Raw genomic sequence first — 57671 nt, 5'->3', positions numbered from 1 at the left:
CGGATTTCAATCCGAGCCTGCCCGAAGGCAGCTATCGCAACCAGTTCTGGATCGAAAACCCGCGCTCACGCGCGCTGATGTGCCGGGGCGTGTTCGGGCAGATGATCCATATCGACTGGGACACCGGCATGGTCGTGGTCAAGCTTTCGACCTATCCGGATTTCAGCAATGTCGCCTATTCGGTGGCAACGCTGAAGGCGGTGCACACCATCGCCATGGCGATTGGTTGACCCACAACAAATCACCCTCTGAGGAAACGTTCATGACCGGCAAGACCGCGTTCGAGACCCGCTACGGCTTCGCCCGCAATGAGGTGCTGCTCTCCAACTGGCGCGAAAGCCCGTTCAACCGCTGGTCGTTCCAGAACCTTGGCGAGCTGGTGCCTACCGCCCCCGTGGCGGCGACGCCGGGAAGCGTCGAGGCACCGGTGCGGGACCTGAGCGGCCTGCTCGGCGAAAACGTCTCCGTTGCCGGCGCGCCGGAGACGGTGGCCGAATTCCTCACACGTTCGAGCAGCGACGCGCTGACGGTGATGAAGGCTGGCAAGGTCATCGGCGACTGGTTCGCGCCCAATATGGATTTCGGCGCCCGTCACATCATCTTTTCGATCAGCAAATCGGTCACCGCGATCATCGCCGGAATACTGGAAGGCGAGGGCGTGTTCGACCCGGAAGCGCCGGTGACCCAGTACATTCCGGAAGCCGCCGGCTCGGCCTATGCCGATGCAAGCTGCCGGCATGTGCTCGACATGAGCGTCAGCCTCGATTTTGAGGAGGCCTATCTCGATCCCGAAAGCGCCTTTGCCCGTTACCGCCGCGCGACGCTGTGGAATCCGGGCGGCGGCACTGAAAGCTTGCGCGAATTCATTCTGACCTTGCAGCGGCTCGAAGAACCGCACGGCAAAACCTTCCGCTACCGTTCGCCCAATTCCGATCTGCTCGGCCTGCTGCTCGAACGAGCTTCCGGCCAGCGCTTCCCGGACCTGATGCGCGAGAAACTGTGGCTACCGCTGGGTGCAGTCAGCGAGGCTTCGATCGGCGTCGACATGGAAGGTACGGCGCGCACCGCCGGCGGCATTTCGGTGACGCCGCGCGACCTGGCGCGTATCGGCGAGATGATGCGGCAGGGCGGCACGGCCAATGGCCGGCGCATCGTGCCGGAAGGCTGGGTGCGCGATACGACCGTTGCCGGCGGCAGCGCGGAGGCCTGGCAGCGCGGCACGATGGTGCATCTGTTCCCGAAGGGCCGCTATCGCAACAAATGGTACCAGACAGGGGCGGCAAACGGTGCTTTCTGCGGCATCGGCATCCACGGCCAATGGCTCTACGTCAACCCGAAGACGGAAGTGGTGATTGCAAAAATGGGGTCGCAGCCGGTGCCTGAAGATTATCCGCTCGAACGCGAGATCGTTGCCTTTTTCGAGGCGCTGAGCGGGATGGTCTGAGGACGAGCCAAAGCAAGGCGCTTTCCTGTGGACCTCTTTGACGCTTGAGAACACTGCGGTTGGCGTGACGGACATCAGCGCCTATGGTCGCCGCTCTTTGCGACAGGGACCAGCATGGCAGCAGACAGCAAACGCATCGCATCCATCATCGCGGCAGAGATCGGGGCGCGGTCGGAGCAGGCATCGGCAGCTATAGGGCTGCTCGATGAGGGCGCGACGGTGCCGTTTGTGGCGCGCTACCGCAAGGAGGTCACCGGCGGGCTCGACGACACGCAATTGCGCGACCTTGCCGAGCGGCTGGCCTATCTGCGCGAGCTCGATGCGCGGCGCGATACGATCCTTGGTTCGATTCGCGAGCAGGGCAAGCTGACCGACGAACTTGAGGCCAAAATTGTGGCTGCCGCCACTAAGGCTGAACTGGAAGACATCTACCTGCCCTACAAGCCCAAGCGGCGCACCAAGGCCGAGATCGCCCGGGAGCGCGGGCTGGGGCCATTGGCGGAGGCTATTTTGGCCAACCGGTCGTTGGTGCCCGCCGAGACGGCGCTGGCTTATGTGACCGAGGATGTGACCGACGCCAAGGCCGCACTGGAAGGCGCACGCGACATCCTGTCGGAACAGTTTGCGGAAAATGCAGATCTGGTCGGCAAGCTTCGCACCTACATGAAGGAGCGCGCTTTCATGCGTGCCCGTGTCGTCGACGGTAAGCAGGAGGCCGGGGCGAAATTCTCCGACTATTTCGAGCATGTCGAGCGTTGGGCAAATGTTCCGAGCCACCGCGCGCTGGCCATGCTGCGCGGCCGCAACGAAGAGGTGTTGTCGCTCGACATCGAGGTCGATGCCGACGATGCCTCGCCGGTGAAGCCGGTCGAGCGGATGATCGCCAATGCCTACGCCATCGGCGGCAGCCTGCCGGGCGACCGCTGGCTGATGGAAGTGGCCGGCTGGACCTGGCGGATCAAGCTTTCGCTGCACCTGACGCTCGATTTGATGCGCGACCTGCGCGAGCGGGCGGAGGAAGAGGCGATCCATGTCTTTGCACGCAACCTCAAGGATTTGCTTCTGGCAGCACCCGCCGGCTCGCGGCCGACCATGGGCCTCGATCCCGGCATCCGCACCGGCGTCAAGGTCGCTGTCGTGGATGGCACCGGCAAGGTGCTGGCGACGACGACCGTCTATCCATTTCCGCCGCGGAACGATGTGCGCGGCACACAGGCCCAGCTCGCAGCACTCATCCGCCAGCATAAGGTCGAGCTGATTTCGATCGGCAACGGCACCGGCAGCCGCGAGACTGAAAAGCTGGTCGCCGACATGTTGTCCGACATGCCTTCGGATGGTGGGCCAAAGCCGCTCAAGGTGATCGTCAGCGAGGCCGGCGCCTCCGTCTATTCGGCCTCGGCGACAGCGGCGGCTGAGTTTCCCGGGCTCGACGTGTCGCTGCGCGGTGCGGTGTCCATAGCCAGGCGGCTGCAGGATCCGCTCGCCGAACTGGTCAAGATCGAACCGAAATCGATCGGCGTCGGCCAGTACCAGCATGACGTCGACCAGTACCGGCTTGGCCGCTCGTTGGAGGCGGTGGTGGAGGACGCGGTCAATGCCGTCGGCGTCGATCTCAACACTGCCTCGGCGCCTCTTTTGGCCCGCGTGTCAGGCCTAGGCGCGTCGCTTGCCGATGCCATTGTCGCGCATCGCGATGCGACCGGGCCGTTCGCCAGCCGCAAGGAACTGCTCAAGGTGGCGCGGCTCGGACCGCGCGCGTTCGAACAATCCGCAGGCTTCCTGCGCATTGCCAATGGCAGCGAGCCGCTCGACGCCTCGTCGGTCCATCCGGAAGCCTATGGCGTGGCCAAGAAGATCGTAGCCGCCTGCGGCCGCGATGTGCGCTCGCTGATGGGCGACAGCGCAGCGCTCAAGGCGCTCGATCCGCGAGTCTTCGTCGACGAACGCTTCGGCCTGCCGACGGTGCGCGACATCATTGCCGAACTGGAAAAACCCGGCCGCGATCCGCGCCCCGGCTTCAAGACCGCAACCTTTGCCGATGGCATCGACGACATCAAGGATCTGAAGCCCGGCATGCTTCTGGAAGGCACCGTTACCAATGTCGCTGCCTTCGGCGCCTTCGTCGATATCGGCGTGCACCAGGACGGGCTGGTGCATGTCTCGCAACTGGCCGATCGTTTCATCAAGGACGCGCATGAGGTGGTGAAGGCCGGCGACGTGGTGAAGGTGCGGGTCGTCGATGTCGACATCAAGCGCAAGCGCATCGCGCTGTCCATGCGCAAGGACGGCGGCGAGGGCGGGACGCCGAAGGGGCCGCGCGACAATGGCGGCGGCAAGCCGGCGCAACCTTCGCCGATGCCGCAGCGTCAGCCGGAACGACCGGCACAGCAAGGCGCGTTTGGCGCAGCATTGGCCGATGCCTTGAAGCGGAAGTAGCCTCGAATGGTTCCTTGCAATCGCTAGAGCGTTATCTACCATCCTTGTGTGGAGATACGCGCGATATGGCAAGTTTCGAGAAAGTGAGTGTCCAAGAGTTGGGGCGTCTTTGGGACGAGGGCATGGCGAGTGGCAGTTCGGTCGATGGAGACCAGGCTTTCGCCCGGATCAAAAGCAACCTCGATGCGAAAGTTGCCGAACGCAAGTCGCAAAAACGCTGCGCTTCCAGCCGGAAACCGAGCCGATGAAGCGGAAGTAGCTACCAGGCCAGAACGGCCGGTTCCTTGTCAACCTGGCCCAGCAGCCAGTCGCGAAAACTGACGACGGGCGGGTGGCCGCGCTTGTCGTTCGGGACGACGAGGTAGTAGGCGCTGCGGCTTTGCATCGGCTGTCCCGGTGCCGGCACGAGCTGACCGCGCTGCAATTCGCCGGCGATAAGAACTTGCGGCAGGAGCGCGACGCCAAGCCCCGCCATGCAGGCTTGGGCAACGGTGCCGAATTGCTCGAACTGCATGCCGGGTCCGATCGCTGCGCTCAAGCCCTGTTCCTCGAACCATTCGCCCCAGGCCCCGGGACGCGTCGCCATGTGCAGCAGCGGCAGGCGGCTGATGTCGGCCGCCGTGGTGATATCGCGGCTGGCAAGGAAGTCTGGCGAGACCACCGGCATNCTCGCGCATCAGAAGCGTGGAGTCGGCGTCCGGCCAGTCGGGCTGGCCATGATGGATGGCGGCGTCGAGCCGCTCGCGGGCGAAGTCGAAGCGGCCGATGCGGGTGACGAAGTTGATGGTGATGTCAGGGTTTTCTGCGACGAAATCCGGGATCAGCGGCATCAGCCAGCGCGTGCCGAAGGTCGGCAGTATGGCGAGGTTCAGCATGCCGCTATGCCGATTGCTCATCAATCCGAGCGCGGCGTCGCGCAATTGCCCGAGTGCCGCCCGCACGGCTTCGGCATAGATTTCGCCCGCCGTGGACAGCCGAACATTGCGGCTGTCGCGCTCGAACAGCCGGCGGCCGAACTGTTCCTCCAGAAGTGCTATCTGGCGGCTGACGGCCCCTTGGGTCAAATCGAGTTCCTGGGCGGCAGCGGTGAAGGAGCCAAGGCGGGCCACGGCCTCGAAGGCGGCAAGGGCGCTGGTGCTGGGTAAAAGCCGGCGTTGGACGTTCATGATCCATTACTAAACCTCATTGATCTGTGATGCAATTTTGTTTGATTTTTCCGAAGCGGAGGTGGATAAGCCCGAGCACTTCAAGATTTTGGGAGAGAGCGAAGCCATGGCCGCCGACAAGAACGCGTTCGTCTGGGAAGACCCCTTCCTGATCGAGAACCAGCTTTCCGAGGATGAGCGCATGGTGCGCGATGGCGCGGCCGCCTTTGCCGCCGACAAGCTCGCGCCGCGCATCGAGGAGGCCTATCTCGAGGAAAAGACCGACGCCGGCATTTTTCGCGAGATGGGCGAGGCCGGCCTGCTCGGCATCACCATTCCCGAGGAATATGGCGGGCTCGGCGCCAATTACGTCACCTACGGGTTGGTGGCGCGCGAGGTCGAGCGGGTCGATTCCGGCTACCGGTCGATGATGTCCGTGCAGTCGTCGCTGGTGATGTATCCCATCCATGCCTATGGCACGGAAGAGCAGCGCAAGAGATACCTGCCGAAGCTGGCTTCGGGCGAATGGATCGGCTGTTTCGGCCTGACCGAGCCGGATGCCGGTTCCGATCCGGGCGGCATGAAGACGCGGGCCGAGAAGACGGCGAACGGCTACAAGATTTCCGGCTCGAAAATGTGGATATCCAACGCGCCGATCGCCGACGTGTTCGTGGTCTGGGCGAAGCTGAAGGGCGACAACGGCAAGGACGAAATCCGCGGTTTCGTGCTGGAGAAGGGCATGAAGGGGCTGTCGGCGCCGAAGATCGGCGGCAAGCTCAGCCTTAGGGCCTCGATCACCGGCGAGGTGGTGATGGAAGGCGTCGAAGTCGGCGAAGACGCGCTGCTGCCCAACGCCAGGGGCCTCGGCGGCCCATTCGGCTGCCTCAACCGGGCCCGCTACGGCATTTCCTGGGGCGCGATGGGCGCCGCCGAGGATTGCTGGCACCGGGCCCGGCAGTATGGACTCGACCGCAAGCAGTTCGGCAAGCCGCTCGCCGGCACGCAGCTGTTCCAGAAAAAGCTCGCCGACATGCAGACCGAGATCGCGCTGGGCCTGCAGGCCAGCTTGCGGGTCGGAAGGCTGATGGACGAGGGCAAGATGGCACCGGAGATGATCTCGATCGTCAAGCGCAACAATTGCGGCAAGGCGCTCGACATCGCCCGCCAGGCCCGCGACATGCATGGCGGCAACGGCATCCAGATCGGCTACCACGTCATGCGCCACGCGCAGAACCTGGAGACGGTCAACACCTATGAAGGCACGCATGACGTGCATGCGCTGATCCTTGGCAGGGCTCAGACGGGGATACAGGCGTTTTTCTAAAGCTGTGCCGATGTTCAGGTGAGGCCGGCCTGCAAATGGCCGATGTCTGCGCTTCCGGTGCTCGCGTACCAAAAGTACGCTCTGCGCCGGTTCTCGGTATCAGCCATTTTCGACTCGGCCTGACCTGAATCTCGACACAGCGTAGCCGGCTTCGGCTGCTTAATTTAGGTGCAGCGCAACATCTCTGCTTGGAGAATGGCCAATAGATGTGTCAGGGTTCGGCTGAAGAAACGCCGATCTCCGGGGCCCCATGGCAATACTGGCAGCCGTCTACCACCTGACCCATTACAAATATGACCGGCCGGTGGTTCTCGGGCCCCAGGTCATCAGGCTGCAGCCGGCACCGCATTCCCGCACCAAGGTGCTCAGCCATTCGCTGAAGGTCGGGCCGGCGAACCACTTCGTCAATCTGCAGCAGGACCCCTACGGCAATTTCCTGGCCCGCTTCGTCTTCCCGGAGCCGGTGACGGAATTGAAGATCGAGGTCGACCTCGTCGCCGACATGACGGTCTACAATCCGTTCGATTTCTTCGTCGAGCCATCGGCCGAGACCCTCCCGTTCGAGTACCCCGAAGACATCAGGGACGATCTCGCCATCTACCGCACGCCGGAGCCGGCGGGGCCGCTGCTGTCTGCTTTCCTCGCAACCATCGACCGTAGCGCCACCAACACCGTCAATTTCGTCGTCGACCTCAATGCGCGGCTGCAGCGGGAGATCGCCTATATCGTGCGGATGGAAACCGGCGTGTTCTCGCCGGAGGAAACGCTGGCCGCGAAAAAGGGATCGTGCCGGGATTCGAGCTGGCTGCTGGTGCAAATCCTCAGGAATCTCGGCCTCGCCGCGCGTTTCGTCTCAGGCTATCTGATCCAGCTGAAGCCCGATCTGGTCGCGCTCGATGGCCCAGCCGGAACCGCCGTCGACTTCACCGACCTGCACGCCTGGTGCGAGGTCTATCTGCCGGGCGCCGGCTGGATCGGCTTCGATCCGACGTCGGGCCTGCTCACCGGCGAAAGCCATGTGCCGCTGGCGGCCACGCCGCATTTCCGCAACGCCGCGCCCATTTCCGGCATGGCGAGCTTTGCCAATGTCGAGTTCGGCTTCGACATGCGTGTCGACCGCATTGCCGAACATCCGCGCATCACCAAGCCGTTCTCGGATGAGAGTTGGCAGGCGCTGGATGCGCTGGGCAACAAGGTCGACGCCGCACTTCAAGCGGGTGATGTCAGGCTGACCATGGGCGGCGAGCCGACCTTTGTGTCGATCGACGATTTCGAGTCCGCCGAGTGGAACACCGCCGCCGTCGGCCCGACCAAGCGCGAAAAGGCCGACGCGTTGATCCGGAAACTGCGCGAGCGCTTCGCGCCGGGCGGTTTCCTCCACTACGGCCAGGGCAAATGGTATCCGGGCGAGAGCCTGCCGCGCTGGACCTTCTCGCTGTATTGGCGCACCGACGGCCAGCCGGTGTGGAGCGATCCGTCGCTGATCGCACACGAAAAGAGCGATGCGAAGGTCGGGCCGCAGCAGGCGAAAAGCCTGCTGACGGCAATCGCCGGCGAACTCGGCATCGACAAGGCGATGGTCAGCGAGGCCTATGAGGACCCGGCCGAATGGCTGCTGAAGGAAGGCAAGCTGCCCGACAATGTCGATCCGTCCAACTCCAAACTGGAAGACCCCGAAGAGCGCAGCCGCATGGCGAAAGTGTTCGAGCGCGGGCTGACCAAGCCGTCCGGCTATGTGCTGCCGGTCCAGCGCTGGAACAGCCAGGCATCGGACCCGCGCTGGCGCTCGGAGAAGTGGAAGACGCGGCGCGGGCGGCTGTTCCTGGTGCCGGGCGATTCCCCGGTCGGCTACCGCCTGCCGCTGGGCACGCTGCCCTATGTGCCGCCGGCACAGTTCCCCTATATCGTGCCGGTCGATCCGTCGCTGCCGCGTGGACCGCTGCCGGCGCGGGAAGCCATACTGCCAGAACCGGCTCCGGCCGAACTGGAAGGCGCCGACGAGATGGCGCGGCGCCAGCAGGCGGTATCGTTCACTGCGGCGACCGGCCAGCAAGACCGGGTGGAGCAGGAGATCACCGAGATCGGCGGCGCGGTGCGTACAGCACTTTCGGTCGAGCCGCGCGACGGGCGGCTTTGCGTGTTCATGCCGCCGGTCGAGGCGCTGGAAGACTATCTCGAACTCGTCGCAGCCGCCGAAAACGCGGCCAAGGCGATCGGCCTTCCCGTGCATATCGAAGGCTATGGACCGCCGCACGATCCGCGCCTCAACGTCATCAGGGTGGCACCCGATCCCGGCGTCATCGAGGTCAACATCCATCCGGCTGCCAACTGGCAGGACTGCGTGGCGACGACGACGGCGATCTACGAGGAAGCACGGCAGACGCGGCTTGGCGCCGACAAGTTCATGATCGACGGCCGCCACACCGGTACCGGCGGGGGCAACCATGTCGTCGTCGGCGGCGCGACGCCCAATGACAGCCCGTTCCTGCGCCGGCCCGATCTGTTGAAGAGCCTGGTGCTGCAATGGCAGCGGCGCCCGTCGCTGTCCTATCTATTCTCCGGCCTGTTCATCGGCCCGACCAGCCAGGCGCCGCGCTTCGACGAGGCGCGGCACGATTCGCTTTACGAACTCGAGATCGCGATGGCGCAGGTGCCGCACCCGGGCCAGGGCAACCCACCGCTGCCTTGGCTGGTCGACCGACTGTTTCGCAACCTGTTGACCGATGTCACCGGCAATACGCACCGCTCGGAAATCTGCATCGACAAGCTGTTTTCGCCCGATGGCCCGACCGGCCGGCTTGGGCTTGTCGAGTTCCGCGGTTTCGAGATGCCGCCCAATGCGCGCATGTCGCTGGCGCAGCAATTGCTGGTACGCGCCATCATCGCCCGTGCGTGGAACAACCCGCTTGATGGCCGCTTCGTGCGCTGGGGCACCTCGCTCCATGACCGTTTCATGCTGCCGCATTATGTCTGGGCGGATTTCCTCGACATGCTCGACGACCTCAAGCTCAACGGTTTCGAATTCCGGCCGGAATGGTTCGATGCCCAGCTGGAGTTCCGCTTTCCGTTCTGCGGCGAAGTCCAGCATGCCGGCATCAAGCTGGGACTGCGGCAGGCGCTGGAGCCGTGGCATGTCATGGGCGAGCAAGGCGCAATCGGCGGCACTGTGCGTTTCGTCGACTCCTCGGTCGAACGGCTGCAGGTCAGGACCGAAGGCCTCAACCCGGAACGTCATGCCATTGTCTGCAATGGCCGAATCGTGCCGATGAAGGTCACCGACAATCGCGAGGTCGCGGTAGCCGGTGTGCGCTTCAAGGCCTGGCAGCCTTCGTCGGGCCTGCACCCGGCGCTGCCGGTCAACACGCCGCTCGTCTTCGATATCTACGACCGTTGGTCGGGGCGGGCGGTGGGCGGCTGCGTCTACCATGTCGCGCATCCAGGTGGGCGCAGCTACGACACCTTCCCGGTCAACGGCAATGAGGCTGAGGCGCGGCGTCTCGCCCGCTTCGAGCCGCGCGGCCATACGCCGTCGGCCTATGTGGTGCGCAATGAAGAAGCCTCTGAAGACTTCCCCATGACCCTTGACCTCAGGCGGCCAGCAAGACTCTGATCAGCGATGGCAAAGGGGAATCAGAAAAAGGTCCGCGGCAAGCCGCTGAGGCACAGTCTGCTGGAGCACTACCAGCCGATTGACGGCGTCGTCGACGAGATGGTCGATGCTTCGGGCCGTCCGCGTCCGGCCTGGGCGCCCTTCATCGAGGCGCTGGAGGAGCTGGGCCCGGAAAAGCTCGGCCAGCGCTTTGCCCGCGCCGACCAGTATCTGCGCGACGCCGGGGTTTATTACCGCGTCTATGACAAGGCCGGCGCCAATGAGCGCGAATGGCCGCTGGCGCATATCCCGCTGCTGATCGAAGACAAGGAATGGGCCGGGATCAGCGCCGGTCTCGTCCAGCGCGCCGACCTTTTCGAGGAGATAGTCGCTGATATCTATGGCCCGAACCGGCTGATCGAGAAGGGAATCCTGCCGGCAGGCCTGATTGCGGCGAGCCCCGAATTTTTGCGCCCCGTCGTCGGCACCATGCCGGCCAGCGGTCATTTCCTGCATTTTTGCGCCTTCGAGCTCGGCCGTGGGCCGGATGGAAGCTGGTGGGTGCTGGGCGACCGCACGCAGGCGCCGTCGGGCGCCGGCTTTGCGCTGGAAAACCGCGTCGCCACGACGCGGGCTTTGTCCGACGTCTATGGCGAGATGCATGTGCATCGCCTGGCCGGTTTCTTCCGCCGCTTTCGCGATGCGCTGATCGGCATGGCGAAGGAGAATGACGGCCGCGTCGCCATTCTGACGCCGGGGCCGCTCAACGAGACTTATTATGAGCACGCCTATATCGCCCGCTATCTCGGCATCATGCTGCTCGAGGGCGAGGATCTGACCGTGTCCGGCGGCAAGCTGATGGTGCGCACGGTTTCCGGGCTGATGCCGATCAGCGTGCTGTGGCGGCGGCTCGATGCCGCCTTTGCCGATCCGCTGGAACTGAGGTCGGACTCGCATATCGGCACGCCGGGGCTGGTCGAGGCGATCCGCCGCGGCACCGTGTCTACGGTCAATGCGCTGGGGTCGGGCTTGATGGAAACCCGGGCGCTGCTCGCCTTCCTGCCGAAGATTTCGCGCGCATTGCGCGGCGAAGAACTTCTGTTGCCAAGCGTCGCCACCTGGTGGTGCGGGCAAGCAACCGAACGGGCCCATGTGCTTGCCAATATCGATCGCATGGTGATCGGTCCGGCGCTGTCGACGCGGCTGGCCTTCGAGGATGACGGCCAGACCAGGCTCGGTTCGGCACTGACGCCGGAGGAACGCATCGCGCTGATTGCGCGAATCGAGAGCGATGGCAGCGGTTTCGTCGGCCAGGAAGCGGTGACGCTGTCGACGACGCCGGTCTATGTCGGCGGCTGGCTGGAGCCACGGCCGGCAAGCCTGCGCGTTTATCTCGCGCGCACGCCCGATGGCTGGACGGTAATGCCGGGCGGTTTCGCCCGTGTCGGCCTTTCGCTCGACCCGACGGCCATCGCCATGCAGCGCGGCGGCCAGGCGGCCGACGTCTGGGTGGTCAGCGACCGGTCGGTCGAGCGCGAGACGCTGCTGCCGCAGGAGCATGACAGCTTCGTTCGCACCATGCCGGGCAGCCTGCCCAGCCGCGCGGCGGAAAACCTGACCTGGCTCGGCCGCTATATCGAGCGCTCGGAGGATACGGTTCGCATCCTGCGCGCGTATCATGTGCGGCTGGCCGAGACGTCCGATCCTGACATGCTGCTGCTCGCCGATATAAGGGACTATCTCGAACCCTTCGGCATCGATCTCGAAGCGGCCATTCCGCCCGGATTGATCGGCACGCTGGACAGCGCCGTCTACAGCGCCGGACAGATCCGCGACCGCTTTTCGCCCGATGGCTGGCTGGCGCTGAAGGACCTGTCGAAGACCATTCATCAGTTCGCCACCACGGTGGCGCCGGGTGACGACGCGACACGGGCGATGACGGTCATGCTGCGCAAGTTGGCCGGCTTTTCCGGCCTGTTGCACGAGAATATGTACCGTTTCACTGGCTGGCGTTTCCTCGAGATCGGCCGGCGGATCGAGCGCGGCATCCAGATCGCCCGTACGCTAGCCCGACTGACAAGGTCCGGTGCGCCGGACGGCTCGCTCGACATGATGCTGGAGATCGGTGACAGCGTCATGACCCACCGCCGGCAATATCCGGTGCGGGCCGGACGGCGCACGGTGATCGACCTCTTGGCGCTCGACCCACTCAACCCGCGCTCGATCCTGTTCCAGCTCGAACGGCTGAAGGCGGAGATCGGCCTGTTGCCATCGGTTGGGCCGGAGGGGCATATGTCGGTCGCGGCCAAGGAAATCCTGCAGCTCAACACGGCAATTGCCGTCATGGAGCCATCGGAGATGTCGGCGGAGGTGCTGGACGATCTCGCAACTGAGATCGGCAACCTCTATAGCAGCCTGGCTAAAGCGTATTTCGGTTAACATGCTGTACGATATCAGGCTTCATCTCAGCTACGATTATGACGCCGCGGCCGGTGGCAGCCGGCATCAGGTGCGTGTATTGCCGCCGACCATTGCCGGCGTGCAGCGCGTGATCGCGGCCTCGCTTTCGTTTGTGCCGACCCCATCGGAGCGCACGGATTTTGCCGATTTCTTCGGCAACAATGTCACCGCGATCGCCTTTCGCGACGTCCATGACGGGCTCGACATCAGAATGAGCGCGCGCGTGTCGGTGTCACGGCCGGAGCCTGGGCTCGACGTGTCGCCCGATCTGCAGCGCCTGCGGGAAGAACTCGGCGCCGTACGGTCACTGGCGCCGGATGCACCGCATCACTTTCTCGCCGCCAGCGATCATGCCGGCATCGATGCGGCGATCACCGCCTATGCTCGCGACAGCGCCGGCGGCTCGACGGTCGGCATGGCCATCGATCTGTGCAACCGCATCCACCGCGACTTCACCTATGACGGGGAAGCGACCACGGTGCGTACCGGGGCCAGCGATGCCTTCCGTTTGAAGCGGGGCGTGTGCCAGGACTTCTCCCACATCATGATCGCCGGCCTGCGCGGTCTAGGTATTCCTGCGGGTTATGTCAGCGGCTTCCTGCGCACCATTCCACCGAAAGGGAAGCCGCGGCTCGAAGGCGCCGATGCCATGCATGCCTGGGTCAAGGTGTGGTGTGGGCGCGATGCCGGCTGGCAGGAATTCGACCCGACCAATGGCATGCGGGCCAGCAACGACCACATCACCGTTGGCTATGGCCGCGACTATTCCGACGTGGCTCCGATCGTCGGCGTGCTGAAAACCACCGGCGGCCAGGTCGGCGACCAGGCCGTCGACGTCATCCCGGTCGCGCTGGAAAAAGCTTGAGCGCGGAACCAGCAGTCGGCTTGGCGCTTATCTACGAGAAAAATTTCGTGGAGCGGGCATGCTTGACAAATCTGGGACGCCATCCGGCCGGTCGGCTGCCGGACGGGGGGACGATGGAGCGCCGAAGAACGGCGCGCAGACCGCTGCCGAACAGGCCTCGCTCACCTATATCAGCGACAGCGAGCCGGGGATCCGGCGCCTGAAGGCGGGCGAAGGCTTTTCCTACAAGGGCGCGAAAGGACAGGCCCTCGGCGCGGCAGCCATTGCCCGCATCAAGGCGCTGGCCATTCCGCCGGCATGGACGGATGTGTGGATCTCGCCCGATCCCGCCGGCCACATCCAGGCGACCGGCCGCGACCAGCGCGGGCGCAAACAGTACCGCTACCATCCGCTGTGGGCCGCCGAGCGCGACGGCGCCAAATACTCCAGCCTTGTCGCCTTTGCCGAAAGCCTGCCGGAGCTGCGCCGCCGGATCGATGCCGATCTGCGCCGCCGTGGCCTGCCGGCCGAGCGCGTCGTGGCGGCAATTGTCTGGCTGCTCGACAACACGATGATCCGGGTCGGCAATGCCGCCTATGCCCGCGACAACAAGAGCTTTGGGCTGACGACGCTACGCGACCGCCACGTCGACATCAAGGGATCCAGCCTGCGCTTTGCCTTCAAGGGCAAGTCCGGCAAGGAATGGAAGTTGAAGCTGGTCGACCGCCGCATCGCCCGGGTCGTGCGCGGCGCGCAGGATATTCCGGGGCAGCAACTGTTCCAATATCTCGACGAGGACGGCGAGCGGCATGGAGTGCGCTCCGACGATGTCAACCGCTATATCCGCGACGCGATCGGCGCCAATTTCAGCTCCAAGCATTTCCGCACCTGGGGCGGCACCATCCATGCCGCGTCGCTGTTTGCGCGGACGGAGCTTCCCGAAAGCCAGGCGCAGACCAAGCGTGTGATGAACGCGGTCATCGACAAGGTGGCCGAGCGGCTCGGCAACACACGCGCCGTCTGCCGCAAATGCTACATCCATCCACAGGTTTTCGAAGCCTGGGTGGAAGGGCGGCTGCTTAGCGAAATGACCGAGGCCAACAAGCGCAAGCGAGCGATCGACGGTCTCGATGATGAAGAGGCTCTTGTGCTGAGATGGTTGAAGGCAAGCGAAGGCTGACAAAAATGGCGTAACTTTTTTGTCGACGCCATGTCGGCACAGGCCCTACTGTTTCGTCCTTTGAGACAGAAAAGGACGTCCCATGCTCTACGCTATCCTCTGCTATGCCTCCGAAGATGTCGTCTCCTCCTGGAGCAAGGCACAGGATGACGAGGTCATGGCAAAGCTCATGCATGTGCAGGAAAAATACGCTCAAGCCGGCCGGCTTGGGCCGGTGGCGCGGCTTTTGCCCACCACCGCCGCGACGACGCTGCGCAAGGTCAAGGGCGAATCGGTCGTCATCGACGGCCCGTTTGCCGAGACCAAGGAACAGTTCCTCGGCTTCTACACGCTGGAATGCGCCGATCTCGACGAGGCCGTCGACTTCGCGCGCGAGCTTTCCGAGGTCAATCCCAGCGGCGGATCCTATGAGATCCGACCGGTTTCCGTCTTCAACCCAACCAGAGTAGCCACATGACAGACCTCGCCTGGATAAGCTCGGCGATCAGCGCTGCCCGCCCGCAGGCTATGGGTGCGCTGCTGCGCTATTTCCGCAATCTCGATACGGCGGAGGAAGCTTTCCAGGACGCGTGCCTGAGGGCACTCAAGAACTGGCCGCAGAACGGGCCGCCGCGCGATCCTGCGGCCTGGCTGATCTTTGTCGGCCGCAACACCGGCATCGACGCGGTGCGCAAGCGCGCCAAGCAGGCGCCGATGCCGGAAGAGGACCAGATCTCGGACCTGGAAGATGCCGAGAGCGATATCGCCGAACGGCTGGACGGCGCGCACTACCGCGATGACATATTGCGGCTCTTGTTCATCTGCTGCCATCCGGATCTGCCGCCTACGCAGCAGATCGCGGTGGCGCTGCGCATCGTCTCCGGTCTCACCGTCAAGCAGATCGCGCGTGCGTTCCTGGTCGGCGAAAGCGCCATGGAACAGCGCATCACGCGCGCCAAGGCGCGCATTGCCGATGCCGGCGTGCCGTTCGAGACGCCCGGCGCGGTCGAGCGCTCGGAGCGGCTCGCCGCCNTCGCCGCCGTTGCCGCCATGGTCTATCTGATCTTCAACGAAGGTTATTCCACCAACAGCGGCGAGGCGCCGGCGCGTGCGCCGCTTTGCGAGGAGGCGATCCGGCTGGCGCGCCTGTTGCTGCGGCTGTTCCAGACCGAGCCGGAGATCATGGGCCTGACGGCATTGCTTTTGCTGCAGCATGCGCGCGCGCCGGCCCGCTTCGACGAGAATGGCGAGATCGTGCTGCTCGACGACCAGGACCGCTCGCTGTGGAGCCGCAAGATGATCGACGAAGGCCTGGCGCTGGTCGACAAGGCCCTGCGCCACCAGAAGCCCGGACCCTACCAGGTGCAGGCGGCGATCGCCGCCCTTCATGCGCGGGCGGCAACCCCCGAGGAGACCGACTGGACAGAGATCGACCTGCTCTACAGCCTGCTGGAGGCGATGCAACCTTCGCCGGTGGTGACGCTGAACCGTGCCGTTGCGGTCGCCAAGGTGCGCGGGCCGGAAGCTGCCCTTGCCATGATCGAGCCGCTTGGCGAGAGGCTGTCCGGCTATTTCCACTTCTTCGGCCTCAAGGGCGGTCTGTTGATGCAGCTCGGCCGTGGCGAAGAGGCGCGTGTCGCCTTCGATCGCGCCATTGCGTTGGCCAACACGGCAGCGGAAGCCGCCCATATCCGCATGCATATCGACCGGCTGATGCGAGACGGAGCCGTGAAGGCGCCGGCGAAGACAGCGCACTAAGCCTGTTCCTCCTGTGGCTCAATCGTGCAATCCCGGCTTGGACCATGCCGGGGTGGCGATTTTCCCCTGAAACGAGTAATGGCACGCCATGACAGCGCCCGCGGTATGCGGGCGACAATGGCGCCAAGGCTCGACCGCCGCCCTATGATGGCGAGCGGATCTGAAAGGGACAAAAATGACGATAGTGAAGGAAACGGCAGAACTTCTGGCGAAACTGGGTGTGGCCAAGGACGCGCTGACCGGCGGCGACCTCGTCGTGCGCAGTCCGGTGACGGGTGTACAGATCGCGGCGCTGAAGACGATTTCGCCGGCCGATGCGGCCAAGACCATCGATGCCGCGCACACGGCGTTCCAGGTTTGGCGGATGGTGCCGGGTCCCCGGCGCGGCGAACTGGTGCGGCTGCTCGGCGAGGAGTTGCGCGCGCACAAAACCGAGCTTGGCCGGCTGGTGTCGATCGAGGTCGGCAAGATCCCGTCGGAAGGCCTCGGCGAAGTCCAGGAAATGATCGACATCTGCGATTTCGCCGTCGGCCTTTCCCGCCAGCTCTACGGTCTGACCATCGCCACCGAGCGTCCGGGACATCGCATGATGGAGACCTGGCATCCGCTCGGCGTCGTCGGCGTCATTTCGGCCTTCAACTTCCCGGTCGCGGTGTGGTCGTGGAACGCGGCGCTGGCGCTGGTCTGCGGCGACGCCGTGGTGTGGAAGCCTTCGGAAAAGACGCCGCTGACGGCGCTCGCCTGCGAGGCGATTTTTGCCGGCGCGGTCAAGCGCTTCGGCGCGGATGCGCCGCAGGGCCTGGCACCGGTGCTGATTGGCGACCGCTCCGTCGGCGAGATCCTGGTCGACCACCCGAAGGTGGCGCTGGTTTCGGCCACCGGCTCGACCCGCATGGGCCGGGATGTCGGCCCGCGTCTGGCCAAGCGCTTTGCCCGCGCCGTGCTCGAACTCGGCGGCAACAATGCCGGCATCGTCTGCCCGACCGCCGATCTCGACATGGCGCTGCGCGCCATCGCCTTTGGCGCCATGGGCACCGCCGGCCAGCGCTGCACGACGCTGCGGCGCCTGTTCGTGCATGACAGCGTCTATGACGCGCTGCTGCCGCGGCTGAAGAAGGCCTATGAGAGCGTCTCGGTCGGCAATCCGCTGGAGACGTCTTCGCTCGTCGGGCCGCTGATCGACAAGGCGGCCTTCGACGCCATGCAGAAGGCGCTCAAGGAAGCCACCGCTCACGGCGGCAAGCTGACCGGCGGTTCGCGGGTCGAGGATGGCCATCCCGATGCCTATTACGTGCATCCGGCGCTGGTCGAAATGCCGAAGCAGGTGGCTCCTGTCACCGAAGAAACCTTCGCGCCGATCCTCTACGTGATGAAATATTCCGATTTCGATGCCGTGCTCGACGAGCACAATGCGGTCGGCGCCGGACTGTCGTCGTCGATCTTCACCCGCGACCTGCAGGAATCCGAGCGCTTCCTCGGCGTCGATGGTTCGGATTGCGGCATCGCCAACGTCAACATCGGCACGTCGGGCGCCGAGATCGGCGGCGCCTTCGGCGGCGAGAAGGAAACCGGCGGCGGCCGCGAGAGCGGCTCCGATGCCTGGAAGGCCTATATGCGCCGCGCCACCAACACGGTGAACTATTCCAAGGCGCTGCCGCTGGCGCAGGGCGTGTCATTCGACATCGATTGAGATGCTGCGCCCGGCTTTTGACCAGTTGATCCACCCGAACCCGTCGGGCGGATCGCTGCCGCTCGCGCGGATCGTTCCGCTTTCAGGCTTCGCCCCCGCTGTCCAGATGTCCGTATCCCGACGGCGGAAAGGCCACCTCGGCCATGCGCCCGGACGGGTCCTCGCGGTCGGCACGATCGGCTGCGCAACAGCGTCTGCGCCGAACGTTCAGCCAGCGTGCGGCGACGCCGGTCGGCAGGCTTCGAACGCGGCATCGATAACGGCAAGCTTGGCGGCCTGGACGGTCATGTATTCCTGGTAGAAGCTGTTCGACACCCACATCACCGAATGCCCGCGCTGGCCTAGCCAGCCGACGCTGCCGAGCTTTTCGGCGTCGCGCAATTTGCGCGCAAGATGGGTGCGCGAGAGTTTTAGCCAACTGGCGAATTCGCCGATCGAAACCACGCTGGTCGGGATCCGGTCGAGGCCGGCATTGTCGGGATCGATGCCAGACATCAGCCAATCCATGACGATGCCGCCATTGTTGAGCCAGATGAACAGCGAAAACGTCTGCTTGGGCTCACGCACAGGGTTGGAGGAGAGCAGGCCTTCCGCCACCAGCGGCTGCAGCCTGGCAATCATGCCGTGCTGCTCGAGAAAGGCGGCGAGGCGGTCGCCGCCGTCGAGACCGTCGAGCGTGCGCAGATGCGCAACCACCCAGCCGTCGAATTCCTTCAGCGTCGCTGCCGTCACCTGAAACGGGTGGGCTCGTCCGTCACCGGTGTGCGGCAGGTATTCGATGATGTGATAGTGCAGCATCTCCTTGATGAAGGCTTCGGCCGTGTTGCGGCTAGCGACGGAATAGTGAAGCACGGCATCGATGAAGCGGGCCAGTGTCAGTTCCGTGCGGGGATCGCGCGGGTCGCGGGCGAAATGCAGGGCTAGGCCGGTGTGAGCCAGCAACCAGCGCTGTTGCGTGGCGAACACGGCGGCCAGGCGTGGGCTCGTTTCATAGATATGCAGCAGCGCCTTCGACTGCGCCTCGACATGACGGTGCAGCGCCGGATGGCCGGCAATATATTCGAAATTCAGCGCCATCCTCCTCGTCCTCCGGCCAGCCCCCCGGCAGCGAAGACGTGCAATCACATTTCCAGCCTTAGCCGCCCGTGTCCAGCCATGCCAACCCGGACAAAAGGCCTAGAGCGAGCCTGGGCTATCGTTCCGGCTATTACGGCCGCAACCGCGAGGTGATGGAGAGCCATCGCGTCCTAGCCACGAACACCACATCGTGGCAAACTTCTTGTTAACCACATGCTCGGTGAAAATATCGGATTAACCTCAGATGCCACTATCGAGGTTATGTTCCGTACCTTAGCGTTCAATATGAGTTCAAGGGATGTGTGGATTCGGGGGTTATTTCGGGTCAATCCGGGATGCGGAAGCTTTGCTCACGCACATGGTAGCCGCAATTGCCCATCGTGGGCCGGATGAGCAAGGGAAATTCGTAGCACCCGATGCCGGGCTCGGGCATGCGCGGCTGTCGGTGATCGGCATCGGAGACGGCCAGCAACCGATGTCCGACGAGGCCGGCAATTTGACGATTGCGTTCAACGGCGAGATTTTCAACTACATAGAACTGCGCGAAGGGCTGATCGCCAAGGGCCGACACTTTCGGACGTCGAGCGACACAGAGGTCATCCTTCAGCTCTATGAGGAGATGGGCGAAGACTGCTTGTCTCTCCTGAACGGTGATTTCGCCTTGGCGATATGGGACAATCGGCAGCGACGAATGGTGCTTGCACGAGACCGGATGGGTGTCCGGCCGCTCTTCTACACAAGTAATGACGGGGTGCTTTACTTTGCCTCGGAGATCAAAGCCCTGTTGAAGGTCCCGGGTGTCTCCGCTGAAATTGATCCGATTGCGCTGGATCAGATCTTTACGCTGTGGGCGCCGATCGCTCCGCGCACGGCGTTCCGCAATATCCACGAGTTGGAACCGGCAAGTGTGATGATCGCGACGCAGGGGCAGGTCACGGTCAAACGGTACTGGCACCTGGACTATCCGCATCGTGATGAGCCGTCGAAGATCACGAACGAGGACCACGCGGCAGAGGAATTGCAAGCCCTTCTGACCGATGCGGTGAGACTTCGCATGCGGGCCGACGTGCCGGTCGGTTCCTATCTTTCCGGAGGGCTCGATTCGTCGCTTGTTTCGGCGCTTGCCGCCGGCATGACTCCTCGGAGACTGGAGACATTTTCTGTAACCTTCGACAGCGCCGAGCATGACGAAAGCGCCTTTCAGACCGAAATGGCCTCGGCGCTCGGCACGCGCCACCACGCCATAGAATGCGGCGCCCGCGATATCGCCAGCGTCTTTCCTGAGGTCATCCGCTTTGCCGAGCGGCCGATCATCCGCACGGCGCCAGCGCCACTCTACAAATTGTCCGCGCTGGTTCGCCAGGCCGGCCTGAAGGTGGTGCTGACGGGTGAAGGCGCCGACGAGGTCTTCGCCGGCTACGACGTCTTCAAGGAGGCGCGTGTCCGCCGGTTCTGCGGGCGGCAGCCCACATCGCGCATAAGGCCGCAGCTGTTCCGCCGGCTTTACCCGTATCTGCCGGGCCTGCAACAGCAATCGGTGGAGTATCTGGCTGCCTTCTTCGGTACCAGCAACGCTGCCCTCGACGATCCGCTGTTCTCGCATCGGCCACGCTTCAAGACCACGGCGGCGGCGAAAATCTTCTTCTCCGGCGACCTGCGCGCGACGTTGAAGGGTTATGACGCAGCTGAAGAGCTGACCAGCCGCCTACCCGAGGCGTTTTCCCTATGGCATCCGCTGCATCAGGCGCAATATCTCGAAACCCGCTTCCTCCTGCCCGGCTACATCCTCTCCAGCCAAGGCGATCGGATGGCCATGGCGCACGGCATCGAAGGGCGGTTTCCTTTCCTGGATCATCGCGTGGTAGAGTTCGCGGCAAGACTTCCGCCGGAGATGAAACTGAAAGGCTTGATGGAGAAGCACATATTGCGCAAGGTGGCCAGGCACCACCTTCCGGCGGCGATCGGTAAACGCACCAAGCAACCTTACCGCGCCCCGGAGGCCCGCTCCTTCGTCGGGGCGGAGGAACTAGACTATGTTCGTGACTGCCTGGGCGAGGCGAGCATTACCGCCGGCGGCCTGTTCAACGCCAAGGCGGTGGCCAAGCTCCATGAGAAATGCCGCATGGAGACCGCGACCGGATTTCGCGACAACGCCGCCTTCGTCGGCATTCTATCGACGCAGCTGTGGCAGAAGAATTTCGCCGGCCAAGCGGTCGGCGCGGCAAGAGCGGCCTGAGACGGCGAGGAAAAGGAAAGACATGATGACGGCAATCAAGGACAGGGTCAGAAGCTTTATCGTCGACAACTTCCTGTTCGGCGACACCTCCTACAAACTGTCGGATTCAGCCTCGCTGATCGAGAACGATATTATCGACTCGACTGCGGTGCTTGAGCTGGTGGCCTTCATCGAGGACAATTTCGGCATCGCGATGGTGGATGCCGACATCGTTCCGGCCAACCTGGACTCGCTTGACCGCATCTCGTCCTTCATCGAGGCGAGAGCACAAACGCTGGCAGCGTAAGCGCCAACGGCGAGGAACGTCCCGTGCGGATCGAGCATTTTCTGGTGGCGAAGGCTGCTGCCCACCCGGCCAAGACGGCATTGGTCACTAGGGGCAAAAGGCTGAGCTACGAAGAACTCGACGACCTTTCGAGCCGGCTGGCCACCGCTCTCTTCATGAATGGGATCAGGCGCGACGACCGCGTTCTGATCTTCATGGACAATTGCTGGGAGGCCGCCGTATCGATCTTTGCCGCACTCAAGGCAGGTGCGACCTTCAGTCCGATCAACCCCTCCACAAAGGCCGACAAGCTCGGTTACGTCATCGCCGATTGCGACGCCAGGGCGGTCCTGACGCAGGCGAAGCTGGTGCCCGTGGTCACCGAAGCCTGCGCATCGCAAGGCAAGACCGGCATCTTCGTGGCTTCCACCCCTGGGGCCGATGGGCAATGCCCGGCAGGGGCCGCGTCCCTGACTGACTGCCTGACGTTCGATGGCGCGGAGGTGAACCATCGCGGCATCGACGTCGACCTTGCGATGCTGATCTACACGTCAGGTTCGACCGGCCGGCCCAAGGGTGTGATGATGACGCATCGCAATTGCGACGCTGCCGCGGGGTCGATCGCCACCTATCTGCGCAACGCGCCGGACGACATCATCCTGAACGTCCTCCCGCTTGCCTTCGACTATGGCCTCTACCAGTTGCTGATGGCAGTCAGGCTCGGGGCCACGCTGGTGCTCGAGAAGTCCTTCGCCTTCCCGCACGAGATCTTCGAACGCATCCGCAAAGAGGGCGTCACCGGCCTTCCGCTGGTGCCTACCATGGCGGCGATGATCCTGCAGATGCGTGATCTGGCGCCGGGTTTCCTGCCCAGCCTCCGCTATATTTCCAACACCGCGGCCGCCTTGCCGCCAGCCCACATAGAACGCCTGCGCTCGCTGCTGCCCGGCGTCCGGATCTATTCGATGTATGGACTGACCGAATGCAAGCGCTGCACCTATTTGCCACCCGAGGAACTTGACCGCCGGCCAGGGTCGGTCGGCATAGCCATCCCCAACACGGAAGCCTTTGTCGTCGACGACCTTGGACAACGCGTGCCGGCGGGCGTGGCAGGTGAGCTCGTCATCCGGGGTCCGCACGTCATGCAGGGCTATTGGCGCAACCAAGCCGCGACGGAACGAGCGCTCCGGCCGGGGCCTAACCCTTGGGAAAAGGTGCTCTATACGGGCGACCTGTTCCAGACCGACGAGGACGGCTTTCTCTATTTTGTCGGGCGTAAGGACGATATCATCAAGACGCGTGGCGAGAAGGTCGCCCCCAAGGAAGTGGAGGCAGTGCTCCACGCCCATCCAGGTATCGCGGAAGCGGTGGTCGTCGGCGTGCCGGATCCGGTGCTGGGGCATGCGATTGGCGCGCTCGTCGTGCGGTCCGATCCGGCGCTTGGCGGAAAGGACATCATTCGTCACTGCGCGCGGCACCTGGAGGATTTCATGGTCCCCAAAATCATAGAGTTCCGCAGCGAATTACCGAAGACGGAGTCGGGCAAGGTCAGCCGCCGGCTCGCGGCTGAGATGATGGAGGCCGAGCAATGAACATCGGCTCAACCCAGGATGAGCCGGCCTTCACGCAAGCCCTGGCCATCGATCCCGTCGCCGAAACGGACAGGATCGTGGCGGCCCTGCGCGAGCAGTTGCGCGGCATTCGCAAGCGCGGCCTCGTGCTCGGTCTTTCGGGCGGTATAGATTCCAGCGTTTCGGCTGCATTGGCCGCGCGTGCCGTCGGCCACCAGAATGTGCTGTGCGTCCTCATGCCGGAAAGCGATTCCGACCCCGAAAGCCTGCGACTCGGCCATCTGGTCGCCGACACTTTCGGCGTCGAGGCCGTTGTGGAGGATATCGGGCCGACCCTGCGGGCAATGGGCTGCTATGAACGCCGCGACGCCTTCATCCGCGAATTGGTCCCGGACTATGGCAAGGGCTGGGCCTCGAAGATCGTGATCGCGAACGTGCTCGAAGGCGAGGGCTACAACATCTCGTCGCTAGTGGTGCAGGACCCGCAAGGCAAGCAGACGAAACTGCGGATGCCGGTGGCGGTCTATCTCGGCATCGTTGCCGCCACCAACATGAAGCAGCGCACCCGCAAGCAGCTCGAATATTATCATGCCGACCGGCTGAACTTCGCCGTGCTCGGCACACCGAACCGGCTGGAATACGACCAGGGGTTCTTCGTCAAGAACGGCGACGGCGCCGCCGACGTCAAGCCGATCGCGCATCTCTACAAGACGCAGGTCTATGCGCTAGCCGCCTATCTCGGCATTCCGGAAGAGGTCCGCAACCGGCCGCCGACCACCGACACCTACTCGCTGGCGCAGACGCAGGAAGAATTCTACTTTTCCCTGCCTTACGATCGGATGGATCTGTGTCTCTACGGCCTCAACAACGGCGTGTCCGCCGAGGTGGTAGGGCAAGCGGCGGGATTGACCGCCTCACAGATCGAACGCGTCTGGGCCGACATCGCCGCCAAGCGAAAGGCAACGCGCTATCTGCACCTGCGCCCGCAGCTCGTTGGCGGCGTGGACGAAGTCGGCTCCTGACCTGATGCATATCGAGCAAAAGTGATCCGGTTTTGCGATACGACATGCATCAAAGAAAAACTTAGAGCGCCTCGCATGAACCCGATTTCATGCGAGGCGCTCTAAGCTCTTGTTTTTATGCCATTCCGGACGGAAAACCGCGCACCCTTTCCTGGAATTGCTCTAGGCGGAACGCTTCAGGTGAAGCGGCCGCCGATCAACTGGCTCCACTGCTCGCCCGCAAGCCCGTTCAGAAAGACCTGCGCGTTCTTCATGGCATCGAGAAGCTCGGGATCGCGTGAATGCACGACGGTCGAGGCGACCGGTATGAAGGCTATGCGTCTTACAAGCATGGCGTCCAGAAGCGCGGGCTGGACGCGGCCGCGCAAGCCGGAGACACCGCGCCGGGCGGCATGCTCGACCAGGCAATCGATCACCGGCCCGGCCTGGCCGGGAAGAGCGAGGACCTGCAGCACGCGGCCGATCCCGTCCGGTCGCGCGTAATAGGCGAAAGCGCCGACATTGGCGCCGTTCGGCGATGCCACCGACACGTAGACAAGCTCTCCGAAATCCGGCTTTTGCGCCGCATCGCCCAGAATATGGTTGAGCTGACCTTCCGCCCACTGCGGACGTAGCGGAAATTGGGCGCAAAGCGGCTCCAGCAGCCCCGCAAAGCTGCCGCTGTCGATCTCGGAGGTCCGAAATGCCCCCCGGCTCGATGCGTTGGCGACGACGCCGGTCCAGCGTCGTTGACTGCCCTTCATTTTGCGAAGGTAGAGCCGGTCGACGATCCGGGCGAGCGGGTTGAACATCCAGGCAAGCTTCATGTGATTGGCAAAAAGGCTGAGCATGAAGGTCGCCGGCCGCATCACGCGAACCCAGTCAAGGCTGTATTGCGGCAGCACAACGCCGCGAAGCCGCGTCCACAGTTTCACGGACGTATCATTGGCGGTTTCGCTGAAGGAGATGTCCTGCGGACCATCGAGGAAGGCCTTCAACAGGCGGGCACCGGCTATCGGATCGGTCTCGTGATCCTCGACCATCAGCGAGCTGCAGATGGCAGCGTAGAGCTGCCGGCCGTTGAATTTCATTGGCAGCGCATGAACGCCGACGAACCCGGAAACCTGGCCGGCGTCATTGACATGAACAAGCGAACGGAGCCCGCTGCCCCAGTCGGGTGCGTCCAGATAAAACCGCCTCATGTAATCGACGAGGGAGGCCGGCGCTGGCCCCCGCTTCTTGCGCAGCATGCGTTGAAACATGCCCGCGACGGCCGCAAGGTCGGCCTGATCGAGGGCGCGGACGACGCTCACGCCGGGCTCCCGGTTCCGGGAACCCGGCCACCATGTTTGCGCGCCATGGCGACACGGGGCTGGCCGTCGGCGGTCACGGCAAAGGTTGGGGTTTCGTAGGATTTCGTTCTCGATAAAAGGGTTGCTATCTGCCGATCTTGACCTTCGCCGAACTCAAACAGCAGCCATCCGCCTGGCTTGAGGAAAGCTGCGGCATCCCGGACCAGCCTTTGGAGGATCGAAATACCGTAAGGGCCGCCGTCGAAAGCTTCCCGAGGTTCGTTCTCCAACAGATGCGCGCTTTCGCTATCGAGACGGGATGAGGAAATATAGGGCGGGTTGCACACAACCATGTCGGCAGCGCCGTGGAGGCCGTCACCCTCGATCGCGGCAAATAGGTCGCCTTGCCGGACCTTGATCCTGTCCTGCAGGGCGAGGCGCACAACATTACGGCGGGCAAGCGAAACCGTGCTGTCGGTCAGGTCCGCCGCCCATGCCCGAGCCCGAGGACATTCGCTGACGATGCCCACGGCAAGATTGCCGCTGCCGCAGCACATGTCGATCTGGATCGTTTCGTGCGCCTGTTCGCCAAGAATGGCCGCGGCCGTCCGGCCAAGCAGTTCCGTTTCGGCTCGCGGCACCAGGACGTCAGGCGCGAGTTCCAGCTCAACCCGCATGAAGCGGTGCAATCGCGGCCAATTGCGATCGTTTGCACGGCCGGCAGGAAGGCTGTGATGCTGCGGCAAGGAAAATCCCTATCCTGAGGATAAAACGCGGGTTCCCTGTTGTTACCAACTCCGGGTAAATTGATGTTAAAGATCATGATTGGATTGGGAGTAACCGGCCTATGTTGGCGGCGTCCTGTCCCATCAATGGCGAATTCCTGTGCCGCCGCAAGCCGATCCATGCGCTAATTCAGAGCAACGCCTCGTACCGGTCTCCGATCTTTTCAATTTCGAAATCCGCCGCCCTGCTTTTCAGGATCGCGGCGGTTGTCGGCTGGTCGAGCATTCCGGCCATCGCCACTGCCAGGGCCGCGGCATCGCCGACCGGCACCAGGGCGCCGAAGCGGCCGTCATCAAGTATTTCGCGCGGGCCGTGCGGCGCGTCCGTGGAGACCACCGGAATCCCCGCTGCCATGGCCTCGACCAGAACATTGCCGAAGCCCTCGCTGGTCGATGATAGGACGAACAAGTCAGCTACGGCGTAGCAGGCCGCCGGATCATTGACATAGCCCGCAAACAGAACGTCTGCGCCGATACCGGATTCTTCGGCATAGGCGCGCAGCTCGTCGGCCAGCGGACCCTCGCCGAAGATGACAAGCCGGGCCCGGCGGCCGGCGCGCAGCACAGCGAAGGCCCGCAGCAACGTCCAATGATCCTTAACGGGCACCAGGCGTCCGGCGGTGATGATGACGGGGCCGTCGCCCATCGCCGCGAGCTCTGCCTGCCAGGCGTAGGAGCGTTGCTGGGATGCCGCAGCCGGCGGCAGCGGGTTGTTGATCACCACGACCTTGGATTTCGGGAAGCCTCGGGCCACAAGATCGCCGCCGACACCTTCAGAAACCGCGATGGCCCTGGTGGCGCGGGCCGCAACCAGGGCCGAAAGCCAGACCGCCATTTTCGCGCCAAGGCTGCCGGAAGGCAATGAGGCGGCGGCGTGGAAACTCGGGAAGAACCGCGCCCTGCTTCGCGCGAGGGAAAGCGCCAGCGCCACGACCAGATTGGCGAATTCCGGGGCGCTGTAGATCGCGTCGGGAGAAACGCGGCCAAGCAGGCCCGCGCTTTGCACGATGCCTTTCAATGTCGCCCACTTGCCATAACCCTCGCCGCGAATGGGGAGGCCGAAATCGACCAGATGCACGGCAGGCGAAAGCAGGGCGGCATTGGGCCCCTGCGCGTTCCAGGTAAAAAGCGTGACGTTGTGGCCGCGCGATGCCAGTTCGTTCGCCATCAGGACGAATACACGCTCGGCGCCGCCGCCCCTGAGGCTGGCAATGTGAAAGACAATCCGCTTCGCCATTTCAGGCGCGGCTGGCAATGACGTCCGGGCGGTTCGGCGGAAGACGCATGTCGCGCACGATACCCAGGGTAATGGCGAGCAACATGCCAAGGATCATGCCGCCAATGGCCCCCAGGCCGATCATCACGACCGTGCGCGGGGGCCATGAACGGCCCTTTGGCGGCACTGCGGTGGAAATCACCTGCACATTGGTGCTGTCGATCTGTTCGCGCTCGGTTATCTGGCGTGCCCGCGACAGGAAGCTCTCATAGATAGCCGTCTTCGACGCGGCGTCACGTTCAAGTTCACGCAAGGCGACCTCGGAATCGCTATCCGAGAACACGTTGCCCTTCAAGTCATTCATCTTGGCATTGAGGGAGGCCGACGAGGTTTTGGCGGCATCGAGATTGACCTTCGCCAGGCGCAGGGTGCGCGCGTATTCGGCGCTGAGTTGCGCGCTGACCGTGTTGTACTCCGTCTTCAGCCTGACGATCGACGGATGACGGGGGCCAAAGGTCATCGACTGCGAATCGATCTGCTGGCGCAGGCCGTTGGCCGTTGCGCGCAGCGCCACAAGCGCCTCCGACGTGGCGGGACCGGAATTGGTGCCGTTTGCGCCGGCGGCAAGCAGGGCGTCGTAACTTGCCTGCGCGGCGATGACGCGCGATTGCGTCTCCACGATCTGGCCGTTGAGCTGGGTCATGGTTTGCGAGGAAACAAGCTGCCCATTGCTGGTGGCCAGATTGTGGCTGCGCCTATAGGCCTCGACCTTCTCTTCGGCCGCCTGCACATCGCTCTTGAGCTGGCCCAGCCGCCCGTCCAGCGCGGCCGCGGCACGGCTGGCGCCGGAAGCCTCGGCGCTGGCCAGCTCTTCCTGGAAAGTCTTGACGATATCCTGCGAAATCAGGATCGCCTTAGCGGGGGTTTCCGCCGATACCATCAAGGTCGTGACAAACGACTTTTCATCCGCGATGCTGCTAACCCGTTCCGCCAGGTTCTTCAGGGCGGTAAGCTTTGGGTCGGGTTTGGCGCCGTCCGTCCCTGTGCGGCTTCGGTCCGCGTCGAAGAACTCCGGGTCACTGGCCAGGTCAAGATCGTCTACAACACGTGAAAGCACGCTGCCCGAGGTCAAGATGCGCTCTTTGCTGCGCGCGCTGAGCAACTGTCCATCGACCTGGGCCGATTGCGGGTAAAGATCATTCGGAACAACCTGAAGATTGGCGGGATTGATGAGGATGTCCGTGGTCACGGTGTAGCGCTGCTTGCTCAGCAGAGCGTAGGCACCGCCGATGATCCCGCCGGCTATTGCCAGCAGGCATACCAGAGCGAGGCCGGCGCGCAGCCAGACAAACAGACGCCCGAAATCGAGTTCGAGAAAGGTTCCGATCTTGTTGAGCGTCACCGTCGTGACGGGCTCGGCTACAGGCGGCGCCACGGGTGCAGGCGACACAGGGGCCGACGTTACAGGGGCCGACGTTACAGGGGCCGACGTTACAGCGGGTGCCGCCGCATGTGCCATGATCGGCGCGGTTTGTTGCGGCTTTGGCCTGCTGGCGCGCCGCGCATTTTCGATCCGTTCATAGGGGCTAATGCCGGCGGCGGCCGCGGCTGGAGGAGGACCGGAAGCGGCGGACATCATGCTAACCCTTTAATATTCAATACGCACAGCCTGCTTTACGGAAACATCGTTAACATTTCATTTTCCAGGCGTGTCAGGCGCGTTCCGGAACAGCGATCTATCCACCCTTGGTCGGTATTCTGCCACGCCCGTCGTAGCCTGGCAAAGCGTGCAGGCGTTTCAAATGGAAATACAAGAGGTCGTCGCGAGGGCACCCGCAAGGAGCGGGCTTGGCGTCATGTCGCTGTTGATGCTGGTTGGCCTTGAAGGGGCGTGCCGGTTTGGCGCCCATCCGGCTTTCGATAAGCGAGCAACAAGATGACGAGCAGCATGATATCCGGCGCCTTCGAAGAAAGGGCATTGTTTGACAATGCCGCGAGAATGGACGCGGCCGCTGCGATATGGGCGGCCCGAGGCGTATTGCGCAGGAGCTTGAAAAGGAACCGGAAGAAAGCAAACGCGAAGAGCAAGGCGATCGGCAGGCCAAACAAAAGCGTAAGAACGACCGGCGTGCTTTCGATGAAGGGGAGGTTGAGCTTTTCGTTGACGATCTTCAACAACTCGTTGGGATTCATGCCAAGCAGGATGTCCCTCCATTCAACGAACTTGAATACATCGTAGATCTTGACGCGCGCGTCGTAATTTTGATCGAAGAGCGTATTGCTGAAGCGGTTCAGCAGCCCCGCCGAAAAGAGTATCGCAATCAGTATGGCGCCACCGGCCAGCGTCAGCATCAGCACCAGGAGTTTGGCCTGGCGCTGATGTCTGGGTGACAAGTCCGGCCAAGGCAGGAACACGAGCAGGAACAGGATCTCGCCGCAAGCGAGCAGCAGGGCGGTGCGCGCGCCCGAAGCGGCCGTACCGATGAAGAGAATGAAAATGCAAAGCGCACACACCCAGATACGCCACCGCGTCAATGCAACGAAACCTATGGCGGTGGTGCAAAGCGCGCCCAGCGCCAGCGGATGGGCCGACAGTCCGATCGGCCGAAAGTCCAGCTCAACGAGGGGATAGGGCAGGAATCGATGCTGGGTGACGGCCTCGATCGTTCCGATGATGGCGCTGAGGACAATCATGCCGACGATGACATTGCCAAGCGCCCTGCGCACATGGTCACCCAGGGCAAGCATGATCATCGCCGCGGCACAAGAGACCAGATAGGAATCGATTATGAAGCCGGCCGAGCCGGCACGGCCTATCACGAAGAGATAAGGCACCAGCCACAACAGCAGCAGCGAATATAACAATGTCGCCTTGAACAGCCTGACTTCATCGCCTTCGAGCCGAATTGGCCGGGTCGTGGCGATGACGACAAGCAGCAGAAAGATGGCATAGGTCCCGATATGCAGCTTTTCGGGAAACGACCCCCCCTCCGTCGAATAGGACATCACCATATTCATCAATTGCGGAGAGATGGTCGAGCGGAGCAGGAAAGCGAAGGCCGCGAGGAGAAAGAACAGGAGTGTGAGGGCGTCTTGGCGGCTGGCCTGCGCGGTCACGAACTGTTGCTCTGTGGGGGTGACACTCACGATTATCCGACCAGCGTTGCGGCTTGCGATTGAGATGGCAGGGGACGAACGCACCCCCGGGGTACATTTTCCTGCAAGAACGTAAAGGAATATGGATAACCCGATCTTAACAGTGGCGATGCCCGGCATGGGCTATTTCATGAAGTCGGTAACCCACACTTAATTGGCCGGTCGTATTGATGGCGATGCTTTGCACGGCGCCCGACGCGCTGCCTGTGGACGGCACAATGGCATCAGGCGCCGGCAAAGCGCAGGAGATCAAGGTGAAGAAGTTCTATTCGATTCAGTATCTTCGCGCCTGCGCCGCCTTGCTGGTTCTGTTCGCACACGCCTTTTCCTATCAGATTGGCGTGGACAATCTGATTATCGTGACGGCGGGCCGCCTGGGCGTCGTTCTGTTCTTTGTCATCAGCGGTTTCATAATGGTCCATATTACGGGAGATGGTCCGTTTTCCGCTGCCACCTTCCTGAAACGCCGAGCAATCCGGATCATCCCCCTTTACTGGCTTTTCACCAGCCTCGCCGCGGTTCTGGCGGCGCTCGCGCCAAGTCTCTTCCAGAAGACCGTCTTTACATGGCCCCACTATCTTCAGTCGCTCCTCTTCATTGTTCACGAAGCGCCTGGACGGGATAGCGCCAGTCCAATTCTCTCACTCGGCTGGACGCTTAATTACGAGGTATTTTTCTATATCGCTTTTGCGGTGTTCGCATTCCTGTCCGTGACCTCGCGCGTATTTGTGCTGACGGTCTTTTTCATTGCGATGTGGATAGCCGGGCTGTGGCTGGCTCCCACCAACCCTGTTATCCAGTTCTATCTCAACCCTTCTCCGGTGGCATTCGTCATCGGCATGTGGATAGGGCGGCGCTATTTGGACGGTGATTTCACTTCCGACATACGCCATGCCTGGGTATTCGGCGTAATGACCGCTGCAGGCGTGGTGCTTTCATTCGTCGATGACGGAACGCCGCTCTTGGGTCAGATCAGCTTCGCGGGACAAGCAATGTGGGCGGCGGGCCTGCTTCATCTCAGCCTCATTCTGGAGCCGAAACTCAAGCACTGGAGCCTTCTCGAGCAGTTGGGCGACGCTTCCTACGCGCTTTACCTGTCGCATATCTTCGTGATCGGCGCTGTAGCGTACCTGGCCAGACGCACCGTCGGATACGAGCATCCGACAACGGTATTGTTGGTGTCGGTGGTCAGCATCGTGGCAGCCTGCCTCGTCAGTCTGGTGATTTACCAGATGATCGAAAAGCCGATTCTTCAGACCCTGAACGGCAGAAGGAAGACGAGAAACACACCGCTTCCTCACATTGCCACGGAGAACAAATAAGCAGGCCTCGCAACGGGACGGTCACCGCTTTCAGCGCTTCAGTCAGCCCGCGCTGTCCACGACCTCGACATTGCCGGCGCGGTTAAGCGTATGAATGCCCGTGCGTGCCCATGCCGGACCCGCGCCGATCGGCCGGGGCGGGGCAAAACGGACATCGGACGCGTCGAGTCGCTCAAGCCGCATCAGCCCCAGACCACCACCATAGGCCCTCGATCCGTTCTGCACCGGCAGCACCAGGGCATCGTCGTGGCGGATAAAGGCGCCGCCCGGCCGGGTGGCCGAATGATCGACGGCAATGGGATTGAGCGGATGGGCGACCCATGGCCCGCGCAGCGAGGGTGCGCAATAGACCGCCATCGTGTCCGACGCGCTGCCGTAGCCGAACCGCTCCGTTCCAACCAGCCAGAAGCGACCGTCGGATTCGAGCAGCGTCGCGTCGTTGAAATCCCTGTCCGCCATCAGCACCGTGTCGCGGACCCAGCGGTCGGGAAACTGCGCGGCGCGATAGAGCACAAGTTCGCGAGCCGAACCACTTTCGGGGATCATGAAAATCTCGCCATCGTGTGCGAACACCTGCGGATACGACAGGTGGTGCGCTTCCTCCAATACAACCCTTGGAACACCGAAAGTGCCATCGTCACCGAGCTCGGCGACGGAAATCACGCCGCGACTCGTCGCGTAGGGGAATTCCTCGACAAACAGATGATGGCGGCGGTCGGCCTCGAAGACGAACGGGTCGGCATAGAAGCGTTGGCCATCGTCCGGCAGGACTGTGAACGGTTTGCCGTCGAGTTGCCCGGTTTCGGCGATGCCTGGTCCGTCGATCACCCGATAGGCAACCTGCCAATAGAAGGGGCGTCGTCCCCGCCTGATTTTTTGCACGGCGCGATCGATCAAAGCCCTGCCAAAAAAGGGCACATAGTGTCGAACAAAACTGTCGTTCTTCAGGATCGGCACCGGGTTGTCGCTTACCGGCACAAGCTTGCCCGCAAAGAAGCGGGCGACGGTTTGCATGATCAGCGACATGGCGCCGGCGAGCAGGTCGTTGCAGCTTCGAGATAGCCAGAGCCTGTCTGCCAGCATCGGTCTAGCCTGGGCCACGACAACGCCATCGAGGCGAGCGCCAAGTTCAGGCAATTGTCCGCTCGCCAACATTGCGGCAACGCCGGCTGGAAAGCTGTTGCGACCGCAAAATTCGAGCCTCAGGACTGGCGCGTCTTGCCCCGTTGCGCTGGCAGTGAGATCTATGACGAGGTCCGGAGGGCCGCGATCGATGGGCGGCAACGGCTCGGACCGGCCCGCCAGCGAGGGACCGAAACGCCGGCTCTCGATCGCCAAGACAGTGTCCAGCCCCCGAGCGGTTGGCGCCGCCGCCGGCGCGTTGCAACTCGAGACCACGTAACCTGCCGCATCCAACCGCTTAAAAAGCTCATTTTCCCAGCGCCGGGATGCGACGGCGTGGCCGATGATTAAAATATTAGTCAACCCAAGTTATTCTCGTTAAAGCAAAAAATGGCTTTGCTCTGGTATCTTTCCCCACAGTTCCTGGCAAGGGTTGCCCAAGGGGGGCTGCGGACTCTAGCGTTAATCATACGTTAATTTTTTTGAATACGAAGGCGGTTCAGGGCGCTATTGTTAGGCTGAAAGCACATGTCAGCCGGGCGCCCACGCTTTCGGTGACCAGGGTCAACCATGAACGCCGTTTCACATCCGAACTTGCCCTCAAGGCGAAAACTGCTGATCGTGTTCGGCACGAGGCCGGAGGCGCTCAAATGTTTTCCGGTGGCGCGGGCCGCGCTCGCCCATCCAGGCTTCACCACGGAAATATGTGTGACGGGCCAGCATCGCGAGATGGTCAATCAGGTCATTGAACTGACGGGCCTGCCGGTGCACTACGATCTCAACATCATGCAGCCAGGTCAGACGTTGTTCGACGTGACCTCGCGCGTGCTCCTCGGAATGGCGGGGGTGCTGGAGAAGGCGAAGCCGGACATCGTCGTCGTCCAGGGCGACACAACCACCGCGATGACCGCGGCTCTAGCTGCCTTCTACAAGCGGATTCCGGTTGCCCATATCGAGGCGGGATTACGCAGCCACAACATCAACTCTCCCTTTCCGGAGGAACTGAACCGCAAGATTGCCGGCAACATCGCCACCTGGCATTTTGCGCCGACCACCGAGGCGCGCGACAATCTCATCGCCGAAGGAAAGGCTGCGAACACCATCTTCGTAACCGGCAATACCGTGATCGACACGCTGCTGCATTTCTCCAGCGAGATCGATGCCGACAAGCTGATGAACGCCAAGCTCGCCGCTCGTTTCCCCTTCATCGATCCGACCAAGAAAATGATACTCGTCACCGGTCATCGCCGTGAGAATTTCGATGGCGGCATCCAGAGAATCTGCACCGCGCTGAAGGCATTGTCGGCGCGCAGGGATGTGCAGATCATCTACCCGGTCCATCCCAACCCGAATGTGCGCTCCGTGGTCGAGGCCGAAATCGGGACGGTGCCGAACATCCACCTGATCGACCCGCAGGACTATTTGCCGTTCCTGTACCTGCAGAAACAGAGCTACCTGGTGTTGACCGACAGCGGCGGCGTGCAGGAAGAGGCGCCTTCACTCGGCAAGCCGGTGCTGGTGATGCGGGAAAACACGGAGCGACCCGAAGGGATCGCCGCTGGTACTGCCCGGCTGGTCGGCACCGATATCGAAAAAATTCTGGCCAATGCCAATAGCCTGCTCGATGATGAGAGCGTCTATCGCGGCATGGCGGAGAGGCACAATCCATACGGCAATGGCCAAGCTGCGAGCCGGATCGTTGAGGAATTGCTGAATCATGGCTGAAATCAAAACCGTTTCCGTTATCGGCATGGGCTATATCGGCCTGCCGACCTGTGCCATTTTTGCCAGCCGCGGACTCGATGTCATCGGTGTCGATATCAACGAGGCGGTGGTCGCGAAGGTCAACCGCGGCGAAATCCACATCATCGAACCGGACCTGGATGGTTTGATCCAGAAAGTCGTCGCCAATGGCAAGCTCAAGGCATTCAGTACGCCTCAGCCGGCCGATGCCTATATTATCGCCGTTCCAACTCCGATCACCCCGGACCGCAAGCCGGATGTCAGCTACGTGCTTGCGGCAGCGCGAAGCATCGCTCCGGTGCTAAAACGGGACGACCTGGTGGTGCTGGAATCAACATCGCCGGTCGGTACGACGCGTGTCATGACAGCGCTGCTCGCTGAACTGCGACCCGATCTCAAATTTCCCGTCGCACATGGCGAGGAAGCTGACGTCCTGGTCGCCTACTCTCCCGAGCGCGTGCTGCCGGGAAAGGTGCTGACCGAACTGATCAACAATGATCGCTCGATCGGCGGGCTGTCCCGAAAGTCTTCGGAGCGGACAGCGGCACTCTATTCAAGCTTCGTCGCCGGCGACCTGTTCATAACCCAGGCCGAAAGCGCGGAACTGGTTAAGCTGACCGAAAATGCGTTCCGCGATGTCAATATCGCCTTCGCCAATGAGCTTGCGGCGGTGTGCCAGGATCTGTCGCTCAACGTCTGGGAGGTAATCGATCTCGCCAACCGGCATCCTCGCGTGAACATCCTGCAGCCGAGCCCGGGCGTGGGCGGCCACTGCATTGCGATCGATCCGTATTTTATCATCGACGCCGCACCGAACAATACGCGGCTGATCAGTTCGGCACGGCGCATCAATTCCGAGCGACCCTTGTCGGTGGTCAGGGACATCGAGGCATTGCTCGACCCGACCCGCAAGCAGACGATCGCCTGTCTTGGCCTCAGCTTCAAACCCAATATCGACGATATGCGCGAGAGCCCGGCTGTCGAGGTTGTTAAGCTTCTGTCCAAGATTCCCAATATCAAGATCGTCGCTGCCGAGCCCAATGCGCGTCAGTTGCCACACGAGCTCGAGGGCAGCGGCGTCATGTTCACCGATGCACTTTCCGCTATTGACCAATCCGATATCGTCGTCCTGCTGGTCGACCATCGACAATTCAATCTGATCGATCCCGAAGCGCTCAAGGACAAGAAGCTCGTCGACACACGGGGCCTGTGGACCTGGCGCAAGGCGCGCAAGCCCGACGCCCGCATCGAAGGCAAGAAATCCGAAATGGAACGCTCGCAGTCTCTCGCTCGCACCGGAGAAGCGGCATGAACTCGCATGACCCGGCATGGGCGCAACACTCCCTATTGGCATCACGCCGCCGCGAGTTTCTCGGTGCGACCATCCATGCGCTGACCATGGCCGAGACGCTGGCCATCGCAGACGAGGCGATGGCGACGCGGCGGCCGCTTCATCATGTTGTCGTGAACGTCGCCAAGCTTGTGAACATGCGCAAGAATGCCGAACTGCGCGAGGATGTCGTCGGGGCGGATATGGTCAATGTCGACGGCAAAGGCGTGCTTTGGGGCGCACGGCTCTGCGGCGTCGAGTTGCCGGAGCGTGTGACGGGCGTCGACGTCATGATCAACCTGCTTGCGCTGTGCGCCAAGCGTGGCTATCGCCCCTACCTGCTGGGCGCTGAACAGCACATTCTCGACGCAGTTGAAAGCCGACTTGCCAGAGATCATCCGAGCCTGGCCATTGCCGGCCGGCGCAATGGGTATTTCAAGGCGGAGGAAGAGGCCGCGATCGTCGAGGCCATCAACGCTTCAGGTGCCGACTGCCTGTTTGTGGCGATGCCCACGCCGAGCAAGGAGCGCTTTCTCAAGCGCTATCGCGACGTACTCGCTCCGAGTTTCGTCATGGGCGTGGGCGGCAGCTTCGACGTCTATGGTGGAAAGGTCGCCCGGGCACCGAAACTGGTTCAGGCGGCGGGCCTGGAGTGGCTGTTTCGCGTGGCGCAGGAGCCGCGACGCTTGTGGCGCCGCTACTACGATACCAACACCGCCTATGCACTGCTGCTGTGGCGTGAGTTCTGGTCTCGCCGGGGACGCCGAAACGTCAATCCGTAGGCTCGCGACTTTCAGACAAGCATGCCTCATTGCGCGGGATTTATGCGATCCGGAGCCGTGCCCTTAGCTTGCCGATGAACTGCGTCACGGCCGCGGGGTGAAACAACCAGGTCAGTCCCAGGAAAGCCGCAGCGCCGGCGACACCGCCCGCCGCGAGCGGAAAGATCGCCGGCATATTGCCCAGCGCAGTGCTGGCAAGGCTGGCGGCCAGTCCGGTGCAGATAGAAATGATGGCCGAGACAGCGATGTCGCGCCAGGGAACCGGCACCGGCGTGAGCCTCTCGGCGATGACGATGCAGGCTGCAAGACCTGCCAGCGATCCGCCCGCCAACGCCAACGCCGCGCCAACCTCCGCCATGGTGGGGATCAACAGAAAAGACAGTGAAATCGTTGCCACCGAGCCGAAGGAATTGGCGATGATCAGCAACCACGGCCGCTTATGTGCGTGCACCACGACGCCATAAACGAAGCTTGTGAGATTGGCACAAAGAACGCTGAAGGCGATGATCGGAAACAGCAGACCGAAGCGACCATGATATTCCGCGGGCAGCAGGAGTCGCGTGATGTCGCCGCTGAGCGCGATAAGCATTGCTGCGACCGGCAGGCAAAGGCGTATCATCAAGGCCATGAGTTGCGACAACAACCGCCCGGACGCCTCGGATCCCTCTTCGTCGAAGCGGCTGACCACTTCTGGAAATGCGCCCATGTTGATTGCGTTGGCGACCATATCGATCGGCTGCCGAGCCAATGCGTAGGCGGCTGCGAAGACAGCCACCGCGCCGGCATCGTAGTAGAGCTTGAGGAAGACGCGTTCAGCGCTGTTGAGACCGAAACCGACCAGCGCCATGATGACGAGGGGCACGCCGAGGGCAAAAAACTCCTTGTGGGTGAAGCGCGGCGGGCCGCCAATAACGCGCCCGGATGCCACCACGCACGCCACGATGCCGGCAATCAGCACGGCGAGGCTCGAGCCGAGCGATACCGTCAGAAACGAGCGTTGGAAGATAAGGATGGCGGCGATCGGCAAGGCCAGTTGCAGCAGGCCGCGCAGATATTCAAGCATCGAATAGAGGGAATGACGCTGCTGCATTTGCAGCACCGTCAACGCGAACCGGCTGATGGAGCCGGCAATCAGATAGCTGCAGACGGCGATTGCAAATTCGATCCAGCGCTCCGGCACGATCACCGCCGAGGCGATCACGGATATGATCAGGGCCAGCACCGTGGTGGCAAGCAATACCTGTCCGGCAAGCATCAGGCTGCCACGGCTGACGTCGCCTTTTCCACCAAGCCGCAGCAAGGCAATGCGCAGCCAGTTGGTAACGGCAACATCCGTCATTTCGCCCACGGTGACCACCAGGGTCAGCAGGCCATACTCGGTCTGGTCGATCAACCGCGTCATGACGACCAGCAGGAGCAGAGCGGAAACCCGCGTCAGCAGAATAGCTGGGCCATAGATGAGTGTGGAACGGAGCAGCAAAGGGTTGTCCCGGAAAATTTGCCGTCGATTAACCGTTGACCGACGGGTATTCCAGCATGATGACGGCAAAGGGTGAACGGATACAGTTTGAACCAAAAGATTTGTCGTAAACCTTTTTTGGAACCTTTGCTTTACGGTCACCCGGCATCCGCAATCCAAATGGTGTCATGTTGCAGCGTCTCGCCCACAATAGAAAAATACATGTCCTGGTCGCAACGCCCTCGGGCGTTTCGGGACAAGGCGGCATTGACCGGATCATGGGGGCGCTGAAGCAGGAGTTCGAACGGCAAGAGATCGCCGACATCGATCTGCGCTTTCTTTCCAGCCGTGGCCCGGGACATGTCGGGCTTTCGATCTTCTACATGCTTGGTTTTTGCGCGCGGATGCTTGCGGCCCGCCTCGACAGACGCGCCGACGTCATTCACATCAATATATCGGTCTCCGGCAGCACCTATCGCAAGATGATGATCGCCGCCTGCGCCAGGCTGTTGTCGATACCATATGTCCTTCATCTGCATGGGGCGCAGTATCAGACATTCTGGAAAGATGATCATAGTTTCATGAGCCGCCGTATCAGGGCTCTGTTCGAGCATGCCGGCCGGGTGATTGTCCTGGGGGGGCTTTGGCGCGATTTCGTCGCCAGCCGGGCACCGGCGAACGGCGGCAATATTGTCATCGTTCCCAACGCCACGGCAGTTCCTTCCCTGGCGCATGTCGGCGGAGGCGATCACGTGCACATCCTGTTCCTCGGCCGCATCGGCGAGCGAAAGGGCGTGCCGCAGTTGGGCGAGGCGCTGGAGCGGATGAAACATCTCAGGGGTTGGCGTGCCACGATCGCCGGCGATGGTGAGGTCGAGCCGGCACGAGCGAGGTCGGTCGCTCTAGGGATTGCCGACCGTATTGCTTTTCCGGGCTGGGTGGGACCTGACGAGGTCGCATCACTGATCGCTTCGGCCGATATTCTGGTGCTCCCCTCGTTCGCCGAAAATCTGCCAATGTCGGTGATCGAAGGCATGGCGGCCGGCCTGGCTGTCGTGGCCACCCCGGTTGGCGCGGTCGAGGACATCATCACCCACGAACAATCCGGTCTGTTGGTGCCGCCCGGCGATGTGGCGGCGTTGACCGAGGCGTTAACTCGGCTGGTCGAGGATACGGCGCTGCGCGCGCGGCTTGGCGCCGCCGCCATGGCGGTGCACCGGGAAAGGCTTGAGCTTGCACCGTTTGTCGACGCGATCTGCGATGTCTGGAGATCGGTCGCGTCCGAGGCGCGATCGGTCAAGCGCTGACGCTGTCCTTCATTGTCGTCACTGCGGCGGGCCAAGCGCGAATTCGCGGTGGAATATCTCCAGGTTCAAAAGCGCCCATATCAGTTTTTCGTGGTCCGCGGCGCGCTCGGCGTGCTCCGTGACAATCTGGTCCAGCTTCTTGGCGCTCAAATAGCTACGGATGACCGAATGGGACGAACACAGATGGTCTCGTACATAATCGCTCATCGACCCGCGGAACCATTCGGCGACGGGCACCTTGAAGCCGATCTTTGGCCGGTTGAGGGCCTCGTCGGGAACCATGCCGGCCATGCAGTCGCGCAGGATCTGTTTGCTGCCCAGGAGACCGAGCCTGTAACGATCGGGCAGCTGGCTGACGAAGGAAACCAGATCGCGATCAAGGAATGGCATTCGCCCCTCGATTGAACCGGCCATCATCATCCGGTCGCCCCGTTCCAAGAGGTTGTCGGGCAACCACGATGTCTGATCAAAAAACAACACACGGCGCAGATGGGATTCCGTCACACTCGAAGAGAACGGGAAATCGTTGCGGTCATGGCCGCAAGTGGCCAACCCACCGAGGAGCGAATCGCGTTCCCGCGCCGTCATGGCTCCAAACCAGGAGATCATCCGGGTTGCAAAGTCCCGTTCACCCGCGCTTCGGGCAAATATGTCGAACTTGGCCGATGCGCCGGGCAATGCGCGCATCAAAGGGGCGAGGAGATTGTTGTGAAGCGACGCTGGAACAAGTGACCGGTAGACACCCGCCAGAGACTCTGCGCGATGTTTGGGGTAGCCGCCGAGAATCTCGTCCGCCCCTTCGCCCGTAAGCACCATCTTGACGTCCCGCGAGGCTCGAACCGACATCAGGTAAATTGGAATGTCCGTACTTTGTGAAACAGGTGCCCCCCGATGGCGGACCATCTTAGGCAGATGATTCATCAGGTCATCCGCCTGGATGACGATTTCGCAATGATCGGTCTTGAAATGATCGGCGACGCGCCGGGCGAATGGAAGCTCGCTGTAAGCCTGTTCGCTGAAACCGACCGAAAACGTACGAATCGGGTTGTCGCTGTGCCTGGTCATCAGGGCAACGATTGCCGACGAGTCGAGCCCCCCGGATAGAAAGGCGCCAAACCGCGCATCACTGCGCATCCTGATCTCGACAGAACGGTCGAGCAATTCCAGAAATCGTCGCTTGGCGGTTCCTGGATCGATATCCGCTGTCAGATCGGTCTGATCCGGGGGCGCATAATAGCGCGTTTCCGTTACTTCCCCTTGCGACCACACAGCGTAGCTTCCCGGGTTGAGCTTGCGGATCTGTTTGAAAAGCGTCCGCGGTCCAGGCACGTAACGCCAGGTCAGATACTCGCGCACTCCATCCAGATCGAGCTGCTGGCCATCTGGCTGCGCAGACAACAACGCGCTGATCTCCGAGGCAAACGACAGCAAATTTCTGCCTTGCATGAGGTAAAGGGGTTTTTTTCCAAAGGGGTCGCGAGCGAGGATCAATTCGCGCCGTTGAGCGTCCCACAGCGCAAAAGCGAACATCCCGCTCAATCGGTCGAACATGGCCAGGCGCCACTGGTCATAAGCCCTGAGCAGCACTTCCGTGTCGGAGCGTGTGCGAAAACGGTGGCCGAGACCGATCAACTCCTCACGCAGCTCGATGTAGTTGTATATTTCGCCGTTGAAAATAATCCGGAGCCGTCCGTCCTCGGTCTGCATCGGCTGATTTGAATCGGCGTTTAAGTCAATAATCGCCAGGCGGCGATGCACCAATGCCAACTGGTCCTCGCCTGTGTTCAGGTCCAGGAGTTCGATGCCTTCGGCATCGGGACCACGATGCTGCAAGGCATTCGACATCCCGGCGGCCCGATCTTGTGGCTTCTCGACCCTGCGCCCAATCCAGCCGGCAATTCCGCACATTCTTTCCCTTGGCCCTCTTTCCCTTGTTTGCGTATGATCGAGGACACCAATCTACAGCGAATATATTAAATAGCTGCTCGGTGGAGTGATTTTAAAACTGAGCCTGATTTGGTTCGATCAGGCCCTCTCGGCTGCAACTGGAGACGACAGTCCTTGGGTTTCACGCGATTGATCGCCAGCAACCAGGCAGACCGCTCGAACCGATCCTGACCCGATGACGAGTTATGGCAGGCCCAGTGCCCGCAACATCTCCCGGTCCGGGATCGCAGGCCCCTTGGGTTGGATAACACTCATTCCGTAAGGATTGGAGAATTCCCAGGCCGACCACGGCATCGCGAAGCGTTCCGCCTCTCTGCGCACTGCCATGAGATAGCGCAGGCGATCAGCATCGAAAGCTCCCATGCGGCCATCCGCAGACATCAGGATAACGCCGAATTCGCCCACGAACAGGCGTCGGCTCGCTATGCCATGGGCTTCAGCCCAGTCGACCGCCTGACGGAAACCCGCTTCGAGCTGGCTCTGCCCCCAATTCTGCTCAAAGTATCGGGCGATCGTTTCACGCGCCGAGGCCATGTTCATCACCTCTTCGATCTGGCTCAAGCCGGCGGCGTCCATCTGCGCCTTGAGGGTTTCGGCGACCACTTCGGGCGTGCTGGCGTCGGCAGGCCAGGGAAGGCCGGAGGAGAAAGCGTTCTTGTCATCGGCCCGCTGGTGCGTGAAGCTGTGCGGATCATACATGTGGAAGCTGTAATAGACGTTGGGGTCGTCGAAGTTGGGGTCCAGGTTGACCAGTCCCGCGATGCTCCCGCCGCAGGCGCCGGTCGCGACGATGGTGAGTTCGCTGCTGACGGCGCGAATATCGCGAACCGTGCCTGCCATGATCCGCTGCCAGTCATCGCTGCCGCTTGAATCGCAAGGGTAGTAGGCGGGCTCGTTATAGGGCTCGAGGGCGACCTTGTCGGCGCCAATTTTGATCAGCATGGCAGCCACCGCCACTACCATTTTGCGATAGCGGGCAACACCCTCGCTGTCGGCCCCGCCATAGATCATTTCCATGCTGTAGGCCGGAACCTGGCTGACGCCATGCAGATCGAAAACCACCTTGAGCCCGCTTGAAACGACCCGCTGCACCGCAGCGGCAAGCATGTCCAGCGCCTGTTGTCGTTTGGCGCCCTCGCTGGCAAGCAGAGGGCCAGGGTCGACACTCAGCCGGACAAAGTCGAAGCCCATGGATCGAATGCGATCAAACTGGTCGCCGTCCGGCCAATCGGTGAGCGGCCTGCCGCCCGCAAGCCATTCCTTCTCGCTGCGATAGGGCGGCCATTTGTAGGAACCATCTTTCTCCACCGGCGACCAGTTGAGCCATTCATGGACGCCAACGCCGCGCTCAAGCGGGATCGGCGCCGCCTGGGCTGACAAAGCCATGCCAAGCGCGCACGCTATGACGTAGACAACTTTTCTCATCGCAAAACTCCGCGTCATGGCCGAAGATATTAACCGCGGGAACGGAAAAGAGGATGCCGCCACACGCTTTTTCGACGGGATGGTGTATGAGGATCAAAATCTTGGCGGAGCGCGGATGAGGGTCGGGTGGTATTTCAACCGATTGCGCAGCATGGAGTTGGCCGAGATATTGCATCGGTTGGACGAGCAGCGCCGGAGGACCGTTTCGCGCCGCCGCGACAACGGCTGGCAGCGCTATGCGTCGCCGCAGTTGCACCCGGTGCTGCACGGATTGCGGAATGCTGTGCCGGCCGCTGCGACACCAGCCCAGCGGCAAGCTATCGAGGCGGCTGCGCAAAACACTCTTCGGGGCCAGTTTTCAGCACTTGGCCAGACCTGGCCACAGCGAGACCCCTATACTCTCTTTCCATCCGAGCTCTGGCGCCTTGATCCGGTGACCGGCCGGCTTTGGCCAGGCCCCAAGACCCATACTTTCGATATCGATTTTCGCCATGCCACCGGCCGTGGCGATGTAAAATATGTCTGGGAAATCAACCGGCTGCAGCAACTGCCGCCACTGGCTGCCCATCTGCTTCTCACCGGCGATGATCAATCCCGTGCGGCCATCGAGGCGGCGATCGAGAGCTGGCATTTCGCCAACCCACCATTTCGGGGCGTTGGCTGGGCCTCGGGCATCGAGGTCGCGCTACGAGCCATCAGCCTGATTGTCACGCTCGACCTCGTCGGCGACCGGCTTGGCGCGGCGACGCGAGAAAAAGTCGGTGAAATACTGGCGGCAAGCGCCTATTGGCTGCCGCGGTTTCCCTCCCGTTTTTCGTCCGCCAACAACCATCTCGTCGCGGAATTGGCTGGCGAATATTTGATCGGTCTGGCTTTCGGGGCCGAGGTGGCTCGCGAGTCGCTCCTGGCTGAGGTGCTCAAACAGATCCTGGCCGATGGCGCCGGGGCCGAGCAGACCCCGACCTACGCCGCCTTCAGTGCCGAACTTTTCCTGCTGTGCGCTGCGGCGGCGCGCCAGGCCGGACTGCCTTTTCCCCAGCCCGTCGAAGCGCGTTTGGCCGCTTTCGCCAATTTCGCAGGCTGGCTCCCGCCGAAAGCCAGCGGCTTCGGCGACAATGATGAAGGCCGCGTGATCACGCTGGGGGGCGAAACCGATTATGTCGGATCGGTCGCGGCCGCCATCCATGGTTTTCTACGGATGCCGGGCAGGGCACCGGAGCCCGGCGATTTTCGCGCGCTTTTCTTCGGCGCGCCACCGCGGCCGGCGCCGGTGCCGGATGGATTGCATACGTTCACGCAAGGCGGGCTCTCCGTCTGGCGCGGCGAGATGAATGGTCGCAACGTCCATCTGACATACGACCACGGCCCGCTGGGCTACCTTTCGATAGCGGCGCACGGTCATGCCGACGCGCTGTCGCTCACCCTGTGCATTGACGGCGATCCGGTGCTGGTCGACCCCGGCACATGGCTCTATGGTTCGGGGGGAGGCTGGCGCGACTGGTTCCGCTCGACGCCGGCGCACAACACGCTGAACCTAGAGGGTAAAAGCCAAAGCATCATCTCCGGGGCGTTCAACTGGTCGCACAAGGCGGTTGCGACATTGGTGGAGAGCGAGCCGGGGCCGCACTGGAGGCTGTGTGCCCGACATGACGGGTACAAAGGCCGCTTCGGCGTTGTGCATCAACGCGCCGTGACACGCGATGGCGACGGCATCCTCGTGACCGACCAACTGCTCGGCGGCAGCCGCGTCGCTGAGATCGTCTTCCAACTCGCCGCCGACCTCCACGCCAACAGGGATGGAAACATTGTCACGATATTGCGCGGCGCTGAACCTTTGATGACTATCCACTTTCCAGACGCAGCGATCCACATCCGTTCCGGCGGCGACACACCGGGCCAGGGCGGCTGGGTTTCGCCGCGTTTTGGTGCAAGGCAGCCAGCCGAACGCCTCGCATGGCGTGGCCAAGTAGGCGAAAAGGGAGTAGTCATCCGGCTCGCGCCAAGTCCGCCGCAGACCCGATAACGGGCAGGTTGCAGGCGCAGCGTTCGACATTAATTACGTTCAGATATTTAGCGGTTTTGACACCGTTGATCTGCTAATTTGGCCATGATTGTTCTGCCAGTCGCATCCCGATACACAGTTGCGGGCAGCATATGATGGGCCTGGCAATATGTGCTTCGCGACGAGCCGGATCACCATTTCACCACCTAGGAGCCACTGCATCGATGTTTTCGGAATTCGCCAGAGTGATCGTGGAAAAACTCTCACACATCAATCTGCTGACACTCGGTCTCCTGTTGCTCACGGCGCTGGGGAGCGCGGTGGTCGCCTACTGGCGAACGGTCGAACAGAAATCCTTCCGGGACTTTTTCGACTTCGCCTTTCCCGCGGAAGTCATCATGCACCCATCGGCGCGAGCGGACGCATTGTTCTGGATCACGAAAAGGCTGGTGATGCCCTTCCTGCTCATTCCCGCCGGTGTCACCTTCGTTGCCGCCACGGGATATGCAACAAACCAGGCAGTCGGCTGGCTCTTCAGCATCTCGCAACCGCTGATACCCGGCCCCGCCGGCCCAGTGACGATCATCCTCTTCACCGCAACCATGCTCGCTGCTTACGATATCTCCTACTACCTATATCACGTTGCCCAGCACCGTTTTCCGTTCCTGTGGGAATTGCACAAGGTGCATCATTCGGCCGAAGTGATGGTTGGGATCACCAAGGACCGGGTTCACCCCCTGGACGATCTGATGAACCGGATCTGGGACGGCGTCATACCGGGGATCAGTTTCGGCTTGTGGAGCCTGATTGCGCTTAATCCGGTCGAGATCGCCATATTTGGCATCAACGTCTATGTCATTCGCAACATTCTCATGATGGACTTTGTTCGCCACACGCATCTGAAGATTTCCTTCGGCCGGTTGAACGGCGTCATCTTGTGTCCGCACTGGCACCAGGTGCATCACAGTGTCGACCCTCGCCACTACGACAAGAATTTCGGGCTGCTTTTTTCATTCTGGGATCGCATATTCGGAACGCAGTTCATCCCGGATCCGGACGAAGACCTCAAGTTTGGACTGATAGATCGCGACGTACGCGACTATCAGTCACTTTTCGGACTTTACGTGCTGCCGCTCAAGAAAATGGCAAACCATATCATGCGACTTTTTCAAAAGCGCATCGATGTCGCGCAGCCGCAGGACCGTCTCCAACCATGAACAAAATGGCTTCGATTGACGCTGTTGGTGCGGAGCGACTGGAAATCGTCAGTTCGACGGATCGCCTGGCCGCCATCGAAGCCGAATGGGTAGACCTATGGCATCGTACCGATGCACTGATCTTTCAGAGCCATGCCTGGGTTTCGGCATGGTGGAGCACCGTGCGTGACCGCGCCCGGCGCTCGCTGCGGATCGGCCTGGTATGGAGCGATGACAGGCTGGTCGCTGTCATTCCCCTGGCGATCGGCAGACGAAAAGGACTTCGGCTCCTCGAATGGGCCGCCAATAGCTATACGGACTATGGTGATATTCTTGTCGCGCCGGAATGCTCCCTATCGGCCCTCCAGGACCTCTGGAACCGGATCTGTTCGGCGGGTGGCTTCGATCTTGCTTTTATCAATCGTCTGTCTCCGGATGCGGCAGCCCGCAGGATTTTTACACCGGCCTCTTCCAGCGGCGTCAAGCTTCGCGCCAATCACCGGGAGGAAGTCAGTTATCGCGTCGCTGGACAGTGGGCCAGCGGAGCAGCATGGCTGGCGGACCAGCCGAAAAAGATGCGCCAGAACTATCGGCGCGGCATCAAGATACTGGAAGAAACAGGCGAAGTGAAATTCCGCCTCCTGTCGGCTGACGAGCCGCTGCAGCCATTGCTGGAGCGACTGTCGGCGCTGAAGCGCAGATGGCTGGAAAAGCACACGCGTGAATCCGACCTTTTCGAAGAGGGCGAGCCGGTTCTTGCCGCCCTGGTGGACGCGCTGTCACGCGCCGGTGTGCTGCGCATTTTCGTACTTGAATGCAATGGTGCGATGGTCGCGGTTTCCATCAACATCGTCCAGCACAACGTCATGATGGCATTCGTTACCACCTACGACCCTGACTTTAGCCGAGCGTCGCCGGGTGCGGTCCTGATTACGGAGTATATACAGTGGTCGTTTGATCACGGCTTGGGATTGGTCGATTTCCTCTGTGGCGGAGAGGCCTTCAAACATAGGTTTGCAACACAGGCCGTTACCCTCCAATCCGTTCTTGGGGCACGCACTGTGCAGGGCGCGCTCGCTTCTCTCGCTGATCGTATCTGTCAGACGATCCGCGTACGCTCACGCGGATTGGCGTCGGCGAATCCAGAGCGCCCGCCCGATGAGACTGCTTAATTTAGCTGGATAACTTGGGCATAAGCCGCCGAGCGTTGAGGGCTGGCGTGCGACATGGGCGCGCCATTCGAAAATCCGCGTCGATTACGCCTCGGAATCGGGACCGAATGGGTCCGCAGGTGGAGACTTCAGCCAATTCCCGCAAATCACGTCTCTCGAGGCACAGTTTGTTGTCTGCGAAGCGTCGCAACACGTTCGTTGGCGTCACAACGGTAGCAGGCTAGGTCCTGAAAATCATTGAAGATTTTTTCGGACAGGGCGCCTACCATAGGTCGGCGTTTTTTCTATAATTTCAGTAGCTTAAGGTAGGCTGGTAGCGGGAGAGGGACTTGAACCCCCGACCCCAGGATTATGATGCTTGGGCGTGATGTTGATTTCATTGCTGAAATCGACTGTTTGTCGCGTCTATGTCGCACTCAACCCAAAAGCGACCGCTCGGCTGCAGCCATTTCATCGGCGTCATCACCGCGCGGGAACAGGTGCCCATAGACGTCCATCGTCATCATGATCGAGCTATGCCCGAGCCGTTCCTGAATGACCTTTGGGGGAAGACCGAGCCCGCCATCCTGCGGCCGATTGATCGACCACGAGGCATAGAAATGGCGAAGGGCGTGCATGCCGCCATACTTGCCCACCATGACGACCTCGCCAGCGTCGTCTCGCTCATCGCTCGGCACTGTCACGCCGGCCATGACCTGGGTCGGCAGGAAACCGCGCTTGGTCATGTTCGAGCGGCTTTCAATGTTGCCGCTTCCCGTCGGGAAAACGTAGTGCAGTTCCTTCACCGGATTGCCAGCGGCATCGATGTCGCCAGTCGGTCGGCGAGGGCAGGCGAGCTTCCATTCTCTCAAGGCGTTCATGACCATCGGCGGAACCGGGATCGTCCGTTCTCCCGCTTCAGACTTCGGCCGGCCGATCTCGCCATAGTCGTCGGCGCGCTGGTGCACGCTGATCTGCGCTCGCTCGAAATCGACATCCTGCCAACGAAGGCCACGCAGCTCTGACGATCGCATGCCGGTGAATATCGCGGTGATCAGCAGAGGGCGCCAGCGGCCTGCCGCCGCGCCGACGATAGCCTTGATCTCCTCACGCGTTGGAATGTCGACGCCAATCTTCAGTCTGCTTTTCTGACGCTTGTCGGCTTGGCGTTCCTTGCCTCTCCGCCGGGCGCCGCGGAGATCCTTGACCGGATTCCGGGTAGCAAGGCCGCGTTCCTGTGCGTCTGAAAAGATGGAGGCCAACGAGCCCATGACCTTTCGAACCATGGCCGGCGAGCGGCCGTTCTCTCGCAGTTTGTCGGCAAACTCGCGAGCGCCCGGCACCGTGAAATGCGATAGAAGCGTTTGCCCGATGAACGGATCGATGTGCAGTTGCAGGTGGCGCTTACGCTGATCGACCGATGACCGCTCGAGCCCGTCCTGTTCGCCAGTCGCAATCCAGAAGGCGCCAGCAGCCTTCACTGTGACGCTCGCGCCGTCGGCGACGTGTGAGCCTTCCCGGACCTCGACCTTGGCCGTGGCGGCGAACTGGTCAGCATCCTTTTTCTTGGCGAACGTCTTGAGCCGCCGCGTGCCCTTGGTGTCGACATAATCGACCACCCAGGCTGTCTTTTCCTCGCCCCTGCCGGTCGTCCATGTTCGCTTGCGGATGCTCATTTGTCATCCTCGAATGGAACTTCGCCTTCTATAGGCTCATGTCGAGCCGCAAGTCCGGCGCCATAGCCGAGCTTGTAAACTTTCAACTCCTCATCGGAGAGATTGCCAAGTTGAGGCGGGACGGTGAACTTTTCCGTCCGACCGCTGATCCCTAGCTGACGCTCCTCTTCGGCATCGAGGTCCGCCATATCCCTGGCATGTTCCGCCCGCTGTTCTTCGTATCGCTCCCATAGCGATTTGATGTTCTCAAGGGCGCGATCGTCCACGCCTTGAACACGACCCGTCATCATGCCCATCACGGTTTCTTCGATCTCGTGGGTTAGGTTGTCGATTCTCTCATCCGTCACCCCGCCTTTGAGGATACCGAGCATGTTGATCAAATCGGCCACGCGGGTGTCGACCGGCCATGGCTCGGGAAACTCGCGATGAAGGATGCGTACGATCTCGGTGTTCATCGATCGACCGTGTCGTTCAGCATAGGCCTTGATTCTATCTCGAAGCCCGATCGGCAATCGAACTTGGAAACGTTCGGCCAATTGGCTCGGGTATTTCTGCTCATCATCATCCATTACCTATGGATGCAACTTGGCATCAAAAAATGCAATGGTGCAACTTGCACTCAGTGTGATTCAATCGTATATCATAGAGGCAACTTGCACCTATTCGGCGCGAAGGGTCACAAATGAAAATCCAAGCAGAGCCACCGATCGACCTCGTTTGGGGAGCAGCCGAGATCGGCAAGGAAATCAACAGAAAGCCCCGGCAAACATTTCACATGCTGGAATCTGGGCTTCTGCCGGCCCGCAAAGTCGGTAATCAGTGGGTGGCAGAGCGCGGAAAGTTGCGGGCTTTCTTCCTTGGTGATGGGGAGCAGGCAGCGTGACCGCGATCACCGCATCCCAGTCCGATCTCGTCGCCGTCGTACCGAAGAACAGTCGCGAAAAAATCCGCATCTCGCTCGACATGTATAACGGCTACCGAGTGTTCAACGCGCGTGTTTTCTACGAGGTGGAAGACGGCTCGAAGCGCCCTGGCAAGGGCATCGCCTTCAAGGTCGACAAGCTCGAGGCGTTCGCCGAAGCCGTCGCCATGGCTCTGGTGATGGCCGAGAAGAATGGGTTCGTGAAATGAGCGACGCAGCGTCAACCCACAACCTGCTAGCGCGCCGGTTCGTCCGTGAAATTATCGGCGCGGCGATCAAAGACGGCGCAACCTATGCCGAGTTGATGGTGATCGTAGAGAGTTCGCAGATGGCGGTTCTCGAGGTGCTAAACCGCCACTATGACCTCACGCCGCAAGTTTCTACCGGCCTCTTGGAAGGCAGCTTAAATCGAGCGATCGAGCGCTTTGCAGGCGGTCGGGCCAAGCCATGAGCGCGGCGACAGCGATCAGCCGCGCTCCGGCATCATCGCAGATCCTAGACGCTGCGCACTGGCTCGCCACGGGCGGGGCGGACCGCACCAAGGCGGTCGTGCCACAAATGCAAGAGCGTTTCGGCCTCTCTGCCAGCGACGCCTGCGAGGCGGTCCGCGAGGCAAATCTGATCCGCGCGAGGGCGACCTAAGGTGCGGCCGACGGTGGAGGTCGGCGATGACGGATCCGAGCGCCTCATGCTCGGCAACGTCATCATGAAAGAGAAGCCGGCCCGCAAGCGTGCCAGGCGCACAGATTGGTCATTCTCTCCCGAGACGCTACGTATGCGCGAAGTGGAGAAGGTGATCCGCGCCCGCCATCACGGCCCGATCCCCGATCCTGAAGACACCGACGACCGCGGGACCTGCATTGCCTACATACGGGCTGCGGCAATGTCTCTGTCCGGGCAGGACATGAATGCTTGGGCCTCGATATGGGCGCCGTGGGCTGGCGCTGAAATCGTCCACCCGATCATCGCGGAGACATCGAGCAGGCGCCTGATGATGCGCGCTGACGGTGTGGCTGGCCTTCTTGGGGTGACGATGGCCGAACGAACATCGCTCAACTTGAAGACGATAGGCGCTTGCGACGTCTCCAAGGCTGAACGGATGAAGATCGCGAAAGAGCGGAAGCGTGAACGCGACCGAAGCAGAATGGCCGATACCAGGAAGTCGCAGGGCCGCAAGGATCGCGACACTTATGAGGCCGAGTCTCTCTCGACGTTGAAACCGTGGGAGGTTGGTGGCGTCTGTCGCCGAACATGGGAGCGGAGGCGCAACTCGACATCACCTGTCGCAAGTCCGTCGCGAGTAGAATCTTCATCGGAGAGGCGACATACTTGCGACACTGAGACCATTTTCCCTGAAAAAGGATTGTCTACGGACGTCAAAAAGCAAGCGCTGCAAAGCACGGTCGGCGAAGCCGGACGTGGCAGGGTCCGGGGGATTATCCCCCGGCGGGGTTACCAAGGGGCGGAGCCCCATGGGAGCGGCGACACACCTGAGGCAGCAGCATGAGGCAGATTGACTTTTCCGAGAAACGTGCGCTCGCGGCGGCGGAGGTGATCCCGTTTCCGGTCGATCGGCATCTTGTGTTCATCCGGCAAACCGCACGTATCCTCGAGCGCCGGCAGGGCATTGCTGCCGAAAGGTTTTGGAAGACGGAATGCCGCCGTCTCTATGGCAGGCTTCAGGTGCAGGGCCTGGCCGAGGCCGAGATTCGGGCGGAAATCGAGCGGTTTGCTGCAGCGGTTCATGGCGAGATGCGGCGCGCAGCCTGGGCCGAATGGCAGCGCCGGTATCCCGACGGCGATGCGGCATGAGCATGGGTCGAGGTGCTTCTGTATGCACAAATCATTTGTCTGCACAGGAACGTATGTACAGACAAAATGTGCATACACAAACGTGCATACGCACTCCAACAGGACGCTCCTCACCCGTGAACCGCGTGCTCCGCGACAACATGCCGGCTTGAGGCACGAAATTTTCGGCAACATGCGCGATGATCCAAACTGATTTCGCCAGTAAGGATGACCCTCACCGCATGACCGCACGGATATCGGATGATGATCTGAGGCATGGCCAGATGGCGGCGCTGCGCCGCGCGCGCAGCATGTTTTCCAAATACAGTCGCAGCGGCGTCCGAATGAGCGACGAACTTCTCGCCTTGATTAGGAACCTGGTCGACAAGGTAGACGATCTCGAAGGCCAGGTCGAAAGCCTGGGATTGGCTCTCAAACTCGATCGTGCGGCGAATACGCAGGCCGCCTTCGGCATTCCGGAAAACTTGGCGCAGCTTCTCATCATGCTTTCCGACGGCATGCCGCATAGCAGGGAATCTGTCCATGGTGTCCTTTATTTCCGACGGCCGGAGATCGACTTGCCAGAATTGCGGGTCGTCGATTCGCTGGTCTACCAGCTGCGGAAAAGCGTCAAGCCGCACGGCGTCGTGATCGCGACGATTTGGGGAACTTCGGTCCAAATCACCAGCGGTCTAGATCTCGTGAGGAGCGCGATGGAGACTGCGTGCATTCCGAGGGCCTATGGCTTCGAATGCCGGGTCACTGCCAAAGGGAGCGCTTGATGGACTTCGCAGGTATCCGCCCTTGGTACGTGGTGGAGAGCGACGTGTCGGCTGCGATCAAAGCGCGCGAAGAACTGCTGCGAGCCGGCTACGAAGTCTTCTGGCCCTTCTGGCGAAAAGAGATCAAGCACCACCGGACAAAAAAATGGACGACGCGTGAATTTCCGCTGTTCACGCGCTACGGCTTCGTTCGGCTGGATGGACCGGACCAATGTTCCGAGCTCGACGATATCGACGGCGTCGACAAGGTGCTCCGCATCCGCGGCTTTCCGGTCCCGGTGACTGACGACGTGATTGCCCGGATCCGACGCGCCGTCGACAGCGGCGCCTTCGATGAGACGAGGGAACACGGCTACCGGCTGCACGCCGGCGACAGGGTGCGCATCGACGAAGGCCAGTTCATCGGCATCGAGGGCCTGATTGACGCTGTGAAGGACGGCCGGAAGGCCAAGGTGCTGGTCTCGATGTTCGGCCGATCGGTGCCAACAACGGTAAACCTTGAAAATCTTGCGAAGGTAGAGTAATACCCGCGCACAGGCGATTTGCGGCCGACTGAGCGGGATCTTCGGATCACTCGCCGGGCCGATGCGGGGCGAAGATTTCGCCGCCCCTGCGCTCCGGGACATTTTCAGAAAATCAAACGTTAGCTGCGCTTGCAAACGCTGGCGAACTGCGGGCGTTCTCAATGTTCCGTTGGGCCGCGACGACGATAGAGCGAAGCAGCACAAGCATGATGACGTATTGGTCCATCGCGCTCAGCTTTCGAAACTCTACCTTTGGGGTGCGCGCTATACGATCAAGAAATTTGGGGAGGTTTTGCTTCTCCTCGGTTGAAAGCGCTTTGTACAGGCTCTTCGCGTCTTCATCGGTTAGATGCCGGTCGGGCTGATGCGCGAGTTTATTCCGCAAGTGCCCCACCGCAGCCAGAGCAGGCTTAATGCGGTTGTCCAGGCCAAGGGCAAACGCCAAGGCGCATCGTTTCGAATAGTCCAAGTTCATCGCCTTGAGCTCGGCCGGCACTTTCAGGCAGAGGCTGAGCAGTTTCTCCAGTTCGAAGTCGAGATAAGCGACGCCACGAATGATGACCGTGAACGGATCGTTCCCGCTCATGGTCTCGTAATATGCATTCTCGGCTTGAAGATTGATTATGGCCATTTTCATTTCCTCGCTGACAGGGAGGGCGGACGATGAACTTTCTCGACCAGCGCCGCTCCAAGCTATCACCCACCGCCATCAAGGCGATACGGGAAGACCTTCGCCAGCGGACCGCCCTGGCCGTGTCGATCGCCGGCAAGAAAGCGAGGGCAGAAGTGCAAACGGAAATCCTCGAGGCGCTGGCCGTGGTCAAAGCGAAGGCGGCAAATGCCTGACTTAACTGCAAGGCAGACGCGGTTCGTCGAAGAGTACCTCGTCGACCTGAACGGAAAGCAGGCGGCGATCCGGGCTGGATACTCGGAAAACTCGGCGGAAGCAGAGGCCTCCCGGCTGTTAAGGAATGTCAAGGTTTCGGCCGCGGTGGCGGTGGCGCTTGAAGCCCGCGCGAAAAAGACCGGGATTGACGCCGAATGGCTGCTCCGGCGCTTGGTCGACGAGGCCACCGCTGACATCGCCGATCTGTTCGATGACGATGGCAATCTGAAGCCGCTGAAGGCGTGGCCGAAGATTTGGCGGACCGGCCTCGTCGCCGGCGTCGAGTTCGAAACGATCACCGTAAAGGGCAAGAAGACCGGCACCATCGGCAAGGTGAAGCTCTCCGATCGCGCCAAGCGTCTCGACATGATCGGCAAGCATGTGGACGTCCAGGCCTTCCGGGAGCGGGTCGAAGTGACAGGCAAGGATGGCAAGGATCTGGTTCCCGAGAAGGATGGCCGCACGCTGGCGCGTGAGATCGCCTTCGCTCTCGCCGCGGGCTTGCAAGGTGGCAAGGAATGAGCGTCAGCCAGACGTTCGAAGACATCCTCGCCAGCTACAAGGCGCTGTCACCGGGCAAGCAACTGCAAATCCGCGAGAAGGCGGCGGCAATCACTGCCGGCAAGGTCGGCCTGCCCAATCCCGGGCCTCAAACGGAAGCCTATTTCAGCGAAGCCGATGAATTGTTCTATGGCGGATCCGCCGGCGGGGGCAAAACTTACCTGATCTGCTCGCTGGCGCTGAACGAGCACGAACATTCGCTGATCCTTCGCCGGGTCGGGAAGAACCTCAAGGGCGTCAAACGCGAACTGCAGGGCCTGCTGGGCTCGCGGAATGGCTTCAACGAACAATTGGGCAGCTGGCGCCACGGGCGCGGCGTGATCGACCTCGGGCACTGCGAGCACGAGAGTAACCGGGAAGACTACCAGGGCAACGCGCACGACCTGAAGGCCTTCGACGAGCTGACGCAGTTCACCGAGACGCAGTACACCTACATCATCGGATGGAACCGTTCGGGCAATCCAAACCAGCGCTGCCGGGTGGTGGCCACCGGCAACCCGCCATCGACCGCGGAAGGCCAATGGGTGATCCGCCGGTGGGGCGCATGGCTCGATCCGACGCACCCAAACCCGGCCAAGCCCGGTGAACTGCGCTGGTACACAACCATCGACAGCGAAGACACCGAAGTCGACGCCAGCTATGTCGGCCCGAAAGGTGAGCGGCCGCGGTCCCGAACCTTCATTCCCTCCACGCTCGAGGACAACCCAGACCTGGCCGACACCGGCTATGCGGCGACGATCGAGGCCATGCCTGAACCGCTGCGCACCATGTTGCGTGAAGGGCGGTTCGACGTCGGCCAGCAGGATGATCGCTGGCAAGTCATTCCCTCCGACTGGATACGGCAGGCGCAAGGCCGCTGGACGCCAGACGGCTTCAAGGGTCTGAAGATGACGGCGCTCGCGGTCGACGTGGCCCAGGGCGGCCCTGACAAGTCGTCCTTTAGCCCGCGATACGGCACATGGTTCGCGCCGCTGGTGCGCAAGCCGGGCAAGGAAACGCCGGACGGACCAAGCATCGGCGCCGAAGTGTTCAAGATCCGCCGCGACGGCTGCGTTGTCGTCATCGACGTGGGCGGCGGGTATGGCGGCGACGCGATGCGGTTCCTGAAGGACAACGGCGTCCCGGTTGCAGGCTTCAATGCAGCCCATGCGTCCACGGCGCGCACAGTGGATAAGGCTCTCGGCTTCGTCAACAAGCGTGCTGAGGCCATCTGGCGGTTCCGTGAGGCGCTAGACCCTGGGCAGGAAGGCGGCTCACCGATGGCGCTGCCACCTGACCCGATGCTGGTTGCTGACCTTGTGTCCTATCGCTGGAAGCCAGTGGGCGCCGGCAACATTCAAATCGAAAGCAAGGAAGAAATCCGCAAGCGGATAGGCCGGTCCCCTGATGACGGCGACGCAACCATCATGTCGTGGTCCGAAGGGGAAAAGCTGGCAATCCGCAAGATGCATGAAGCGGCGCTCGGCGGCCGACTGCCGCAAGTCAAGGTCGGCTACTCGCAACAGAAGGTAGGCAGACGATGACATTCGAAGACAGCATAAAAGTGCCGAAGCCGCCGAAGGGCGCAACTCGTGGCTCGATCACAGAAAAGCAGGCAGCAGCATCGCTCGCCCTGGCCGGCAAGGCATTCGGGGAAGCCCGCTTCGGCCTGATCCGGGCTGAACGTGCCGCCGGCGCGGTGTCGGTCCTCTATGGGCTCAATGGCCGGGCGCTGGACGCCAAGGGCTTGGCCTATGAGCTGAACAACTGAGGGCTGGCTCGATGCACAAGAACACCTCTGGCGCCTTGCTGGTGCTGATCATCGCCGCTGCCGGGCTCGTCCATGACAAGCCCTGGGCATGGGGCCTTGCCGCTGTCACCTGCGCGCTGGCCTTCCTCGCCGAAGAGTTCGCCGCTGCCGGAAGCGTCGGCGCTGCGGTCCTTCACGTCTGTCTGGCCCTCCTATCGTGGGTGGCAGTCGGCGCCGCGTTCCTCGCTCTCATCGTCTGAAAGGAAAGACCATGGCATCCTTGTTCAAGCCCAAAACCCCGAAACTGGAAGAGCCGGCCCGTATGCCGGACGCGCAAGACCCGGCTGTCCTGGCTGAGAAGCGCCGCCAGATGGCAGAGATGCGGGCGCGTGGCGGTCGGGATTCGACCATCATGTCCGACAACCTCACCGGCTCTGTTGGCAAGCTGGGCGCCTGATCCATGGCGCTCGTCTCCGCTGCCGCGTCGGACAGGCATCAAAAGCTGATGCAGGCTATCGGCGAAGCGGTGGCGTCTCATACTCGGCAATCGCCGATGATGATTGACGAAATCGTCGGCATCCTCGGCTTCTGCGCGGGCGCTGCGATTGTCAGCGGGTGCAAGGGCCACGGCAACCGCAAGAAGATGCGGGCTGTGGTCAGCGCCAATGTCGACCACGGCATGGAAGTCATGGCTCGCGCCGCTTCCGAATCCAGCCTGATCATCCCTGGGGTGACACATTGACCGCGACCTCTGCCGCCGTCCAAACGATTGTCGACAACGGCAACCGCCTATTCAGCGAGAAGACGCCGCTGCTGAGCCATTGGCAGGAGCTGGCAGAGCATTTCTATTACGACCGGGCAGACTTCACCGGGCCGCTCAACATCGGGTCTGACTATGCCTCGGGCTCGTTCTCGTCTCGCGCTGCCATCTATCGCCGCGACATGGCCGACCTCTACCGCACGATGCTGCGGCCTTCCGATTTCTTCGAAGTCAAATCGCTGGATGATGCCCGCAACAAGGTGCCTGAAGCTCGGTCCTGGCTGGAATATGCCACAGCCATGCAGCGCGCCGTCATGTACCGGAACGGCGCCGGGTTCACCAAGGCGACCGAAGCAGGGGACCATGATCACCTGACCTTCGGGCAGGCTGTCATCGAAGTGACGCCAACGACCGACAGGCGCAACCTGTTCTATCGGAATTGGCATCTGCGCGATTGCGTATGGTCGGAAGACTATGCCGGCAACGTCTCGGACGTGCACCGCAACTGCAAGCCGACGATTACCCAGCTCATGCAGCTTTTCCCGGGCAAGGTGCCTGAAGCGCTGACGCGTGACGCTGCGAAAGACCCTTACAAGAAAATCTCTGCCCGGCATGTGGTGGTGCCTTCCGCGTCCTACGATACCGGCATCTCGGTTCGGGCTGAACACGAGTTCATTTCGCTATGGGTGCTGCCCGACTGCGAAGGCGAAGTCCTCGAAAACATCGGCCGCACATATCGCGGCTACATCGTGCCTCGCGGTCCGACCGTCTCAGGCTCGCAATATGCCCGCTCGGTCTTCACCTCG

52 protein-coding genes and 1 pseudogene (2 of these 53 running past the window's edge) are annotated in these 57671 nt (G+C 61.8%); 39 read left to right on the top strand and 14 right to left on the bottom strand.

Annotation, left to right across the window (positions count from 1 at the left end):
• The 4 genes from X756_RS163725 to X756_RS1000000168530 form a co-directional block, all read left to right on the top strand.
• Positions 1–230, top strand: the end of a protein-coding gene (locus X756_RS163725) for a serine hydrolase (RefSeq protein WP_023728361.1). The gene continues 967 nt to the left of window position 1, outside the view; the window shows 230 of its 1197 coding nt (coding positions 968–1197); the start codon falls outside the window, past its left edge; its stop codon occupies positions 228–230.
• A gap of 32 nt (positions 231–262) precedes the next feature.
• The gene (locus tag X756_RS163730; RefSeq protein ID WP_023728360.1) at positions 263–1444 is read left to right on the top strand and encodes a serine hydrolase; all 1182 of its coding nucleotides are present in this window, start codon (positions 263–265) and stop codon (positions 1442–1444) included.
• Between the two features lie 114 nt (positions 1445–1558).
• Positions 1559–3880, top strand: coding sequence for a Tex family protein (locus tag X756_RS163735; RefSeq protein ID WP_023728359.1), 2322 nt, complete (start codon positions 1559–1561; stop codon positions 3878–3880).
• Positions 3881–3945: 65 nt separating this feature from the next.
• A complete protein-coding gene (locus X756_RS1000000168530; protein WP_023725140.1) occupies positions 3946–4128 on the top strand; it encodes a hypothetical protein in 183 nt (60 codons plus the stop codon).
• A gap of 11 nt (positions 4129–4139) precedes the next feature.
• On the opposite strand, the pseudogene X756_RS01000000165080 reads toward X756_RS1000000168530, so the two are convergent.
• Positions 4140–5046: pseudogene (locus tag X756_RS01000000165080) on the bottom strand (LysR family transcriptional regulator).
• A gap of 106 nt (positions 5047–5152) precedes the next feature.
• On the opposite strand from X756_RS01000000165080, the gene X756_RS163740 reads away from it, so the two are divergent.
• The 8 genes from X756_RS163740 (at position 5153) to X756_RS163775 (ending at position 17849) form a co-directional block, all read left to right on the top strand.
• Positions 5153–6349: an acyl-CoA dehydrogenase gene (locus tag X756_RS163740; protein WP_023691708.1), complete on the top strand. Its 1197-nt coding sequence runs from the start codon at positions 5153–5155 to the stop codon at positions 6347–6349.
• A 250-nt stretch (positions 6350–6599) separates the two neighbouring features.
• Positions 6600–9959, top strand: coding sequence for a transglutaminase family protein (locus X756_RS163745; RefSeq protein WP_023728358.1), 3360 nt, complete (start codon positions 6600–6602; stop codon positions 9957–9959).
• A 6-nt stretch (positions 9960–9965) separates the two neighbouring features.
• Positions 9966–12377, top strand: coding sequence for a circularly permuted type 2 ATP-grasp protein (locus tag X756_RS163750; protein ID WP_023728357.1), 2412 nt, complete (start codon positions 9966–9968; stop codon positions 12375–12377).
• Between the two features lies 1 nt (position 12378).
• Complete coding sequence (locus X756_RS163755) at positions 12379–13263, top strand: transglutaminase family protein (RefSeq protein ID WP_023683456.1); 885 nt, start codon at positions 12379–12381, stop codon at positions 13261–13263.
• A 58-nt stretch (positions 13264–13321) separates the two neighbouring features.
• Positions 13322–14422, top strand: coding sequence for a DNA topoisomerase IB (locus X756_RS163760; protein WP_023728356.1), 1101 nt, complete (start codon positions 13322–13324; stop codon positions 14420–14422).
• Positions 14423–14504: 82 nt separating this feature from the next.
• Positions 14505–14879, top strand: a complete 375-nt coding sequence (locus X756_RS163765; protein WP_023671781.1) for a YciI family protein — start codon at positions 14505–14507, stop codon at positions 14877–14879.
• Positions 14876–16159 (top strand): RNA polymerase sigma factor, encoded by a 1284-nt coding sequence (locus X756_RS163770; RefSeq protein ID WP_023728355.1) that lies wholly within the window; start codon positions 14876–14878, stop codon positions 16157–16159. Before X756_RS163765 ends, X756_RS163770 begins: the two co-directional genes overlap by 4 nt.
• A 175-nt stretch (positions 16160–16334) precedes the next feature.
• Entirely contained in the window at positions 16335–17849 is a 1515-nt protein-coding gene (locus tag X756_RS163775) for an aldehyde dehydrogenase family protein (protein WP_023728354.1), read from the top strand.
• A 207-nt stretch (positions 17850–18056) separates the two neighbouring features.
• Here the strand turns inward: X756_RS163775 and X756_RS163780 are convergent, their stop codons facing one another.
• Complete coding sequence (locus X756_RS163780; protein ID WP_023728353.1) at positions 18057–18926, bottom strand: hypothetical protein; 870 nt, start codon at positions 18924–18926, stop codon at positions 18057–18059.
• Between the two features lie 298 nt (positions 18927–19224).
• Here X756_RS163780 and asnB (X756_RS163785) point away from each other — a divergent pair, with 298 nt between their 5' ends.
• The 4 genes from asnB (X756_RS163785) to nadE are packed head-to-tail and all read left to right on the top strand — an operon-like array spanning position 19225 to position 24020.
• Positions 19225–21162, top strand: coding sequence for an asparagine synthase (glutamine-hydrolyzing) (asnB, locus tag X756_RS163785; RefSeq protein ID WP_023728352.1), 1938 nt, complete (start codon positions 19225–19227; stop codon positions 21160–21162).
• Between the two features lie 22 nt (positions 21163–21184).
• Positions 21185–21448, top strand: a complete 264-nt coding sequence (locus tag X756_RS163790; protein ID WP_023671787.1) for an acyl carrier protein — start codon at positions 21185–21187, stop codon at positions 21446–21448.
• 23 nt (positions 21449–21471) lie between these two features.
• Positions 21472–23019, top strand: a complete 1548-nt coding sequence (locus X756_RS163795; protein WP_023686310.1) for an AMP-binding protein — start codon at positions 21472–21474, stop codon at positions 23017–23019.
• Positions 23016–24020 (top strand): NAD(+) synthase, encoded by a 1005-nt coding sequence (gene nadE, locus X756_RS163800; protein WP_023728351.1) that lies wholly within the window; start codon positions 23016–23018, stop codon positions 24018–24020. Before X756_RS163795 ends, nadE begins: the two co-directional genes overlap by 4 nt.
• A 176-nt stretch (positions 24021–24196) precedes the next feature.
• Here the strand turns inward: nadE and X756_RS163805 are convergent, their stop codons facing one another.
• The 5 genes from X756_RS163805 to X756_RS163825 all read right to left on the bottom strand — a co-directional run bounded on the left by X756_RS163805 (position 24197) and on the right by X756_RS163825 (position 30568).
• Complete coding sequence (locus X756_RS163805; RefSeq protein WP_023728350.1) at positions 24197–25312, bottom strand: hypothetical protein; 1116 nt, start codon at positions 25310–25312, stop codon at positions 24197–24199.
• Positions 25309–25968 (bottom strand): HemK/PrmC family methyltransferase, encoded by a 660-nt coding sequence (locus X756_RS163810; protein WP_084569830.1) that lies wholly within the window; start codon positions 25966–25968, stop codon positions 25309–25311. The genes X756_RS163805 and X756_RS163810 overlap by 4 nt, the downstream gene beginning before the upstream one ends.
• Before the next feature lie 238 nt (positions 25969–26206).
• On the bottom strand, positions 26207–27313 hold the full coding sequence (locus X756_RS163815) for a glycosyltransferase (protein WP_023728348.1): 1107 nt from the start codon (positions 27311–27313) through the stop codon (positions 26207–26209).
• 1 nt (position 27314) lies between these two features.
• Positions 27315–28928: a GumC family protein gene (locus X756_RS163820; RefSeq protein ID WP_031197769.1), complete on the bottom strand. Its 1614-nt coding sequence runs from the start codon at positions 28926–28928 to the stop codon at positions 27315–27317.
• Between the two features lie 218 nt (positions 28929–29146).
• Complete coding sequence (locus X756_RS163825) at positions 29147–30568, bottom strand: VpsF family polysaccharide biosynthesis protein (protein WP_210164337.1); 1422 nt, start codon at positions 30566–30568, stop codon at positions 29147–29149.
• Between the two features lie 98 nt (positions 30569–30666).
• Between X756_RS163825 and X756_RS27755 the strand changes: the two genes are divergently transcribed.
• Complete coding sequence (locus X756_RS27755) at positions 30667–31770, top strand: acyltransferase (RefSeq protein WP_198019985.1); 1104 nt, start codon at positions 30667–30669, stop codon at positions 31768–31770.
• Positions 31771–31812: 42 nt separating this feature from the next.
• On the opposite strand, the gene X756_RS163830 is transcribed toward X756_RS27755, so the two are convergent.
• The gene (locus X756_RS163830; protein WP_245264431.1) at positions 31813–32796 is read right to left on the bottom strand and encodes a hypothetical protein; all 984 of its coding nucleotides are present in this window, start codon (positions 32794–32796) and stop codon (positions 31813–31815) included.
• A gap of 666 nt (positions 32797–33462) precedes the next feature.
• On the opposite strand from X756_RS163830, the gene wecB reads away from it, so the two are divergent.
• Genes wecB through X756_RS163845 form a run of 3 tightly spaced genes read left to right on the top strand, consistent with a single transcriptional unit; the run spans position 33463 to position 36747 of the window.
• Positions 33463–34617, top strand: a complete 1155-nt coding sequence (gene wecB, locus X756_RS163835; protein WP_023686302.1) for a UDP-N-acetylglucosamine 2-epimerase (non-hydrolyzing) — start codon at positions 33463–33465, stop codon at positions 34615–34617.
• A complete protein-coding gene (gene wecC, locus X756_RS163840) occupies positions 34610–35947 on the top strand; it encodes a UDP-N-acetyl-D-mannosamine dehydrogenase (RefSeq protein WP_023686301.1) in 1338 nt (445 codons plus the stop codon). The genes wecB and wecC overlap by 8 nt, the downstream gene beginning before the upstream one ends.
• Positions 35944–36747, top strand: coding sequence for a WecB/TagA/CpsF family glycosyltransferase (locus X756_RS163845; RefSeq protein ID WP_023725122.1), 804 nt, complete (start codon positions 35944–35946; stop codon positions 36745–36747). Before wecC ends, X756_RS163845 begins: the two co-directional genes overlap by 4 nt.
• Before the next feature lie 40 nt (positions 36748–36787).
• Here the strand turns inward: X756_RS163845 and X756_RS163850 are convergent, their stop codons facing one another.
• Complete coding sequence (locus tag X756_RS163850; RefSeq protein ID WP_023728345.1) at positions 36788–38227, bottom strand: polysaccharide biosynthesis C-terminal domain-containing protein; 1440 nt, start codon at positions 38225–38227, stop codon at positions 36788–36790.
• Between the two features lie 167 nt (positions 38228–38394).
• On the opposite strand from X756_RS163850, the gene X756_RS163855 reads away from it, so the two are divergent.
• On the top strand, positions 38395–39513 hold the full coding sequence (locus X756_RS163855; RefSeq protein ID WP_023671802.1) for a glycosyltransferase family 4 protein: 1119 nt from the start codon (positions 38395–38397) through the stop codon (positions 39511–39513).
• An 18-nt stretch (positions 39514–39531) separates the two neighbouring features.
• On the opposite strand, the gene asnB (X756_RS163860) is transcribed toward X756_RS163855, so the two are convergent.
• Together asnB (X756_RS163860) and X756_RS163865 are read right to left on the bottom strand one after the other, a co-directional pair.
• Positions 39532–41421, bottom strand: a complete 1890-nt coding sequence (gene asnB, locus X756_RS163860) for an asparagine synthase (glutamine-hydrolyzing) (RefSeq protein ID WP_023728343.1) — start codon at positions 41419–41421, stop codon at positions 39532–39534.
• A gap of 222 nt (positions 41422–41643) precedes the next feature.
• Positions 41644–42885, bottom strand: a complete 1242-nt coding sequence (locus X756_RS163865; protein ID WP_023744252.1) for a cellulase family glycosylhydrolase — start codon at positions 42883–42885, stop codon at positions 41644–41646.
• A 115-nt stretch (positions 42886–43000) separates the two neighbouring features.
• Between X756_RS163865 and X756_RS163870 the strand changes: the two genes are divergently transcribed.
• The 3 genes from X756_RS163870 (at position 43001) to X756_RS163880 (ending at position 47255) form a co-directional block, all read left to right on the top strand.
• Positions 43001–44908, top strand: a complete 1908-nt coding sequence (locus X756_RS163870; RefSeq protein WP_031237701.1) for a heparinase II/III-family protein — start codon at positions 43001–43003, stop codon at positions 44906–44908.
• A 203-nt stretch (positions 44909–45111) separates the two neighbouring features.
• Positions 45112–46104: a sterol desaturase family protein gene (locus X756_RS163875; RefSeq protein WP_023728340.1), complete on the top strand. Its 993-nt coding sequence runs from the start codon at positions 45112–45114 to the stop codon at positions 46102–46104.
• On the top strand, positions 46101–47255 hold the full coding sequence (locus X756_RS163880) for a GNAT family N-acetyltransferase (RefSeq protein WP_023728339.1): 1155 nt from the start codon (positions 46101–46103) through the stop codon (positions 47253–47255). Before X756_RS163875 ends, X756_RS163880 begins: the two co-directional genes overlap by 4 nt.
• A gap of 416 nt (positions 47256–47671) precedes the next feature.
• On the opposite strand, the gene X756_RS163885 is transcribed toward X756_RS163880, so the two are convergent.
• Both X756_RS163885 and X756_RS27820 read right to left on the bottom strand, forming a co-directional pair.
• Complete coding sequence (locus X756_RS163885) at positions 47672–48910, bottom strand: site-specific integrase (protein WP_023728338.1); 1239 nt, start codon at positions 48908–48910, stop codon at positions 47672–47674.
• Positions 48907–49479, bottom strand: coding sequence for an Arc family DNA-binding protein (locus X756_RS27820; protein WP_023728337.1), 573 nt, complete (start codon positions 49477–49479; stop codon positions 48907–48909). The genes X756_RS163885 and X756_RS27820 overlap by 4 nt, the downstream gene beginning before the upstream one ends.
• A 113-nt stretch (positions 49480–49592) precedes the next feature.
• Here X756_RS27820 and X756_RS163890 point away from each other — a divergent pair, with 113 nt between their 5' ends.
• The 7 genes from X756_RS163890 to X756_RS163915 all read left to right on the top strand — a co-directional run bounded on the left by X756_RS163890 (position 49593) and on the right by X756_RS163915 (position 52929).
• Positions 49593–49793: a hypothetical protein gene (locus X756_RS163890; protein WP_023728336.1), complete on the top strand. Its 201-nt coding sequence runs from the start codon at positions 49593–49595 to the stop codon at positions 49791–49793.
• On the top strand, positions 49790–50041 hold the full coding sequence (locus X756_RS163895) for a PC4/YdbC family ssDNA-binding protein (protein WP_023728335.1): 252 nt from the start codon (positions 49790–49792) through the stop codon (positions 50039–50041). Before X756_RS163890 ends, X756_RS163895 begins: the two co-directional genes overlap by 4 nt.
• On the top strand, positions 50038–50283 hold the full coding sequence (locus X756_RS163900; protein ID WP_023728334.1) for a hypothetical protein: 246 nt from the start codon (positions 50038–50040) through the stop codon (positions 50281–50283). Before X756_RS163895 ends, X756_RS163900 begins: the two co-directional genes overlap by 4 nt.
• Positions 50284–50520: 237 nt before the next feature.
• The gene (locus X756_RS1000000166505; RefSeq protein WP_156941317.1) at positions 50521–51339 is read left to right on the top strand and encodes a hypothetical protein; all 819 of its coding nucleotides are present in this window, start codon (positions 50521–50523) and stop codon (positions 51337–51339) included.
• A complete protein-coding gene (locus X756_RS0133360) occupies positions 51336–51644 on the top strand; it encodes a DUF6074 family protein (protein WP_050589203.1) in 309 nt (102 codons plus the stop codon). Before X756_RS1000000166505 ends, X756_RS0133360 begins: the two co-directional genes overlap by 4 nt.
• 221 nt (positions 51645–51865) lie before the next feature.
• On the top strand, positions 51866–52405 hold the full coding sequence (locus tag X756_RS163910; RefSeq protein ID WP_031237693.1) for a hypothetical protein: 540 nt from the start codon (positions 51866–51868) through the stop codon (positions 52403–52405).
• Entirely contained in the window at positions 52405–52929 is a 525-nt protein-coding gene (locus X756_RS163915; protein ID WP_023728329.1) for a transcription termination/antitermination NusG family protein, read from the top strand. Before X756_RS163910 ends, X756_RS163915 begins: the two co-directional genes overlap by 1 nt.
• A gap of 112 nt (positions 52930–53041) precedes the next feature.
• Here X756_RS163915 and X756_RS163920 read toward each other — a convergent pair whose 3' ends face one another.
• On the bottom strand, positions 53042–53560 hold the full coding sequence (locus X756_RS163920; protein ID WP_023728328.1) for a hypothetical protein: 519 nt from the start codon (positions 53558–53560) through the stop codon (positions 53042–53044).
• Between the two features lie 32 nt (positions 53561–53592).
• Between X756_RS163920 and X756_RS163925 the strand changes: the two genes are divergently transcribed.
• The 8 genes in view from X756_RS163925 to X756_RS163960 are tightly spaced (at most 11 nt apart) and all read left to right on the top strand, a layout consistent with a single transcriptional unit that may run on beyond the window.
• Positions 53593–53775 carry a hypothetical protein gene (locus X756_RS163925; RefSeq protein WP_023728327.1) on the top strand — a complete coding sequence of 61 codons (183 nt, stop codon included), beginning with the start codon at positions 53593–53595 and terminating at the stop codon, positions 53773–53775.
• Positions 53768–54337: a terminase small subunit gene (locus X756_RS163930; RefSeq protein WP_023728326.1), complete on the top strand. Its 570-nt coding sequence runs from the start codon at positions 53768–53770 to the stop codon at positions 54335–54337. Before X756_RS163925 ends, X756_RS163930 begins: the two co-directional genes overlap by 8 nt.
• Positions 54334–55899: a terminase family protein gene (locus X756_RS163935; RefSeq protein ID WP_023728325.1), complete on the top strand. Its 1566-nt coding sequence runs from the start codon at positions 54334–54336 to the stop codon at positions 55897–55899. The genes X756_RS163930 and X756_RS163935 overlap by 4 nt, the downstream gene beginning before the upstream one ends.
• Positions 55896–56126 (top strand): hypothetical protein, encoded by a 231-nt coding sequence (locus tag X756_RS163940; RefSeq protein WP_023728324.1) that lies wholly within the window; start codon positions 55896–55898, stop codon positions 56124–56126. Before X756_RS163935 ends, X756_RS163940 begins: the two co-directional genes overlap by 4 nt.
• A gap of 11 nt (positions 56127–56137) precedes the next feature.
• Positions 56138–56365: a hypothetical protein gene (locus tag X756_RS163945; RefSeq protein WP_023728323.1), complete on the top strand. Its 228-nt coding sequence runs from the start codon at positions 56138–56140 to the stop codon at positions 56363–56365.
• A gap of 11 nt (positions 56366–56376) precedes the next feature.
• Positions 56377–56562 (top strand): hypothetical protein, encoded by a 186-nt coding sequence (locus X756_RS163950; RefSeq protein WP_023728322.1) that lies wholly within the window; start codon positions 56377–56379, stop codon positions 56560–56562.
• A gap of 3 nt (positions 56563–56565) precedes the next feature.
• Positions 56566–56847: a hypothetical protein gene (locus X756_RS1000000169225; protein ID WP_023728321.1), complete on the top strand. Its 282-nt coding sequence runs from the start codon at positions 56566–56568 to the stop codon at positions 56845–56847.
• Positions 56844–57671: the 5' portion of a portal protein gene (locus X756_RS163960; RefSeq protein ID WP_023728320.1), read on the top strand. 810 nt of this gene lie beyond the right edge of the window; 828 of the gene's 1638 nt are visible here — the first part of the coding sequence; its start codon is at positions 56844–56846; the stop codon falls past the right edge of the window. The genes X756_RS1000000169225 and X756_RS163960 overlap by 4 nt, the downstream gene beginning before the upstream one ends.

The sequence above is a fragment of the Mesorhizobium sp. LNJC405B00 genome, from assembly GCF_000502615.1.
GTDB lineage: Bacteria > Pseudomonadota > Alphaproteobacteria > Rhizobiales > Rhizobiaceae > Mesorhizobium.
The sequence above is the reverse complement of the archived record's forward strand: the minus strand, read 5'-3'. Positions and strand labels throughout refer to the sequence as shown.

Bases quoted from the DNA above. Each gene is read 5' to 3' on its own strand.
- X756_RS163730 (WP_023728360.1), top strand. From the start codon at position 263: ATGACCGGCAAGACCGCGTTCGAGACCCGCTACGGCTTCGCCCGCAAT.
- X756_RS163735 (WP_023728359.1), top strand. From the start codon at position 1,559: ATGGCAGCAGACAGCAAACGCATCGCATCCATCATCGCGGCAGAGATC.
- X756_RS1000000168530 (WP_023725140.1), top strand. From the start codon at position 3,946: ATGGCAAGTTTCGAGAAAGTGAGTGTCCAAGAGTTGGGGCGTCTTTGG.
- X756_RS163740 (WP_023691708.1), top strand. From the start codon at position 5,153: ATGGCCGCCGACAAGAACGCGTTCGTCTGGGAAGACCCCTTCCTGATC.
- X756_RS163745 (WP_023728358.1), top strand. From the start codon at position 6,600: ATGGCAATACTGGCAGCCGTCTACCACCTGACCCATTACAAATATGAC.
- X756_RS163750 (WP_023728357.1), top strand. From the start codon at position 9,966: ATGGCAAAGGGGAATCAGAAAAAGGTCCGCGGCAAGCCGCTGAGGCAC.
- X756_RS163755 (WP_023683456.1), top strand. From the start codon at position 12,379: ATGCTGTACGATATCAGGCTTCATCTCAGCTACGATTATGACGCCGCG.
- X756_RS163760 (WP_023728356.1), top strand. From the start codon at position 13,322: ATGCTTGACAAATCTGGGACGCCATCCGGCCGGTCGGCTGCCGGACGG.
- X756_RS163765 (WP_023671781.1), top strand. From the start codon at position 14,505: ATGCTCTACGCTATCCTCTGCTATGCCTCCGAAGATGTCGTCTCCTCC.
- X756_RS163775 (WP_023728354.1), top strand. From the start codon at position 16,335: ATGACGATAGTGAAGGAAACGGCAGAACTTCTGGCGAAACTGGGTGTG.
- X756_RS163780 (WP_023728353.1), bottom strand. From the start codon at position 18,926: ATGGCGCTGAATTTCGAATATATTGCCGGCCATCCGGCGCTGCACCGT.
- asnB (WP_023728352.1), top strand. From the start codon at position 19,225: ATGTGTGGATTCGGGGGTTATTTCGGGTCAATCCGGGATGCGGAAGCT.
- X756_RS163790 (WP_023671787.1), top strand. From the start codon at position 21,185: ATGATGACGGCAATCAAGGACAGGGTCAGAAGCTTTATCGTCGACAAC.
- nadE (WP_023728351.1), top strand. From the start codon at position 23,016: ATGAACATCGGCTCAACCCAGGATGAGCCGGCCTTCACGCAAGCCCTG.
- X756_RS163810 (WP_084569830.1), bottom strand. From the start codon at position 25,968: ATGCGGGTTGAGCTGGAACTCGCGCCTGACGTCCTGGTGCCGCGAGCC.
- X756_RS163815 (WP_023728348.1), bottom strand. From the start codon at position 27,313: ATGGCGAAGCGGATTGTCTTTCACATTGCCAGCCTCAGGGGCGGCGGC.
- X756_RS163820 (WP_031197769.1), bottom strand. From the start codon at position 28,928: ATGTCCGCCGCTTCCGGTCCTCCTCCAGCCGCGGCCGCCGCCGGCATT.
- X756_RS163825 (WP_210164337.1), bottom strand. From the start codon at position 30,568: ATGCCGGGCATCGCCACTGTTAAGATCGGGTTATCCATATTCCTTTAC.
- X756_RS27755 (WP_198019985.1), top strand. From the start codon at position 30,667: ATGGCATCAGGCGCCGGCAAAGCGCAGGAGATCAAGGTGAAGAAGTTC.
- X756_RS163830 (WP_245264431.1), bottom strand. From the start codon at position 32,796: ATGTCGCTGATCATGCAAACCGTCGCCCGCTTCTTTGCGGGCAAGCTT.
- wecB (WP_023686302.1), top strand. From the start codon at position 33,463: ATGAACGCCGTTTCACATCCGAACTTGCCCTCAAGGCGAAAACTGCTG.
- wecC (WP_023686301.1), top strand. From the start codon at position 34,610: ATGGCTGAAATCAAAACCGTTTCCGTTATCGGCATGGGCTATATCGGC.
- X756_RS163845 (WP_023725122.1), top strand. From the start codon at position 35,944: ATGAACTCGCATGACCCGGCATGGGCGCAACACTCCCTATTGGCATCA.
- X756_RS163855 (WP_023671802.1), top strand. From the start codon at position 38,395: ATGTTGCAGCGTCTCGCCCACAATAGAAAAATACATGTCCTGGTCGCA.
- asnB (WP_023728343.1), bottom strand. From the start codon at position 41,421: ATGTGCGGAATTGCCGGCTGGATTGGGCGCAGGGTCGAGAAGCCACAA.
- X756_RS163865 (WP_023744252.1), bottom strand. From the start codon at position 42,885: ATGAGAAAAGTTGTCTACGTCATAGCGTGCGCGCTTGGCATGGCTTTG.
- X756_RS163870 (WP_031237701.1), top strand. From the start codon at position 43,001: ATGAGGGTCGGGTGGTATTTCAACCGATTGCGCAGCATGGAGTTGGCC.
- X756_RS163875 (WP_023728340.1), top strand. From the start codon at position 45,112: ATGTTTTCGGAATTCGCCAGAGTGATCGTGGAAAAACTCTCACACATC.
- X756_RS163880 (WP_023728339.1), top strand. From the start codon at position 46,101: ATGAACAAAATGGCTTCGATTGACGCTGTTGGTGCGGAGCGACTGGAA.
- X756_RS163885 (WP_023728338.1), bottom strand. From the start codon at position 48,910: ATGAGCATCCGCAAGCGAACATGGACGACCGGCAGGGGCGAGGAAAAG.
- X756_RS27820 (WP_023728337.1), bottom strand. From the start codon at position 49,479: ATGGATGATGATGAGCAGAAATACCCGAGCCAATTGGCCGAACGTTTC.
- X756_RS163890 (WP_023728336.1), top strand. From the start codon at position 49,593: ATGAAAATCCAAGCAGAGCCACCGATCGACCTCGTTTGGGGAGCAGCC.
- X756_RS163900 (WP_023728334.1), top strand. From the start codon at position 50,038: ATGAGCGACGCAGCGTCAACCCACAACCTGCTAGCGCGCCGGTTCGTC.
- X756_RS1000000166505 (WP_156941317.1), top strand. From the start codon at position 50,521: ATGCTCGGCAACGTCATCATGAAAGAGAAGCCGGCCCGCAAGCGTGCC.
- X756_RS0133360 (WP_050589203.1), top strand. From the start codon at position 51,336: ATGAGGCAGATTGACTTTTCCGAGAAACGTGCGCTCGCGGCGGCGGAG.
- X756_RS163910 (WP_031237693.1), top strand. From the start codon at position 51,866: ATGACCGCACGGATATCGGATGATGATCTGAGGCATGGCCAGATGGCG.
- X756_RS163915 (WP_023728329.1), top strand. From the start codon at position 52,405: ATGGACTTCGCAGGTATCCGCCCTTGGTACGTGGTGGAGAGCGACGTG.
- X756_RS163920 (WP_023728328.1), bottom strand. From the start codon at position 53,560: ATGGCCATAATCAATCTTCAAGCCGAGAATGCATATTACGAGACCATG.
- X756_RS163925 (WP_023728327.1), top strand. From the start codon at position 53,593: ATGAACTTTCTCGACCAGCGCCGCTCCAAGCTATCACCCACCGCCATC.
- X756_RS163930 (WP_023728326.1), top strand. From the start codon at position 53,768: ATGCCTGACTTAACTGCAAGGCAGACGCGGTTCGTCGAAGAGTACCTC.
- X756_RS163935 (WP_023728325.1), top strand. From the start codon at position 54,334: ATGAGCGTCAGCCAGACGTTCGAAGACATCCTCGCCAGCTACAAGGCG.
- X756_RS163940 (WP_023728324.1), top strand. From the start codon at position 55,896: ATGACATTCGAAGACAGCATAAAAGTGCCGAAGCCGCCGAAGGGCGCA.
- X756_RS163945 (WP_023728323.1), top strand. From the start codon at position 56,138: ATGCACAAGAACACCTCTGGCGCCTTGCTGGTGCTGATCATCGCCGCT.
- X756_RS163950 (WP_023728322.1), top strand. From the start codon at position 56,377: ATGGCATCCTTGTTCAAGCCCAAAACCCCGAAACTGGAAGAGCCGGCC.
- X756_RS1000000169225 (WP_023728321.1), top strand. From the start codon at position 56,566: ATGGCGCTCGTCTCCGCTGCCGCGTCGGACAGGCATCAAAAGCTGATG.